At 73.0% G+C, this 56,566-nt stretch carries 52 protein-coding genes and 4 pseudogenes (2 of these 56 cut by a window edge); 33 read left to right on the top strand and 23 right to left on the bottom strand.

The genetic code is table 11. The features are described from left to right. Both PSED_RS24715 and PSED_RS24710 read right to left on the bottom strand, forming a co-directional pair. Positions 1 to 342, bottom strand: the beginning of a protein-coding gene (locus tag PSED_RS24715; RefSeq protein WP_013676963.1) for a glutamate synthase. 363 nt of this gene lie to the left of the window's left edge; 342 of the gene's 705 nt are visible here — the first part of the coding sequence; the start codon lies at positions 340 to 342; the stop codon falls past the left edge of the window. Further along, positions 330 to 1,010 (bottom strand): class II glutamine amidotransferase domain-containing protein, encoded by a 681-nt coding sequence (locus PSED_RS24710; protein ID WP_013676962.1) that lies wholly within the window; start codon positions 1,008 to 1,010, stop codon positions 330 to 332. Before PSED_RS24710 ends, PSED_RS24715 begins: the two co-directional genes overlap by 13 nt. Positions 1,011 to 1,213: 203 nt before the next feature. On the opposite strand from PSED_RS24710, the gene PSED_RS24705 reads away from it, so the two are divergent. Next, entirely contained in the window at positions 1,214 to 1,972 is a 759-nt protein-coding gene (locus PSED_RS24705) for a FadR/GntR family transcriptional regulator (protein WP_049803499.1), read from the top strand. 20 nt (positions 1,973 to 1,992) lie between these two features. Here PSED_RS24705 and PSED_RS24700 read toward each other — a convergent pair whose 3' ends face one another. Next, entirely contained in the window at positions 1,993 to 4,746 is a 2,754-nt protein-coding gene (locus PSED_RS24700) for an AAA family ATPase (protein WP_013676960.1), read from the bottom strand. A gap of 101 nt (positions 4,747 to 4,847) precedes the next feature. On the opposite strand from PSED_RS24700, the gene PSED_RS24695 reads away from it, so the two are divergent. Both PSED_RS24695 and PSED_RS24690 read left to right on the top strand, forming a co-directional pair. After that, complete coding sequence (locus tag PSED_RS24695; RefSeq protein WP_013676959.1) at positions 4,848 to 5,927, top strand: class I SAM-dependent methyltransferase; 1,080 nt, start codon at positions 4,848 to 4,850, stop codon at positions 5,925 to 5,927. Continuing rightward, positions 5,928 to 8,048, top strand: coding sequence for an alpha/beta fold hydrolase (locus tag PSED_RS24690; protein WP_013676958.1), 2,121 nt, complete (start codon positions 5,928 to 5,930; stop codon positions 8,046 to 8,048). 66 nt (positions 8,049 to 8,114) lie between these two features. Here PSED_RS24690 and PSED_RS24685 read toward each other — a convergent pair whose 3' ends face one another. Continuing rightward, positions 8,115 to 8,429 (bottom strand): hypothetical protein, encoded by a 315-nt coding sequence (locus PSED_RS24685; protein ID WP_013676957.1) that lies wholly within the window; start codon positions 8,427 to 8,429, stop codon positions 8,115 to 8,117. 98 nt (positions 8,430 to 8,527) lie between these two features. Between PSED_RS24685 and PSED_RS24680 the strand changes: the two genes are divergently transcribed. Next, positions 8,528 to 10,018 carry a class I adenylate-forming enzyme family protein gene (locus PSED_RS24680; RefSeq protein ID WP_013676956.1) on the top strand — a complete coding sequence of 497 codons (1,491 nt, stop codon included), beginning with the start codon at positions 8,528 to 8,530 and terminating at the stop codon, positions 10,016 to 10,018. Positions 10,019 to 10,032: 14 nt separating this feature from the next. Here the strand turns inward: PSED_RS24680 and PSED_RS24675 are convergent, their stop codons facing one another. Both PSED_RS24675 and PSED_RS24670 read right to left on the bottom strand, forming a co-directional pair. Continuing rightward, entirely contained in the window at positions 10,033 to 11,364 is a 1,332-nt protein-coding gene (locus tag PSED_RS24675; protein ID WP_013676955.1) for an amidohydrolase family protein, read from the bottom strand. Beyond that, positions 11,352 to 12,515, bottom strand: coding sequence for a CoA transferase (locus PSED_RS24670; protein ID WP_013676954.1), 1,164 nt, complete (start codon positions 12,513 to 12,515; stop codon positions 11,352 to 11,354). The genes PSED_RS24675 and PSED_RS24670 overlap by 13 nt, the downstream gene beginning before the upstream one ends. 26 nt (positions 12,516 to 12,541) lie before the next feature. Here PSED_RS24670 and PSED_RS24665 point away from each other — a divergent pair, with 26 nt between their 5' ends. After that, positions 12,542 to 13,576, top strand: a complete 1,035-nt coding sequence (locus PSED_RS24665) for an enoyl-CoA hydratase/isomerase family protein (protein WP_013676953.1) — start codon at positions 12,542 to 12,544, stop codon at positions 13,574 to 13,576. On the opposite strand, the gene PSED_RS24660 is transcribed toward PSED_RS24665, so the two are convergent. From PSED_RS24660 to PSED_RS24650, 3 genes are all read right to left on the bottom strand, one after another. Beyond that, on the bottom strand, positions 13,569 to 14,366 hold the full coding sequence (locus tag PSED_RS24660; protein ID WP_049803498.1) for an MBL fold metallo-hydrolase: 798 nt from the start codon (positions 14,364 to 14,366) through the stop codon (positions 13,569 to 13,571). The two genes, PSED_RS24665 and PSED_RS24660, sit on opposite strands and share 8 nt — an antisense overlap. Before the next feature lie 111 nt (positions 14,367 to 14,477). After that, the gene (locus tag PSED_RS24655) at positions 14,478 to 15,455 is read right to left on the bottom strand and encodes a helix-turn-helix domain-containing protein (protein WP_013676951.1); all 978 of its coding nucleotides are present in this window, start codon (positions 15,453 to 15,455) and stop codon (positions 14,478 to 14,480) included. Between the two features lie 16 nt (positions 15,456 to 15,471). Continuing rightward, positions 15,472 to 16,431 (bottom strand): alpha/beta hydrolase, encoded by a 960-nt coding sequence (locus tag PSED_RS24650; RefSeq protein ID WP_013676950.1) that lies wholly within the window; start codon positions 16,429 to 16,431, stop codon positions 15,472 to 15,474. A 189-nt stretch (positions 16,432 to 16,620) separates the two neighbouring features. Between PSED_RS24650 and PSED_RS24645 the strand changes: the two genes are divergently transcribed. From PSED_RS24645 to PSED_RS24585, 14 genes and pseudogenes are all read left to right on the top strand, one after another. Further along, positions 16,621 to 17,490 carry a sulfurtransferase gene (locus PSED_RS24645; RefSeq protein WP_013676949.1) on the top strand — a complete coding sequence of 290 codons (870 nt, stop codon included), beginning with the start codon at positions 16,621 to 16,623 and terminating at the stop codon, positions 17,488 to 17,490. Between the two features lie 115 nt (positions 17,491 to 17,605). Continuing rightward, a complete protein-coding gene (locus tag PSED_RS24640; protein WP_013676948.1) occupies positions 17,606 to 18,823 on the top strand; it encodes an FAD-dependent monooxygenase in 1,218 nt (405 codons plus the stop codon). A gap of 135 nt (positions 18,824 to 18,958) precedes the next feature. Continuing rightward, positions 18,959 to 19,237 (top strand): DUF6343 family protein, encoded by a 279-nt coding sequence (locus tag PSED_RS24635; RefSeq protein ID WP_013676947.1) that lies wholly within the window; start codon positions 18,959 to 18,961, stop codon positions 19,235 to 19,237. Between the two features lie 101 nt (positions 19,238 to 19,338). Then, positions 19,339 to 19,585 (top strand): annotated as a pseudogene (locus PSED_RS24630) (hypothetical protein). Positions 19,586 to 19,934: 349 nt separating this feature from the next. Continuing rightward, positions 19,935 to 20,399, top strand: coding sequence for a hypothetical protein (locus tag PSED_RS24625; RefSeq protein ID WP_013676946.1), 465 nt, complete (start codon positions 19,935 to 19,937; stop codon positions 20,397 to 20,399). 118 nt (positions 20,400 to 20,517) lie between these two features. Beyond that, positions 20,518 to 22,101, top strand: coding sequence for a Na+/H+ antiporter (locus PSED_RS24620; RefSeq protein ID WP_173400062.1), 1,584 nt, complete (start codon positions 20,518 to 20,520; stop codon positions 22,099 to 22,101). Between the two features lie 736 nt (positions 22,102 to 22,837). Then, entirely contained in the window at positions 22,838 to 24,253 is a 1,416-nt protein-coding gene (locus PSED_RS24615; protein WP_233899146.1) for a hypothetical protein, read from the top strand. After that, on the top strand, positions 24,250 to 24,567 hold the full coding sequence (locus PSED_RS24610) for a hypothetical protein (RefSeq protein WP_233899144.1): 318 nt from the start codon (positions 24,250 to 24,252) through the stop codon (positions 24,565 to 24,567). The genes PSED_RS24615 and PSED_RS24610 overlap by 4 nt, the downstream gene beginning before the upstream one ends. 95 nt (positions 24,568 to 24,662) lie before the next feature. Next, a complete protein-coding gene (locus tag PSED_RS24605; protein WP_013676941.1) occupies positions 24,663 to 26,318 on the top strand; it encodes an FtsZ/tubulin family protein in 1,656 nt (551 codons plus the stop codon). A 273-nt stretch (positions 26,319 to 26,591) separates the two neighbouring features. Beyond that, on the top strand, positions 26,592 to 27,101 hold the full coding sequence (locus PSED_RS24600) for a hypothetical protein (protein ID WP_013676940.1): 510 nt from the start codon (positions 26,592 to 26,594) through the stop codon (positions 27,099 to 27,101). Positions 27,102 to 27,106: 5 nt separating this feature from the next. Further along, a complete protein-coding gene (locus tag PSED_RS24595) occupies positions 27,107 to 27,406 on the top strand; it encodes a hypothetical protein (RefSeq protein ID WP_013676939.1) in 300 nt (99 codons plus the stop codon). Between the two features lie 6 nt (positions 27,407 to 27,412). Continuing rightward, positions 27,413 to 27,544: a hypothetical protein gene (locus PSED_RS35380; RefSeq protein ID WP_013676938.1), complete on the top strand. Its 132-nt coding sequence runs from the start codon at positions 27,413 to 27,415 to the stop codon at positions 27,542 to 27,544. A gap of 62 nt (positions 27,545 to 27,606) precedes the next feature. Next, a complete protein-coding gene (locus PSED_RS24590; RefSeq protein WP_041760000.1) occupies positions 27,607 to 28,383 on the top strand; it encodes an IucA/IucC family C-terminal-domain containing protein in 777 nt (258 codons plus the stop codon). 74 nt (positions 28,384 to 28,457) lie between these two features. Then, a complete protein-coding gene (locus PSED_RS24585) occupies positions 28,458 to 28,796 on the top strand; it encodes a hypothetical protein (RefSeq protein ID WP_013676936.1) in 339 nt (112 codons plus the stop codon). Between the two features lie 58 nt (positions 28,797 to 28,854). Here the strand turns inward: PSED_RS24585 and PSED_RS24580 are convergent, their stop codons facing one another. The 6 genes from PSED_RS24580 to PSED_RS24555 all read right to left on the bottom strand — a co-directional run bounded on the left by PSED_RS24580 (position 28,855) and on the right by PSED_RS24555 (position 35,345). Next, positions 28,855 to 29,532, bottom strand: coding sequence for a response regulator transcription factor (locus tag PSED_RS24580; protein WP_013676935.1), 678 nt, complete (start codon positions 29,530 to 29,532; stop codon positions 28,855 to 28,857). Positions 29,533 to 29,686: 154 nt separating this feature from the next. Next, on the bottom strand, positions 29,687 to 30,790 hold the full coding sequence (locus tag PSED_RS24575; protein ID WP_013673569.1) for an IS630 family transposase: 1,104 nt from the start codon (positions 30,788 to 30,790) through the stop codon (positions 29,687 to 29,689). A 74-nt stretch (positions 30,791 to 30,864) separates the two neighbouring features. Next, on the bottom strand, positions 30,865 to 32,112 hold the full coding sequence (fmdA, locus tag PSED_RS24570) for a formamidase (protein ID WP_013675887.1): 1,248 nt from the start codon (positions 32,110 to 32,112) through the stop codon (positions 30,865 to 30,867). 26 nt (positions 32,113 to 32,138) lie between these two features. Next, positions 32,139 to 32,429, bottom strand: a complete 291-nt coding sequence (locus PSED_RS24565; protein ID WP_233899142.1) for a zinc ribbon domain-containing protein — start codon at positions 32,427 to 32,429, stop codon at positions 32,139 to 32,141. Between the two features lie 81 nt (positions 32,430 to 32,510). Continuing rightward, positions 32,511 to 33,170: a GPR1/FUN34/YaaH family transporter gene (locus PSED_RS24560; protein WP_013676933.1), complete on the bottom strand. Its 660-nt coding sequence runs from the start codon at positions 33,168 to 33,170 to the stop codon at positions 32,511 to 32,513. Between the two features lie 150 nt (positions 33,171 to 33,320). Next, positions 33,321 to 35,345, bottom strand: a complete 2,025-nt coding sequence (locus PSED_RS24555; RefSeq protein ID WP_013676932.1) for a thioredoxin domain-containing protein — start codon at positions 35,343 to 35,345, stop codon at positions 33,321 to 33,323. A gap of 380 nt (positions 35,346 to 35,725) precedes the next feature. Between PSED_RS24555 and PSED_RS24550 the strand changes: the two are divergent. Then, a pseudogene (locus PSED_RS24550) lies at positions 35,726 to 36,790 on the top strand (substrate-binding domain-containing protein). 36 nt (positions 36,791 to 36,826) lie between these two features. On the opposite strand, the gene PSED_RS24545 reads toward PSED_RS24550, so the two are convergent. Further along, a complete protein-coding gene (locus PSED_RS24545) occupies positions 36,827 to 37,306 on the bottom strand; it encodes a MarR family winged helix-turn-helix transcriptional regulator (RefSeq protein WP_013676931.1) in 480 nt (159 codons plus the stop codon). Positions 37,307 to 37,600: 294 nt separating this feature from the next. Here PSED_RS24545 and PSED_RS24540 point away from each other — a divergent pair, with 294 nt between their 5' ends. The 4 genes from PSED_RS24540 (at position 37,601) to PSED_RS24530 (ending at position 40,447) form a co-directional block, all read left to right on the top strand. Beyond that, positions 37,601 to 38,593 carry a nitrilase-related carbon-nitrogen hydrolase gene (locus tag PSED_RS24540; protein ID WP_143770602.1) on the top strand — a complete coding sequence of 331 codons (993 nt, stop codon included), beginning with the start codon at positions 37,601 to 37,603 and terminating at the stop codon, positions 38,591 to 38,593. A 96-nt stretch (positions 38,594 to 38,689) separates the two neighbouring features. Next, positions 38,690 to 39,025, top strand: coding sequence for a DUF3040 domain-containing protein (locus PSED_RS35745; protein ID WP_158511340.1), 336 nt, complete (start codon positions 38,690 to 38,692; stop codon positions 39,023 to 39,025). A 164-nt stretch (positions 39,026 to 39,189) separates the two neighbouring features. After that, positions 39,190 to 39,558, top strand: a complete 369-nt coding sequence (locus tag PSED_RS24535) for a hypothetical protein (RefSeq protein ID WP_049803497.1) — start codon at positions 39,190 to 39,192, stop codon at positions 39,556 to 39,558. Between the two features lie 154 nt (positions 39,559 to 39,712). Further along, on the top strand, positions 39,713 to 40,447 hold the full coding sequence (locus PSED_RS24530) for a VIT1/CCC1 transporter family protein (RefSeq protein WP_013676927.1): 735 nt from the start codon (positions 39,713 to 39,715) through the stop codon (positions 40,445 to 40,447). Between the two features lie 126 nt (positions 40,448 to 40,573). Here PSED_RS24530 and PSED_RS24525 read toward each other — a convergent pair whose 3' ends face one another. Both PSED_RS24525 and PSED_RS24520 read right to left on the bottom strand, forming a co-directional pair. Beyond that, positions 40,574 to 40,936, bottom strand: coding sequence for a VOC family protein (locus PSED_RS24525; RefSeq protein ID WP_013676926.1), 363 nt, complete (start codon positions 40,934 to 40,936; stop codon positions 40,574 to 40,576). Positions 40,937 to 40,994: 58 nt separating this feature from the next. After that, entirely contained in the window at positions 40,995 to 41,258 is a 264-nt protein-coding gene (locus PSED_RS24520; protein ID WP_013676925.1) for a dsRBD fold-containing protein, read from the bottom strand. 791 nt (positions 41,259 to 42,049) lie between these two features. Here PSED_RS24520 and PSED_RS24515 point away from each other — a divergent pair. Then, complete coding sequence (locus PSED_RS24515; protein WP_013676923.1) at positions 42,050 to 42,592, top strand: hypothetical protein; 543 nt, start codon at positions 42,050 to 42,052, stop codon at positions 42,590 to 42,592. A 22-nt stretch (positions 42,593 to 42,614) separates the two neighbouring features. After that, the gene (locus PSED_RS24510) at positions 42,615 to 45,527 is read left to right on the top strand and encodes an FtsW/RodA/SpoVE family cell cycle protein (RefSeq protein ID WP_013676922.1); all 2,913 of its coding nucleotides are present in this window, start codon (positions 42,615 to 42,617) and stop codon (positions 45,525 to 45,527) included. An 80-nt stretch (positions 45,528 to 45,607) separates the two neighbouring features. On the opposite strand, the gene PSED_RS35740 is transcribed toward PSED_RS24510, so the two are convergent. Next, complete coding sequence (locus tag PSED_RS35740) at positions 45,608 to 46,096, bottom strand: M48 family metalloprotease (RefSeq protein WP_083845274.1); 489 nt, start codon at positions 46,094 to 46,096, stop codon at positions 45,608 to 45,610. On the opposite strand from PSED_RS35740, the gene PSED_RS35735 reads away from it, so the two are divergent. Beyond that, on the top strand, positions 46,080 to 46,550 hold the full coding sequence (locus PSED_RS35735) for a pentapeptide repeat-containing protein (protein ID WP_083845273.1): 471 nt from the start codon (positions 46,080 to 46,082) through the stop codon (positions 46,548 to 46,550). The two genes, PSED_RS35740 and PSED_RS35735, sit on opposite strands and share 17 nt — an antisense overlap. A gap of 211 nt (positions 46,551 to 46,761) precedes the next feature. Here the strand turns inward: PSED_RS35735 and PSED_RS24500 are convergent, their stop codons facing one another. Continuing rightward, positions 46,762 to 47,292 (bottom strand): BlaI/MecI/CopY family transcriptional regulator, encoded by a 531-nt coding sequence (locus tag PSED_RS24500; protein WP_013676920.1) that lies wholly within the window; start codon positions 47,290 to 47,292, stop codon positions 46,762 to 46,764. Between the two features lie 80 nt (positions 47,293 to 47,372). Here PSED_RS24500 and PSED_RS24495 point away from each other — a divergent pair, with 80 nt between their 5' ends. The 3 genes from PSED_RS24495 to PSED_RS24485 are packed head-to-tail and all read left to right on the top strand — an operon-like array spanning position 47,373 to position 51,036. Beyond that, complete coding sequence (locus PSED_RS24495; RefSeq protein WP_063821913.1) at positions 47,373 to 48,248, top strand: phosphatase PAP2 family protein; 876 nt, start codon at positions 47,373 to 47,375, stop codon at positions 48,246 to 48,248. Between the two features lie 10 nt (positions 48,249 to 48,258). Further along, positions 48,259 to 49,734: a bifunctional DedA family/phosphatase PAP2 family protein gene (locus tag PSED_RS24490; RefSeq protein WP_063821912.1), complete on the top strand. Its 1,476-nt coding sequence runs from the start codon at positions 48,259 to 48,261 to the stop codon at positions 49,732 to 49,734. A 15-nt stretch (positions 49,735 to 49,749) separates the two neighbouring features. Then, a complete protein-coding gene (locus tag PSED_RS24485; RefSeq protein ID WP_013676917.1) occupies positions 49,750 to 51,036 on the top strand; it encodes an MGDG synthase family glycosyltransferase in 1,287 nt (428 codons plus the stop codon). A 90-nt stretch (positions 51,037 to 51,126) separates the two neighbouring features. On the opposite strand, the pseudogene PSED_RS24480 reads toward PSED_RS24485, so the two are convergent. Next, a pseudogene (locus PSED_RS24480) lies at positions 51,127 to 51,531 on the bottom strand (polysaccharide deacetylase family protein); the annotation flags it as partial. Positions 51,532 to 51,655: 124 nt separating this feature from the next. Here PSED_RS24480 and PSED_RS24475 point away from each other — a divergent pair. After that, positions 51,656 to 52,510 carry a DMT family transporter gene (locus PSED_RS24475; RefSeq protein ID WP_013676915.1) on the top strand — a complete coding sequence of 285 codons (855 nt, stop codon included), beginning with the start codon at positions 51,656 to 51,658 and terminating at the stop codon, positions 52,508 to 52,510. 58 nt (positions 52,511 to 52,568) lie between these two features. Here PSED_RS24475 and PSED_RS24470 read toward each other — a convergent pair whose 3' ends face one another. Together PSED_RS24470 and PSED_RS24465 are read right to left on the bottom strand one after the other, a co-directional pair. Continuing rightward, positions 52,569 to 54,086: a N,N-dimethylformamidase beta subunit family domain-containing protein gene (locus PSED_RS24470; protein WP_233899140.1), complete on the bottom strand. Its 1,518-nt coding sequence runs from the start codon at positions 54,084 to 54,086 to the stop codon at positions 52,569 to 52,571. A 152-nt stretch (positions 54,087 to 54,238) separates the two neighbouring features. Beyond that, positions 54,239 to 55,237, bottom strand: coding sequence for a rod shape-determining protein (locus tag PSED_RS24465; RefSeq protein ID WP_013676913.1), 999 nt, complete (start codon positions 55,235 to 55,237; stop codon positions 54,239 to 54,241). A gap of 554 nt (positions 55,238 to 55,791) precedes the next feature. On the opposite strand from PSED_RS24465, the gene PSED_RS24460 reads away from it, so the two are divergent. Together PSED_RS24460 and PSED_RS24455 are read left to right on the top strand one after the other, a co-directional pair. Then, positions 55,792 to 55,992: a hypothetical protein gene (locus PSED_RS24460; protein WP_013676912.1), complete on the top strand. Its 201-nt coding sequence runs from the start codon at positions 55,792 to 55,794 to the stop codon at positions 55,990 to 55,992. Between the two features lie 334 nt (positions 55,993 to 56,326). Beyond that, positions 56,327 to 56,566 (top strand): annotated as a pseudogene (locus PSED_RS24455) (Mu transposase domain-containing protein); its annotated part runs 867 nt beyond the window's last position; the annotation flags it as partial.

The following is a 56,566-nucleotide window of genomic DNA, read 5'->3' as shown; positions in this document are numbered from 1 at the left end:
CAGGCCACCGTGCCCGGTCGCGCCGGCCGACTGGGACGCGTCGCCGCGGACCCGGACCGAGCCGGACATCATGTTCTCGGCGACGCCGGTGCCGACACTGCCGTGCACGACGACGTCGGCCAGCATGTTCATCCCGGCGCAGTAGTACCCCGCCGGTCCGTGGATCTCCACCTCGATCGCATGCCGCAGTCCGACCGCGATCGCCTCGGCACCGCGCGGGTTGTGCACCTCGTAGCGACGGGCGGTCGGCGCGTGCAGCTCGGCGTTGAGCTCGCGGACCGAGGTGCTCGCGAGGTCGACCTTCATCAGCTCCTGCACCGACGACCCGTTCAGCGCGACCATGCGTAGACCCTCTCCGGCTCGGGCTCGACGATGCGGGCGTCGCCGATCCCCGGGAGCTCGGCCAGCGCGTGGTACTCCGAGGCCATCGCCACGTAGTCGGCGGTCTCGGCGATCACCGCGGGCTTGCACGCGAACGAGTCCCGCAGCACCGCGAACTGGGTACCCGAGGTGACGAGCAGGGTGAAGAACCCGTCGAACTCCTTGAGCACCGACCGCATCGCGTCCTCGAGGTCGGCGCCCTCGGTCAGCTCACGGGCGATGAACCGCGCGGCGACCTCGGAGTCGTTGTCGGTGGTGCAGGCGATGCCCTGACGGGCCAGCGTGCGGCGGATCGACGCGTGGTTGGAGAACGACCCGTTGTGCACCAGGGCCAGGTCGGCCAGCGGCGTGAACGGGTGCGCGTGGTCGCTGGTCACCGCCGACTCGGTCGCCATCCGGGTGTGGCCGACCGCCTGGTGGCCGCTGCGGGCCGCGATGTCGTGCGCGGCGCAGATGTCGCGCGGCAGGCCGACGTCCTTGATGACGTGCATGCCCTCCGCGTCGTAGGTCGCGAGGCCGGCGCTGTCCGGACCGCGCGAGGTCATGGCCTCGAGCATCGGCACGAACAGGCGCCCGAGCTCCGGTTCCAGCGCGGGGTTCTTCAGATGCAGGCCGACGATGCCGCACACGTGTCACCGCCTCCTTCCGACTGGTCGCCGCGTCCCCACCGGCAGGTTCCCACCGGGAAGGACGACGGAAAGCTTTTGGTGCAAGGTACAGACCTTGTACCTTTGTAGGGCACCATCGTTCGTGGTCCGTGTCAAGGGGCGGCGGCCGGTCGGTCGCATCGGTCGGGCGAGATGGTGTGGGAGGGGCGGATACCGTGCATTCCATGGCGAACGGAGTCACTGCGCAGACGCTGACGGAGGCCGTCGCCGATCATCTGCGTCGCCTCATCCACCTCGGTGAGGTGGGCCCGGGCGACCGCCTGCCCGCCGAGCGCGACCTCGCCGAGCAGCTCGGCATCGCCCGGCTGAGCCTGCGCGAGGCGCTCAAGACGCTGCAGAACGACGGGTACGTCGAGGTGCGCCGGGGTGCCCGTGGCGGCACGTACGTCACCGAGCTGAAGGAGCCGGTCGCCCGCTGGCGGGCCAGGATGCGGACGGTGTCGGGGGAGTTCGACGACATCGTCGACTTCCGGATCGCGCTGGAGACCGAGACCGCGCGGCTGGCCGCCGTCCGGCGCGGGCCCGCCGACCTCGCCGCGCTGCGCGAGACGATCGACGACCTGTCCCGGGCCCACGACCGGACCGCGTTCCGCCAGTCCGACTCGCGCTTCCACGCGGCACTCGCGACCGCCGCGCGCAGCACCCGGCTGCTCGCGGCCGTCGAGTCCATCCGGGCCGAGCTGTTCAACACCTACGACCTGCTGCCGTTCGTCGACCCCGTCCAGGAGTCGGTGGACGACCACCAGGCGGTGTACCGCGCCGTCGAGGCGGGCGACGTCGACGGCGCGACGGCGGCCATCCGCGACCACATCGAGAACGCCCGCGCCCAGCTGCGCGCGATCGTGTTCGACGGCGACCCGTTCGGCGCGCCCGACCGCAGGACCGATGCCGAGGCCGGGGCCCGGGAGGAGCGGGGGCGCTGACGCGGTCGGGTAGGAGGCCGTCACGCGTCCGGCTGGCGGTCGGCGCCGCGCTCGGCGCCGAGCGCGACGCCGAGCTCGGTCCGGGAGTGGATGCCCAGCTTGTTGTAAACGTTGCGCAGGTGGTACTCGACGGTCTTGGGGCTGACGAACATCGCCGCCGCGGTCTGGCGGGTCGTCCGGCCCGCGGCCAGCAGCGACGCGATACGACGTTCCTGCGGGGTGAGCGCCACGGTGCCGCCCGGGCCACGGCGGCGGGCCGTCTCGCCGGTCGCCCTCAGCTCGGCCGCGGCCCGGTCGGCCCACGACGACGCGCCCAGCTCGTCGAAGATCGCGACGGCGAGCCGCAGCTGGGCCCGGGCGTCGACGCGCCGGGCCGCCCGCCGCAGCCGGACGCCGTAGGTCAGCCGGGTGCGCGCCCCTTCGAACGCGTCGACGGTGCGGTCGTGCCAGGACAGCGCGCTGCGGAAGTGGGCGTCGAGCGCGTCGTCGGGAGCGACGACGCCGCACGCCCTGGCAGCCCGCGCCAGCGACCACGGCTGGCCCTTCGCTGCCGCCACCTCGGCGAACTCCGCGGCGAGGCGTTCGGCGTCGGCGCGGTGACCCAGCCGGGCGTGCACCTCGACGAGCTCGGGCGCCGGGGAGAGGTCGGCGTCGACGACGCGGCCCGCGTCCAGCTCGGCGACGAGCCGCTCGTAGTGGGCCAGCGCGGCGGCGGGGTCGTCGTGGCCGAGCTCGAGATCGCCGAGCGCGAACCACGACCACGCCGTGCCCAGCAGGATCCCGTGCTCGCCCGCGATCGTGACCGCCTCGGCGGCGCGCGACCGGCACTCGTCGGCGCGGCCCTGGTGGGCGTGCAGCCAGGCCGACCCGGCCAGGGCCAGCGCCAGGTTCGTGGTCTGGCCCGTCTCGCGGGCGAGCCGGGCGGCCTCGTCGTAGGTGGCCTCGGCGTCGGCCCAGCGGTCGCTCGTGGCCTGGTCGCGGGCGAGATGGAACAGCAGCGTCGGCAGCACCGCCAGCGCCGTCCGGTCGCGGCTGCGCTGCATCGTGCGCTCGACCAACGCCCGCCCGGCGTCGGACTCGCGCAGGAACAGCGGCCCGAGGACCGACAGCACTGTCCGGCGCGGGTCGTCGGCACCCTCGTCGTCGGCCGTGGCCAGCGCGGCCACGGCATCGCGGATCAGGTCGGCGCCCCCGCGGCCCGCCAGCACGTGCGACATCCCGACGGCCATCGTGCCCAGGCGGCGCATGTGTGGCGCGGTGCGGGGCAGCAGTAGCGCGATCTGCTCGCCCGCCCGCACCGCCGAGGCGGCGTCGGCGAGCCACAGGCATGCCAGCACCGCGTCGACGAGCAGGCCCACCGCCCCGTCCGGGTCGGCGGCGGCGGCCTCGTCGGCCGCGGCGACGACCATGTCGCGCGCGGCGGCCGGCGACCCGCACTTGACGGCGATGTCGCCGCGCAGCTCATGGACCCTGGTCCGCACGGGCAGCGGGGGCGGCGGGTCGAGCGCCTCGGCGAGCAGCCGGTCGGCCCGGTCGGGCAGGCCCGCGGCCCACGCGGCCGACCCCGCGGCGGTCAGCCGGCGCGCCCTTTCCACACCCGGGGCGCCGAACCGCGCGGACCGCTCGAAGGCGGTGGCCGCGACGGCGTGCGCCCCGCGCCCGGCGGCCCGGCGCGCGGCCGCCTCGAGCGCGGCCGCGACACCGTCGTCGAGACCGAGCACGGCCTCGCTGAGGTGCCAGGCGCGACGGTCGTCCTCGTCCGGTGGCAACGCGGCGGCGACCGCCCGGTGGGCGTCGCGGCGGCGGGCCGCGTCCGCGCTCGTGTAGACGGCGGACCGGATCAGCGGATGGCGGAACTCGACCCGGCCGCCGTCGACGGTGACCAGCCCACCCGTCTCGGCCTCGGCGAGCGCGCCGACGTCGACGCCGAGCGCGGTGCAGGCGGCGGCGACCACGGCGAGGTCACCGCCCTCGGTCGCCGCGACCAGCAGTGCGGACCGCGCGGCCGCCCCGAGCCGCTCGGCCCGGGCGGCGAACGCGGCGGCCAGCACCGCCGACACCCGGACCGGCGCGCCCGGGGGACCGTCCTCGGCCCGGTGCGGGTCGTCGGCGAGTTCCAGCAGCGCCAGCGGGTTCCCGGCGACGACGCGGTGCAACCGGGCCACGAGGTCGACGGCGACGGGCCGCCCGCCCGCGCGGCGCACGATCTCCTGCGCGGTGGCCAGGTCGACCCCGGTCAGCACCAGCTCGGGGAGGTCGGCCCCGGCGAGCGCGTGCGGCTCACCCGTCCGGGCCGCCAGCAGCAGCACGACGGGATCGGCGAGCAGCCTGCGGGCGGTGAACAGCAGCGCCTCGGCGGACGGCCGGTCGAGCAGGTGTGCGTCGTCGACCACGAGGGCCAGCGGGGCGTGCTCGGCGTACCGGCAGAGCAGGCTCAGCGTCGCCGCCCCGACGGTGAACCGGTCGGCGGGCCCCTGCCGCAGCGCCAGCGCGGACGCCAGCGCGTCGCGCTGCGGGCCGGGGATCCGGTCGAGCTCGCCGAGCGCGGGCCGCAGCAGCTGCGCCAACCCGCCGAACGGGACCTCGCGTTCGGCCTCCGCGCCCCGGGCCCGCAGCACCCGCATGTCCGTGGCCAGCGCGACGGCCTCGTCGAGCAGCGCCGTCTTGCCGATCCCCGGCTCGCCGCTGACCAGCAGCACACCGCTCGACCCCACCCGGGCGGCGGCGACGAGCCGCGCGATCGTGCGCCGCTCGGACGCCCGGCCGACCAGCATCGGCGCAGTCTAGGAGCGTCCGGACCCCAGGTGGGGCACCCGAGGCGAACGAGGACCTTTCGGACCTAACGTCCCTGGCCACCACGAGAAGGGGGACCACCATGAGCACGACCGAGGAGACCGTCCACATCGACGGCGACAAGCTGATGGAGTTCGTGTTCCGGGCCGTCGACGGGGTCGGCGCCACGCTGGACACCGCGCTGGTCGTCATGGGCGACCGGCTGGGCTACTACCGCTGCCTGGCCGCGACGGGCCCGCTCACGGCGGCGAGGCTGGCCGAGCGGACCGCCACCAGCGAGCACTACGCGCGGGAGTGGCTGCACGCCCAGGCCGCCGGAGGCACCCTCGAGTACGACCCGGTGACCGGCCTGTTCACGTTGCCGCCGGAGTACGCGATCGCGCTGACCGACGAGAACAGCCCCGCGTACCTGCCCGGCTTCTTCCAGCTCACGCTGGGCACCGTGGCGGGCACGGCCCGGGCGGTGGAGGCCGCCCGCAGTGGCGCCGGGATCGGCTGGCACGAGCAGAGCACCGACGTCCACGAGGGGTGCGAGCGGTTCTTCCGTCCCGGCTACCACGCGAACCTCGTCGAGTCGTGGCTGCCGGCGCTCGACGGGGTCGTCGCCGGGCTGGAACGCGGCGCCCGGGTCGCCGACATCGGCTGCGGGCACGGGTCGTCGACGGTCCTCATGGCCCGGGCGTTCCCGCGTTCGGAGTTCGTCGGCTCGGACTACCACCCGGAGTCGATCGCGACGGCGCGGTCGCGGGCCGAGGAGGCGGGCGTCGCCGACCGGGTGGCGTTCGAGGTTGCTCCCGCGACGGCGTTCGGTGGGGCAGGCTACGACCTCGTGACCACGTTCGACGCGCTGCACGACATGGGCGACCCGGTGGGCGCGGCCCGGCGTGTGCGGGAGGCGCTCACCGACGACGGCACATGGATGATCGTCGAGCCGATGGCGGGCGACCGCCCCGAGGACAACTTCAACCCGATCGGGCGCGCCTACTACGGGTTCTCGACGTTGCTGTGCACGCCCGGCTCGCTGTCCCAGGACGTCGGGCTCGCGCTGGGCACGCAGGCCGGGCCCGCCCGGATCTGCGACGTCACGACGGCGGCCGGCTTCAGCCGCTTCCGGGTGGCCGCGCAGACCCCGTTCAACCTGGTGTACGAGGTGCGGCCGTAGATGACCGAGCGGGTGGCCCGGCAACCGGACGCCGAGGGGCAGGTCGTGCGCGACGGCGTGCGGATCGTCCACCGGACCTACGGTGCGGGCCGCCCGACGGTCGTGCTGCTGCCGGCGTGGTCGATCGTCACCTCCCGGGTGTGGAAGGCCCAGGTGCCCTACCTGGCCCGGCACTTCCGCGTGGTGACCTTCGACGGCCGCGGATCCGGCGACTCCGACGCCCCGCGGGGCGAGGCGGCCTACACCGACGACGAGTACGTCGCCGACACCCGCGCCGTGCTCGCGGCGACCGGTGCGGCGCCGTGCGTGCTGGTCACCCTCTCGCGCGGGGCACCGTGGGCGCTCACGGTCGCGCTGGAGGACCCGGACGCGGTGCTCGGCGTCGTCACGATCGCCCCGGCCGTCGGGCTGCGTCCCGGGGCCGCCGACCGGGTCCGCGCGAGCTGGGACGTCCCGCCCGGGCATGCCGAGGGTTGGGGCGCCTTCAACCGACACCACTGGCAGCGCGGCGGGTACGACGACTTCCTCGCGTTCTGGTTCGGCGAGATGTTCTCCGAGCCGCACTCGACGCGTCAGATCGAGGAGGGGATCGAGTGGGGCCGCGCGATCGGCCCGGACCGGCTCGCCGACACCGCGTTCGCCCCCCGGCTGGGGCGCGACCCGGCGTGGGTCGCCCGGCTGTCCGACCTCCGGTGCCCGGTGCTCGTCGCGCACGGCGACGGGGACCGCATCCGCCCGCACGCCGAGGGTGCCGAGCTGGCCGAGCTCACGGGCGGCAGGCTCGTCACGCTGCCCGGGGCCGGGCACGGTGCGCCCGCCCGTCGCCCGGTGGCGGTGAACCGGCTGGTCAAGGACTTCGTCGACGAGGTCGCGCCGCGCCCGTGCCGGCCGCCGCCGCGCCGGGGGGTGCGGCGGCGGGGGCCGCGGGCGCTGTACCTGTCGTCGCCGATCGGGCTCGGGCACGCCCGCCGCGACGTCGCGATCGCCGCCGAGCTGCGCCGCCGGCAGCCGGGCCTGCGCATCGACTGGCTGGCCCAGGACCCGGTGACGCGGGCGCTCGTCGCGGCCGGCGAGCGGGTCCATCCCGCGTCGGCGTGGCTGCTGAACGAGTCCGCGCACGTCGAGTCCGAGGCCGGCGAGCACGACCTGCACGCGTTCCAGGCGATCCGGCGGATGGACGAGGTCCTCGTCGCCAACTTCATGACGTTCGCCGACGTCGTCGCCGACGGCGGCTACGACCTGGTGATCGGGGACGAGGCCTGGGAGGTCGATCACTTCCTGCACGAGAACCCGCAGCTCAAGAGGTTCGCCTTCGCGTGGCTGACCGACTTCGTCGGCTGGCTGCCGATGCCCGACGGCGGCCCGCACGAGGCCGCGCTCGCCGCCGACGCCAACGCCGAGATGGTCGAGCACCGCGCGCGGCTGCGGCACGTCCGGGACCGGTCGATCTTCGTCGGGGACCCCGAGGACATCGTCGACGCCACGCTCGGCCCGGGTCTGCCCCGGATCCGCGAGTGGACCGAGGACAACTTCGACTTCGCGGGCTGGGTCAGCGGCTTCGACCCGGCCGAGCTCGCCGACCGCGACGCGCTGCGCTCCCGGCTCGGTCATCCCCGCGACCGACCGCTGTGCGTCGTGGCGGTGGGCGGCTCGGGCGTCGGCGGCCCGCTGCTCGCGCGGGTGCTCGACGCGGTCGGACCCGCCCGCCGGCTCGTCCCCGGGCTGCGGTTCGTCGTCGTCACCGGGCCGCGCATCGACCCCGGGTCCCTGCCCCCGACGCCCGACGTCGAGGTGCACGGCTACCTGCCGCAGCTGCACCGGCACCTCGCCGCGGCCGACGTCGCCGTCGTCCAGGGCGGGCTGACGACCTGCATGGAGCTGACCGCGGCCGGTACCCCGTTCCTCTACGTGCCGCTGCGGCACCACTTCGAGCAGCACTTCCACGTCCGGGCCCGGCTGGAGCGGTACGGCGCGGGCCGGTGCCTGTCCTACGCGCAGGCCTGCGACCCCGACGGGCTCGCGGCCGCGATCGCCGCGGAGCTCCGCCGCGACGTCACGCACCGGCCCGTCGAGCCGGGCGGTGCCGCGCGGGCCGCCGCACTGCTGGCGGACCTCCTGTGAGGTCGGGCCCGGGCAGAACCCCGTGAGTGGCGATGGTCGCCATGGCGACCGTCGCCACTCACAGGATCAGTCGGATGCGGGGAGCTGCTTGGCCGCCCGCACCGTCAGCGGGGTGCCGCCGAGGGTCAGCGGGCCCGCCCCGGCCTTCGTGCACAGCAGTTCGAGGGTGTGCGTCGGGTCGGTGTAGCGCTTGCCGAGCTGGACCCCGTCGGCGCCGGTCGCGGGCGGGGCGGCCGCAGGCTGGTCGTCGTCGGGCGAGGTCATCGGGACACCGCCGCACTCCAGCGCGCCGGTCCCGGTGCCGGGGCGGATGACGACGACCTCGGTGGTGCACGTCCGGCTTCGCAGCCGGAGTCCGGGTCGCAGGGGGAGAGTGGTCACGGCGCGTCTCCGGGGTGCATCGCTCGACAGATGGACAAACTGGATCCTATCCTCTGAAGAGTGGATACATCAACGGCTCTCGTGTGCGGACGGCCACGATGAACATCGCAACGTTGTCGGCGATGGCCGCCGACGGCATGGCCGACCGGGTCGCGACCGGTTCCGTCGACGGCGGGCTCACCTTCGCGGAGCTCGACCTGCGGGCGCGCCGGGTCGGCACGTTCCTGCGGCAGCGCGGCGCGCAGCGGCTGGGGATGGTCGACCTCAACTCCGACGCGGTGCCGCTCGCGCTGCTCGGCGCGGCGTACGCCGGCATCCCCTTCGCGCCGCTCAACTACCGCCTCGCCGACGACCGGCTGCGCGCGGTCGTCGAGCGCCTCGCACCGGCGACGGTCGTCGTGGGCGACGACGCCACGGCCGCGCGCGTCGCCGGTCTCCCGGGGGTGGCGCTGCTCGGCCGCGGCGACCTGCTCGACGCCGCCGCAGACCCCGGGACCGTCCCGGTCGCCGAACCACCTGCCGACCCCGACGGGGTGGCGGTCCTGCTGTTCACCAGCGGCACGTCCGGCGAGCCCAAGGCGGCGATCCTCCGGCACCGCAACCTGGTGTCCTACATCGTGGCCTCGGTCGAGTTCGCGGGAGCCGACCCGGACGAGGCGACGCTCGTCGGGGTGCCGCCGTACCACGTCGCAGGCATCTCGGCCGTCCTGTCGAACCTCTTCGCCGGCCGCCGGGTCGTGCGGATGGAGGCGTTCGACGCCCGCGGCTGGGTCGACCTCGCGCGTGCGGAGCGGATCACCCACGCGATGGTCGTGCCGACGATGCTCGGCCGCATCCTCGACGTGCTCGGACCCGACGGCCTCCCGAGCCTGCGGACGCTGTCCTACGGCGGCGGGCCGATGCCGTTGCCCGTCATCCGGCGCGCCCTCGACGCCCTCCCGGACGTCGACTTCGTGAACGCCTACGGGCTCACCGAGACCGCGAGCACGATCGCGGTCCTGGGTCCCGAGGATCACCGGCGCGCGGCCGCCGCGACGGAGCCGCACGTCAGGGCCCGGCTCGCGTCCGTGGGCAGGCCGCTGCCCGCGCTCGAGGTGAGCATCCGCGGAGCGGACGGGGAGGAGCTGCCCGCGGGGGAGCGCGGCGAGATCTGGGTCCGCGGGGACCAGGTCTCCGGCGAGTACGTGGGCCGGGCCGCGGCCCGTCGCGACGGCTGGTTCCCGACCCGGGACGCCGGCCTGCTCGACGAGGACGGCTACCTGTTCGTCTCCGGCCGGCTCGACGACGTCATCGTCCGCGGCGGCGAGAACCTCTCGCCGGGTGAGATCGAGGCCGTCCTGCTCGAACACCCCGCGGTCGCCGACGCGGCCGTGTGCGGCGTGCCCGACCCCGAGTGGGGTGAGGCCGTCGCGGCCGCGCTGGTCCGCGAGCCGGGGGCGACGGTGTCGGCCGACGACCTGCGCGCGCACGTGCGGCGCCGGCTGCGTTCGACGTGCGTCCCCGCGGTGATCGAGTTCCGTGAGGCCCTGCCCTACAACGACACCGGCAAGCTGTTGCGCCGCGTCGTCCGGGACGGGCTGGCCACCTGACCCGCGGCCGCGGGTCAGTCGCGCCGGTGGACCCAGCGGCCGTCGACGACCGTCGCGCGCACGAGCCCGGCCTCGGGGGCGCGCAGCGCGTCGGCCAGCGGCACGTGGAGCAGGACCAGGTCCGCCGGCGCACCCGGCCGCAGCGCGCGCGGCGGCGCGCCGGGGACCGGCGCGGTGAGCGCGTCGAGCGCCTGGCGCGGGGTGAGCGTCTCGTGTGGACCGAGCGGGTCGCCGTCGGGGGTGTGCCGGGTGCTCGCCGCGCGCAGCACGCTCCACGGGTCGACCGGCCCGTAGGGGGCGTCGGAGGACAGGGCGACGGGAATCCCGGCGGCGACCAGGCTGCGACAGCGGTAGAGGTCGCCGTGCTCGGCGGCCGGGACGTCGCGACGGAAGAGGTCGCCACGGTCGGCGAGGAATCCGGGCTGGGTGACGACGGCGAGCCCGGCCAGCGACGCGACGAGCTCCTGCGGGACGAGGGCGGCGTGCTCGATCCGGTCGCCCGGCAGCCGGCCGGCGATCTCCAGCGCGACGAGCAGCACGACCAGCGACTCGCGGGTGACCGAGTGCACGGCGACCGGGCGACCGGCGGCGTGCGCGGCCCCGATCCGGGCCGCGAGGGTGTCGGGGTCGGGCAGGTCCGGGTCCGCGAGGACGATCTTGTACGGACCCGCGGACGCGCCCGGCGGCGGCGCCGCCCCGAGTGGCACGCCGAGCAGCGTGAGCCGCTGCGGGACGGCGGTGAGCGCGCGGGCGGCGGCGTCGTCGAGGTCGGGGGTGGCGTCGGTGACGGCGGTGATGCCGTAGCCCGCGAGCTCGCGCCCGACCGCGTCGAGATCCGGTGGTCCGGCGGCCGGCAGCCGGTCGCGCAGCCAGGCGTCGGCCCGGACGAGCCGCCCGCTCGGGGTCCCGTCCGGTGTCCGGTCGACGCCGGGGTGGTCGAGCGTTCCGATGCAGGTGAGTGCGGCGGTGTTGAGGGTCCACATCGCGCCGCTGCGGTGCTGCACGCGGACCGGGACGTCGGAGCGGAGGTGGTCGAGGGTGGCGGCGTCGAGGTGCTCGTCGTCGCTGCCGACGACCCGGATCCAGCCGGTCGCGTCGGGCGCGGCGCGGCGGAGCGCGGCGGCGAGGTCGTCGCGGGTGCGGCCGGCGGGGACGGACCGGCGCGCGGCGGCGAGGGCGTGCAGGTGCAGGTGGTGGTCGACGAGCCCGGGCACGAGCGCGCCGCCGCGGGCGTCGAGCACCTCGGTGACCGCGCCCGCCGCGTCCGGATGGGCGATCCTGCGCCCGTCGACCAGGAGGTCGCGGCGTCGCCCGTCGATCTCGGCGTCACGGATCAGCAGTGCCACGGGATCCCCAGCTCGGCCATGACCGCTGCGGTGTCGGCGCCCGGCAGCGGCGCGGGACCGGGGACGGGCCGGGCCCGCGGCGGGGCGACCGGTCCGGTTGCGGGTCCGCCGGGGGAGCCGTCGAGCGTGGCGGCGACGACGCCGGTCATGCACACGTCGTGCAGCCGGCCGGGCGCGGTGAGCGCGAGCGCGGCCGCGGCGAGGCCGGTGAGCGGGTCGGCGATCGCGTCGCCGACGAAGACCGGGAGCCCGTCGGCGTCGCGGGCCACGAGCCCGGCGGACGCGGCGACGTCGTCGCCGAACCCGACGCGGTCCGAGTCCCGGCCGGCGGCGGTGATCGAGATCCAGGTCGCTCCGCGCGCGACCTCGGCGTCGGCGTCGAGGCCCCAGCCGCGCAGCGCGCGGGGCCGGGAGGCCTCGATCACGACGTCGGCGGCGCGGACGAGCGCGTGGAGCGCGTCGCGGTCGGCGACCGGGTCGAGCCGGACGGCGCGGTCGCGGGCGTGGAGCAACGCGTGGAAGCGCGGTTCGCCGCGGCGGGCACCGTCGGGGCGCTGCGGCGTCTCGACGGTCACCACCGTCGCGCCGCGCCCGGCGAGCAGCTGCGCACACAGCGGCGCCGCCCACAACGCCCCGAACGACACCACCAACACCCCGGCGAGCTCGCGGGGTGTCCCGGCGACGAGGCGCTCCGCCAGGAGATGCTCGTGGCCCGCGCGGTGCTGCTGCTCGCGCACCGCGGCCGCCGGTATCCCCAGCAGGGCGGCGCGCTCGTCGAACGTGGCCGGCGGCATGCCCGCGACGGCGGCCGCGAGCCGGGGCCACGGATCGTCGTCGGGCAGGTGGTCCTCGACGAGTGCGCCGAGCAGCGCGACGTCGTCGTCGCGGGCGAGCGAGACCGCGGCCCAGCCGGAGGCGAGGGGCAGCAGCCGGCAGCTTCGCCCGACCGACACCCGGCCCCCGCGGGTGCCTCCGGTGAACGCGGCCCGTTCACCGAGCAGGGCCGCGCCGTCGACGTCGAACAGCCGGCCGAGCATGGCGGCCACCGACGCGGCGCGGCCCGGCGGCACGAGCGGGGGTGCGTCGGGATGGCCGGTCAGCGCCACGGCCCCCGAGGCCGCCCAGTCGGCCGCGGCGTCGGGTTCGCGCACGTCGCGAAGGATAGGTTACGGAGACCATGGCTGACGTTCCGATCGTGCGTCCCGCCGGCCTGTCTCGCCGCCGGGACGATCCGTTGCTCGCCGTCAGTCCCGTGCTGGGGGTGGACCTGCGGGGACCGGTGACCGACGTCGGGCCGCTCGACGGCGACCGGATCCTCGCCGGGGTCGGGCCGGTGGCGCCCGGCTGGGAGACGCTGGCGGCGCAGCTCGACGTGACCTTCGTCCCGCGCGACGCCGGCCCGCCGACGGTGACCGTCGAGGACCCGGAGCGTGCGCTGGCCGAGCTCGGCGCCGCCGCGGCCGCGGCGCCGCGGGCAGCCACGACGCTGGCGGGGCTGCTGCGCTGGTCCGGGACCCTGCCCGTGCACGCCGCGCTCGACGCCGAGTCGTTCGCGTACTCCACCCTGCTCGGCGGGACCGAGTTCCGCGCCTGGCTCGACGGGCGCGGCGCCCGGCCGCTGCCGCCCGACGTCGCCGAGCCGGTCCGCGTCGAGCGGCACGGGACCGAGCTGCGGCTGACGCTCGACCGGCCGCAGCGGCGCAACGCCTACGGCCGCAGGCTCCGCGACGCGCTGGTCGACGCCCTCGACATCGCGCTGCTGGACGGGTCGATCGAGCGGGTGCTGCTCACGGGCGCGGGGCCCGCCTTCTGCTCGGGAGGAGACCTCGACGAGTTCGGCACCACCCCGGACCTGGTGACCGCGCACCTCGTCCGCACCCGGGGCGGGGCCGCCCGGCCGCTGCACGCGCTGCGCGACCGGGTCGAGGTCCGGCTGCACGGCGCGTGCGTGGGTGCCGGGATCGAGCTGCCGGCCTTCGCCGGGCGGGTGGTCGCGGCGCCGGACACGACGATCCGGTTGCCCGAGGTCGCGATGGGGCTCATCCCGGGCGCGGGCGGCACGGTGTCGATCCCGCGCCGGATCGGCCGCCACCGGACGCTCCATCTCGCGCTCACCGGGACGCCGCTGCCGGTGGCCACGGCCCGGGAGTGGGGCCTGGTCGACGAGGTCTCCGGGGTCGACGAGGTCTCCGGGGTCGACGAGGTCAGCTGACCCAGCGACGGCCCTTCCCGACGAGCACCCGGCCGAACTGCAGCTCGGGGAAGTGCGCGCCCGCGCCGAGGGTGGCCGGGTCCTCGAGCTCCCGGAAGAGCCGCTCCCGCACCCGGCGGGCCAGCGCGGGGTCGACGTCGCCGATGGACTGCCAGGTCGGCTCGTCGAGCTGGACCGGGCACACGATCGCGTCGCCCAGCAGGATCGCCCGCCGGCCGGCGGCGGCCACGACGACGCCGAGATGCCCCGGCGTCATCGTGAGCGAGACGCCCGGCGCGATCGTGGTGTCGTGCTCGACGGGCCGCAGCCGGGCGCCGCCCTCCGCCGCGGCACGGAAGCCCGCCCGGATGTGGTCGAACATCCACACGTCGGGGTCGAGGACGAAGTGCTGCCAGTCGTGCGCCCCGAACCAGATGGTCGCGCCGGCGAACACCGGCTCGGCGGCCAGGTCGAACAGCCAGCCGGTGTGGTCGGCGTGCAGGTGCGTGCACACGACGTCGGTGACGTCGGTCGTGGCCACACCGACCGCACGCAGCCCGAGCAGCAGTTGGCCGCCGACGAGCAGCCGCCGCCGTCCGTCGTCGCGCAGCGCGGGCCCCATCCCGCAGTCGACGAGGATCGTCCGGTCCCCGGTCCGCACCAGGAAGCACCCGATCGGGAGGAAGGCCAGCCCGTCGCGGCCGAAGAGATCCTCGTGGCCCTCCGCGCGGACGTGGTCGCCGAAGTACTCCGGCGAGGCACGGAAGGTCCCGTCGGTGAGGGGGTGCACGTCGATGTCCCCGATCAGCACTGCGCTCTCCCGTCGTCCTCGCCGGCCCGGCACCGGGCGATGGCGTCCGCCGGGATTGTCCCGCCGCCCGTTCGTCGCGCCGAGGATCGGGCTCGGTCGTGTGTCGTCCCGTCAGCGGCGCAGCAGACGTTCGGCGAGCACGAGCTGCAGCCGCGCCCGCCCTGTCGTCGTGCGCACGCTCCAGCCGAGCACCCGCTCGGCCTGGTCGAGGCGGTCCTGCAGGGTCGAATGGTGCACGTACAGCTCCGAGGCCGCCGCGCGCACCGACGCGCTCGCCACCAGCGCGGTCGACGTCCGGAGGAGGTGAGGGACCTCCTGCACGGCCTCGAGCAGCGCGCGCAGGTCGGCGGTCGGGGGTGCCCCGGCGTCCACCGCCGCGACCAGCAGGACCAGCGCCCCGAGGTCGTCGGCGTGCACGACGCGGGGCCCGGGATCCGCAGCGGTGCCGTCGGCCGTGAAGCGGAGCGCCACCCGCGCCTCGTGCGCCGACCGGGACAGCTCGGCGGCCGGCACCGTCGGCCCGACCCCGCGCCTGCCCTCGCCCGGAACGGTGCGCGTCCCGCGGTCGACCATGACGTCGCCGTCGGCGAGCGCGACGACGCGCGCCCCGTCGGTCGCGGCGAGACCCAGCTCGCGCAGGGCGCGCTCCCGCTCCTGCGGTTCCGCCGCGGGATCGACGGCGAGCTCGACGACGGCACAGTCCGGCCGGCGCGCGGGCACGCCGCCGCGGACGCGGGCGATGACCAGGTCGACGGTGATGGCGGCCCGCTCGAGCACCATGCCGTCGAGCTGGCCCGTCGGGCGGTCGGTCTCCAGCCGCAGCACGGCCCCGCAGACGGCGATCGAGGGCCAGCGCGGGTCCGGCGGGCCGTCGGGAGTCGTCCGGACCCCGGCGGCGTCCACCCTGATCGCGATCCGGCGGGCCGGGTCGTCGAGCCGGGCGGGCACGCCGGAGAGCACGGCAGCGCCGCGCACCACCTGCTCCAGGCCCGCGCGCGACTGCGCGAGCCGGTCGAAGTAGGCGATGACGTCGAGGGCCGCGCCCGCCGGCGTGTCGAGCGCCGCCAGTCGGCGCGACAGGTTCTGCATCCACCACTCCCGCAGGTCAGTCGCCCAGCAGCCGGCGTAGCCAGTGCAACCGGGCCGCCCGGGCCCGCTGCGACAGGTCGGCTTGCGGGGCGAGGAAGTCGAAGGCGTGGAAGGCGCCCGGCCACACGTGCAGCTCGGCGTCGCCGCCCGCCGCCCACAGCCGCTGCGCGTAGTCGACGATCTCGTCCCGGAAGGTCTCGGCCGATCCCGCGTCGAGGAACGCCGGCGGGAGCCCGGTGAGGTCCGTCGCGCGAGCGGGCGCCGCGTAGGGCGACACCTCGGCGGCGCCGCCGAGCCAGGCGGCCCAGCCCGTCTCGTTGGACACCCGGTCCCAGACGCCGAGCCCGTGCATCTGCCGGGCCGAGACCGACTCGTTGCGGTCGTCGAGCATCGGGTACATCAGCAGCTGGCCGGTGACCGAGACCTCCCCGCGGTCCCGCGCCAGCAATGCCAGGGCCGCGGCGAGGCTGCCGCCCGCGCTGCCCCCGGTCAGCACGATCCGCCCGTCGCCGCCGACGGCCGCCGGATCCGACGCGAGCCACCGCAGACCCGCGTAGGCGTCCTCGGTCCCGGCGGGGAACGGGTGCTCGGGGGCGAGCCGGTAGCCCACGGACACGACCACCAGGTCGAGCTCGCGCACGAAGTCCAGCACCGGGTCCAGGCCGTAACGGTTGTTGCCCATGATCAGGCCGCCGCCGTGGGTGTGGTAGACGACCGGCCGCGGGTCCGTCCGGCCGCGCGGGCGGACGACGAGCAGCTCCAGCTCGGGACCGTCCTCGGCGCCGGGGACGGTCCGCTCCTCCACCCGCAGGGTCGCGTCCGTGGCGAGCTCCGTCACCGTCGGGACGGTCTCGGCGAGGTTCGCCCGCTCGACGGCCAGCTGGTCGAGGGTGATGCCGGTGGCGATCGAGGACTGTCCCGTCGCCGCCAGCGCGGCGGCGAGCTCGGGATCGAACGGCGGGGGTGCAAGGGTCATCGTCTGCTCCGGGAAGGGGGACGGGCCGGGTGTGTCCACCGTGCTCGGTCGCGCTGTCCCGTGACACCCCGCCGACGGTCGGGTCCGGGCCGCCACCCGGCGGATCCCGGTTGTGGACCGTCGGCACCTCGACCGCTGGTTCGTACGCTCGGGGAGTCCCCTGCCTCCACCCGACCCGGAGAGTCCCGCATGACCCACCCACCCCTGCCGCCGCTGATCCGGGCGACCGATCTCGCCGACGTCCTCGGCCGCGACGGCCTCCGGGTCCTCGACGCCTCCACCGGTCTGGCACTCGGCCCGGAGGGCGCCGGATACGTCGCCACACCGTTGCTCGACGCCTACCGCCGCGCCCACATTCCCGCGGCGGTGTTCGCCGATGTCCGCAACGGGCTGTCCGATCCGGACGCGCCGCTCGACTTCACCCTGCCCGGGCCCGGTCGCTTCGCGGCGCAGATCGGTGCGCTCGGTGTCGGTGACGGTGACGACGTCGTGGTCTACGACAGCGGGGGCGCCTGGGCCACCCGGGTGTGGTGGCTGCTGCGCCTGCACGGGCACGACCGGGTCTCGGTGCTCGACGGCGGCCTGCGCGCGTGGCAGGCGGCCGGGATGCCCACCGAGGCCGGCGAGGTCACCCCGCGGCCCGCGACGTTCACCGCCCGTCCCCGGCCCGAGCTGCTCGCTGACGTCGACGAGGTGGCGGCCCTGTCGGCGAGCGGGGGCTGCCTGGTCAACGCACTCGATCCCGCAACCTTCCGCGGCGAGCAGCCGGTGAACCCCTACCCCCGGCGCGGGCGCATCCCCGGCAGCACGAACCTGCCGTTCGACGGTCTTCTCGACGCGGCGACCGGCCGGTTCCGCCCGGTCGCCGAGCTGACGCGGCTGCTGCGGGCCGCCGGGCTCCTCGACGGCGGGCGCGCGGTCACCTACTGCGGCGGCGGGATCGCCGCGACCGTGCCGGCCTTCGCCGCGTTCCTCGTCGACGGCACGGAGGTGGCGGTGTTCGACGGCTCGCTGACCGAGTGGACGGGCGACCCCGACCGGCCCGTCGAGGTCGGCTGACCGCCGCCGGCTCCTTCGTCCGGTCCACGCGGCCCACCACGGCGGATCGGAGCCGCCGATGAGTTCCGGGCCTCGGCGGCGTCTGCTCCTCGACGACTCGACGAAGGAGACGGCAGTGGGCGGGATCAGGGTGTTGGTGGCGGGAGCGAGCATCGCGGGGCCCGCACTGGCCCATTGGCTGCGCCGGCGTGGCGCCGAGGTCACCGTCGTGGAACGGGCGCCCGGGCTGCGTCCCGGTGGGCAGGCGGTGGACGCCCGCGGGGTGGCCAAGGAGGTCATCCGGCGGATGGGGCTGGACGCGGCGGTGCGCGCGGCCTGTACCGACACCGCCGGCGCGTACACGGTCGACGCCGACGGCACCGTCGTGGAGACCTTCCGCGCGGACGACCACGACGGCGACGGGTACATCGCGGAGATCGAGATCCTGCGCGGCGACCTGTCCCAGGTGCTCCACGACGACACCCGCGACGGTGTCGAGTACCTCTTCGGCGATCGGATCACCGAGCTCGCGCAGGACGCCGACGGGGTCGACGTCACCTTCGCCGGCGGCGGCACGCGACGCTTCGACCTGGTGATCGGCGCCGACGGGCTGCACTCGGGCCTGCGGGCGATGGTCTTCGGGCCGCGGGAGCGGTTCGTCCGCCACCTCGGACTCGTGCTGGCCTTCTACACCGTGCCCAACGAGTTCGGGCTGGACCGCTGGCTGATCGACCACCAGGACCAGGAGTCCGGCCGCTCGGCCGGGCTGCGGCCGGTCCGGGACGCCACCCGGGCGATCGCCATGCTGTCGTTCCCCGCGGCGGACTTCGACGTCGACCACAGCGATGTCGAGGCCCAGAAGCGCCTGTTGCGTGAGCGGATGGCCGGCCTCGGGTGGCAGACCCGGCGGATCCTCGACCACCTCGACGACGCCCCGGACTTCTACCTCGACCAGGTCGCGCAGGTCGTGATGGACCGCTGGTCGAGCGGACGGGTGGGGCTGCTCGGGGACGCGGCGTTCTGCTCGTCGCCGATGTCGGGGCAGGGCACCGGGCTCGCCCTGGTCGGCGCATACCTGCTGGCCGGGGAGCTGGCCGCGGCGGGCTGGGACCCGGAGCCCGCGTTCGCAGCCTACGAGGAGCGGATGCGCCCGTTCGTCGAGGCCAACCAGGAGATCGGCCGGATGCACGTGAGCAGCCTCCAGGCCCACGGGCCCGACGCGGAACCGGCCCCGGAACCGGACATGGACGCTCTCATGGAGCTGGTCGACCGCGCGATCAACGGCATCGAGCTGCCCGATTACGCCGGGGTGCCCGACGCCGGGGTCCGGGCCTGGGCGGCCGCCGGCTCGTAGGCCCCTGTGAGTGGCGCGGCGGCGGGCGCACGAGTCCTCGGAGGGATGAAAGGGAGGCTTGTCGGGTAGTGATTCCGGGCCGGGCGCCACGTCGGCCGACACGGCGAGCCCGAGGGATCGACGAACGGAGACGACATGCCGGCGAAGCGCCGCTCCCGGGAGGACTACGCACAGGGGCTCCCGGGGTACCACGACCCGACGGCCGGTGTCGGCGGTTCCTCCCCGGCGCGCAGCGCGCTGACCCTGCGTGCGGTGCTCGCGGTCTTCGGACTCGTGGTGTGCGGCGCGGGGGCCTGGTTGTCCTGGCAGGTCGGTATGGCGTGGCTCGCGATCGTCCTGGTCGTGGTCGCCGTCGTGGCGCTGCTCGATCTGGCCTGGGTGCTGTACCGCAAGGGTCGCGGCGAGCCCGGGTGACCCGTCGGGATCCGGCAGAGCGTGCGGTCCGCGGGTTCCGCCGACGACGCGCCGGGCCGGTGGTCGCTGTCCGAGTGCAGGGTCGGCCGGAGGAGGACGACGTGGCGGTGTGCGAGGTGTGCGGCAGCGACTACGACACGGCGTTCGAGGTACGCGCCCAAGGCGCGACCCACGTCCTCGACAGCGTCGAGTGCGCGATCCACCGGATGGCCCCGCTCTGCGAGCACTGCGGTTGCCGGGTGATCGGGCACGGGGTGCAGGTGGCGGGACATCTACTGCTGCGCGCACAGTGCCGCGGCGCAGGAGCCCGAGGGCGCCGGGATCGTCGACAACGTCGGCGCCGGCTGATGAGGCGGCCTGCAACCGAGCGACGAGGTGAGCCCGCGCGGCGGCTGGCCGGGGAGTGTGCGGGTCGGCGCGGCCGGCAGGTCCCGGCGCACAGGTCGTACCGGTGCGGGTGGCCCGGCCGGGTCCGCGTCGCCGCGGATCACCGCGCCGCCGGCGTCGGGCCCCGGAAAGGGGACGTGAGCCCGGGGTCGCCGGTGACGGTCGTGCCGGAGCCGAGGCGGATGTCGGCGCCACGGTGCACGACGGTCGGCGTCCGGTTCACGCGGCGCCCGTGATCTCCGGCGGCGGCTACGATCCGCCTGTCTTTTCAAGGGGCCTTTCATCGGGCCGGGACGTGCCGGAGGCGCAGGTGCCAGAGATCGTCGACTTTCAGACCGTCTCGACCGTCGGGGTGGAGTCGTCGCCGGTCGCCGAGGCGTTGGCCGGGCTCAGGGCGAACGAGGCCCGCTACTTCAAGAACAAGTTCGACCACGTCTTCACCGTCGACCCCGCCGACGACGCGGCCGAGACGGTGGCCTGGGTGGCCGACATCCTCGCGCGCGAACGCGACCTCGTCATCGAGTCCCGGCCGCTGCAGGCGTCGGAGTTCGTCGTCGACGGGACCCGCTTCGCGTACGTGTTCTACGAGTCGGGGCTGGTCATCAACGTGATGTACGGGCTCGAGGACGGGGCGAAGCGGGCGGTCGGCTTCAAGCTGTCCGACGGGATGCCCGTTCCCGCCGAGCTCGAGACCCGCTTCAAGTTCGCCCGGCAGAAGTCGAAGCTGGCCGGGACGATCCGTGGCTCCTTCTTCGTGATCAAGGGCCGGTACTGAGGTACTAGCAGCACTGAGCCACGCCTTCCCCGGGTCTGCGTGACCCGGTTGAGTCGTGCCCCGTCGCCGACGTGGACGTCGCGTGCGCACCCGTCGCCGCGGACGTCACGATGTGTGCGTGCTCGGACTGGAGATGGCGGTCGTCCTCGGCGTCGCCCTGGTCGTGTGCGGCGCGCTGGCGCGTCGCTACCCGATCGCGCCGGCGATCCTGCTGGTGCTGGTGGGGGTGCTGATCGGCTTCGCGCCGCACCTGCGCGAGGCCCAGCTGCCGCCGGAGGTCGTGCTGCTGGTGTTCCTGCCGGTGCTGCTGTACTGGGAGAGCCTGACCACGTCGCTGCGCGAGATCCGCAACAACCTGCGGGTCGTGGTGCTCACGAGCACCGTGCTGGTGTTCGCCACGGCCGCGGCGGTGGCGGCCGTGGCGCACGCGATCGGCCTGGCATGGGGAGCGGCGTGGGTGCTCGGTGCGGCGCTCGCGCCGACGGACGCGACCGCGGTCGGGGTCCTGGCGCGGCGGTTACCGCGTCGGATAGTGACGGTGCTACGGGCGGAGAGCCTGGTCAACGACGGCACCGCGCTCGTGATCTACGGGCTCGCGGTGGGGGTCACGATCGGCGAGGAGCACCTGACGACGCTGCACGTGACCGGTCTGCTGATCCTGGCCTACGGCGGAGGGCTGCTCGCCGGGGTGCTGGTGGGGCTGGTGAGCTGGCAGCTGCGCCGCCGGATGGACGACCCGATGCTGGAGAACATCGCGATGCTGGTGACGCCGTTCGCGGCGTTCCTGGCGGCCGAGTCGGTCGACGCGTCCGGGGTCCTGGCGGTCGTCGCGTGCGGGCTGTTCATCAGCCAGGTGACCCCTCGCATCACCAATGCGGTCACCCGGCAGACCTCCGTGCCGTTCTGGACGGTCACGACGACGGTGCTCAGCAGCGCCCTGTTCGTGCTCGTCGGCCTGGAGGCCCACACCGCTGTCCGCGGCCTGTCCAGCGTCTCGCTCCTGCGCGCCCTCGTCGACATCCTGCTGATCACAGCGGTCGTCATCGGGGTGCGCTGGGCGTGGCTCTACACGACGCCGTACATCATCCGGGCGCTCGACCGGCGGCCCGCGCAACGACTGCGCCGGATCGGGGCGCGCCAGCGCACGGTCAGCGGCGTGGCCGGGTTCCGCGGCGCGGTCTCGCTCGCCGCGATCCTCGCGGTGCCGCAGACCCTGGACTCCGGCGCGCCCTTCCCCGACCGCGACCTCATCGTCGTGATCACGTCCGGGGTGATCGTGCTGACCCTGCTGCAGGCGCTGTTGCTGCCGCGCGTGGTGCGGTTCGCCCGGCTCCCACCCGACGACTCCGTCGCCGAGGAGCGGCAGTACGCCGAGATGTACATCACCGACGCGGCGCTCGACTCGATCCCGACGACCGCGTCCGAGTTGGGCATCGACGAGCGTGTCGTGGCACGGGTGCGCGGCGAGATCGAGAAGCGCCGGACGGTGCTCGCGGCCGACGGCACCGAGGACGACCTGGTCGTCCGGCACGACGACCAGTACGCGAGCCTGCATCTGGCGCTCATCGCCCGCAAGCGTGAGGCGCTGCTGGAGCTGCGGGACGAGCAGCGGATCGACGACATCGTGCTGCGGGCGATCCAGGCCCGGCTCGACATCGAGGAGGTCCGGTTCTCCCGGGCCAATCCCGCCGCTGACGAGTAGGGCGGCGAGACGTCGGGCCGACGGCATGGCCTGGAACCAGCCGTGGAGCGCACCAGGGGTAGCGGACCGACCGGCCATCGGCCGACACGCAGCGCGCGCGAGCAGACGACGTGTCGGCCGCTGTGTTCGCTCGGCAGAGTGCGCGGCCGGACAGCGACAGACGGGGGGTGTCTGCGTCGTTCGCAGATACTTTACAACGGAGGTATTGCCAAACGACACTATTCACGTAGGTTGTGCCCCTGAGCAACGTCACGCCGCAGTGGGGAGGGACCGGATGGCACGCCAGCACGCCGTGCCCGGACGGCCCGCTGTCCACGCGTCCGCCGCGGGTCCCCGGAAGCTCGCGTACCGGGGCGATGCACGACCGGGCCACGTTGCACACCGGTGGCGAGCCCGCTCCGGCTCCGCAAGGGGCGACGCTCTCGGCGTGGTGCGGGTGCCCCCGGCACCCGGATCCGGTGGGCTCCGGTGCGGGGTCGCGGGGCCGTCGCCGGTCGACCACGTCGACATTCTCCGCGGTGAGACGGAGTGCGCCGTCCGGCTCACCGCCCCGGGTGTCGGGGGAGTCGGTTCGTCGCACGGGTGCAGGTCGGCCGGGGTCGGGTCGTCGGCAGTCGTCGGCGTTGTTCATCTCCGCGCACGGCATCGATCAGCCGAGAACCCACCACCTGAAGAAGGAGCTTCCCAGATGTCTGACGATCACGGTCATGGCCACGGTCACGGTCACGAGAGTGAGGTGGACTCCGCGCTGGCGCGGGTCGAGGCGCTCAGCAACGAGAAGGTGCATCATGCCGGTGATCACGAGGGGCCGTTCTCGGTTCATGTGTTGGGGCTGGGTCCGTGTGGCGCCGCGGTGATCTCGGAGTTGGCCGGGTCCGGCCTGCCCGGGTTCAGTGCCGTGGCCGTCGATGTCGGCCAGGGAAGCCTGTCCGGCCTCGCCGCCGGTGGGTCGGTGCGGGCGGTGGAGCTGCCGATCCCGTCCCGGGAGGACCTGTCGTCGGCGCTGAACCGTTATCGCGAGTTCCTGAAGATGGAGTATCCGCGCTACTACTGGAATCCCAACTACGAGCCCTGGCTGCCGGGTGACCTGGAGATTCCGGCGAGTGGGGCGGAGATGTCCCGGGCAGTGGCGAAGGCCGTCTACGGGGCCGAGTACTACCAGAACCGCGAGATCACCGAGGCCTTGGACGGTTTCGCCGAGAGTGTGCTGGCGAGCGAGCACACGCCGTTGGTGGTGGTGGCGTTCTCGCTGGCCGAGGCCGTCGGCAGCGGCATCGTCGTCGAGATCGCCCGTCATCTGTCGTCGATCAAGCTCGGACGTCGGCCGTGGGTCGTGGGGATGGGGGTGCTGCCCCAGGAGGTGGACGCGACGTTCTTCCCGGTGATCAACGAGTTGGACTGCATGATCGACACCGAGAAGAACAACGGTGTGATGGCGGTGTGGGGCGATCTGTACAAGAACCCGTTCACGGGGGGCTTCTTCGTCGTGCCCGACGACGGCGTGCACAGTCCGGTCGAGGCGATCGCGTCGTTCTGCAGCGTTCGCGGCGGGCGGGACCTGTACGAGACGTTGAAGGCGTTGAACTGGCTGGCCGTTCCGGGTGACCAGTGGCATCCGGCGATTCGTGGTCAGCAGAGCGATCGTTGGGTCAACGTTCTGGTGACGCGCCCGCTCGAGGAGGTCGACTCGTTGGCGGGCGTCGGGCTGGTCGAGGGTTTCTCGACCGAGTACGCCGAGGCTCGGGTCTTCGGTGGCGGGAAGCGCGCGACTGCCGCGGCCAAGGCCGTGGGAGCGGCGATCGCGGGGGTGGCGACGACTCGGGTCGACCCGGTGGTGGAGACGGTCGCGGCCGACAACGAGTTCGTCGGAGTCGTCCTGCCGCGGGCGTCGAAGCTCGATCTGGAGATGTTCGTGCCGGCGCGTGCGGCCTACGACGCGATCGAGGACTGGGAAGAGCATCTGTTGATGCATTCGTGGCTGCTGGATCTGGGGGTCATGCTGTGTGAGCCTTCCATCCGTTTCGACGGCATGGGTGGGGAATGCATCTGGGGTTGCGCCTGCTGGGTCGTGGTGCCTCATGCGGCTATTCGGGGTGAGACCGTCGTGTCGGTTGTCGACGAGCTCGATCCTGCTGTTGCCGTGTCCGGTTGAGACGGGAGACTGTGATGGTGACGTCGTGGGCCGAGGTCGTGAGGCGTTACGAGAAGGGGGCGCAGCTGCCCTCGATGCCGGGCGCGCGCACCCTCGAGGTGACGGGTGCTGACGACGAGTACATCTATGTGGCACACCGGTTGTGGCAGGACAAGATCACTCGTGGGTACCTCGAGAAGGCGATGCAACTGCTCGAGGAGGGAAAGATGACCAACGACTACGGCGCTGTGGTCGACTACTACCGCACGTATATCGCTGATGAGCGGCCCACGACCGCCGCGACAATTCTCAAGGATCTCGGATACGTCCGCTGACCGATCGGGGCAGGTAACAGGTCGGGAAGTTCCGGCGCTCACCCCGCGAGGGTCGGGCGGCGCTGCTGCACGTCAATTCTCAGGAGGAATCGGTCATGGCACTGTCGATGTACCACAGCGCGACGGGGGCCCAGTCGCCCCACTGCATCCACGCGATCGGGATCGGGAAGACCGGTGCGTACATGGTCGAGGCACTGTTGCGTACCGGTGAGATCGAGGACATGTTGGAGGATCCCCGCGCGCGCTTCACCGGTCTGTCGATCGACATCGGCGACCAGGACCAGCACGAGCTCAAGGAGTACATCGGCGGTTTCGGGCAGCGGTTGACCGCCCGTGGGATCCCGACCGATCGGGCTCAGGTCCGCACCGTCTCACTCGAGGTTCCGGAGAAGAAGGACCTCATGACCAGCTTGAACCGCTGGCGTGAGTTCTTGAAGATGGAGTACCCCCGCTACTACTGGAACCCCAACTACGAGCCGTGGCTGCCTGCCGATCTGGAGCTGCCGAAGGCCGGCGAGTCGATTCCGCGGGCCGTGTCGAAGGCGATCTACGGACACTACTACTACGGCGGGGACAAGCCCCTGGAGCGTGAGCTCGACGATTTCGTGGCGTCGATCAACGCGACACAGCTGCCCTCGATCGTCCTGGTGTTCTTCTCGATGAGTGGTGGCACCGGCAGCGGGATCGTCGTCGACCTGGCCCGCCACCTGTCGAATGTGAAGCTGGGTCGTCGTATTCCCGTCGTCGGTGTTGCGGCGCTCCCGTTCTCCGGGGACGAGGAGCACGCGGGCGGGGCCGCGGCGCTGTTCCCCACCATGAACGAGATCGACTGCATGCTCGACGACGCGAAGAACCAGGGCGTCATGGCCGTGTGGGGCGATCTGTACAAGAACCCGTTCACCGGTGGATTCTTCGCGCTCCCGCAGGAGCACTCCTGGCAACGCCTGGGGTCGTACACGAAGGCGGGCAAGCCCGCCGTCCGTGACCATCTCCGGAAGATGGTGACCCGCAAGTTCATCAACGACTCGTTCACGCGGTTCGTGGTGCAGGACTACGGGCGCCTGCTGTTCAAGATGCTGCGTCCGGCGGGCTTCACCGGTGCCCCGCACGAGCGCAACATCTCCGGCGACCGGACCTGGACGGTGTTCGACGTCGCGAAGTACACCCACCCTGGCGTGGAGGTGCTCCCGGGGGAACCGAAGAGCAAGTGGCGGGATGTGATGGGCAAGTGGATCGGCTACATCCCGAAGTTCTCGGGCCTGCGGGACGGGTTCAAGACCGACTACATCGAGGCGCACACGGTCGCGCCTCGTGAGCTGTGGAACGACACCCTGCAGAAGAAGCTGGAGGCCACACTCGGCGAGTACGTGCTCGACGGTGAGGACGGCACGATCAACACGAGTGTCGGCGAGTTCTTCGACGAGCTGACGGCCTACAGCAACATCGTCATCCCGGGTGTCGCGAAGAGCGACTTCACCGCGTTCTTCGCGGCGCGCGACGCCTACGACGCGATCGAGTCGTGGGAGGAGAAGCTGCTGATGCACTCGTGGATCCTGGACCTCGGGGTGATGCTGTCCGAGCAGTCCATCAGGTTCGACGGCATGGCCGGCGAATGCATCTGGGGCTGTGCGTGCTGGGTGGTGGTCCCGCACGAGGCGATTCGTGGGGATGCGCCGGCCTCGAAGGACCTGACCGAGGTCCAGGCCCAGCACATCGCGATGATGACGACCACGGTCGTACCCACCCCGTAGGGCGGGGTGGCAGAGCCCACGGCCGGCGTCCGTCCCGTACCACCGCGGTACGGGACGGACGGCGGCCGGCCTCTGCCACGTCCCCTCCGCCGGAGGAACTGTGTCGCCGTGCGTCCGCTGGCGGCGATGTCGTCCCCCTGCGGGACCGGTGCTCGACGCAGCGGTTCGGACCCGTGGGAAGGACAGCTGTCCGGGTGCGACGCGTCGCCCGGACAACGGCGGGAGGGCGCCGACGACGCGGCCGACCCGGTCAGGCGATGAGAACGGACGCCGATGACATCCACCACTGAGCTGTACCCCGGCGCCGACGACGACCGCGGCTCCGGGTATCGCGACTGGCTCGCCCGCGTCACCTCGACGTACGAGGCGATCCACTACACCTGCGCCCACCGGCTCAACGAGCCGTCGCTCGCGGGGCAGGTCGCCGTCCAGGTCGTCGCCGGGCTCATCGCCCGGCCCATGGTGTTCCGCTACTTCGGCCTGCCGTACTCCGGGCGCATCGCCACCCTGGCCGAGGGGTACATCGCGGACGCCGAGGCCGGGAACCTGACGCTCGTGGGGGAGTGGCCGCGTCTGTACGCGCGACTGCGTGAGGTGCCCGCCGAGCACCAGGAGGTGTTCGTCGGCGTCTGTGTTGCCGGGGACGACCTCGCCGGGCTGGCCGAACGCCTCGGCTGCGACGAGCGGGAGGCCGCCCCGCGGCGGACGGCGACACTCGAGCTCATGCGCGACCTGGCTTCGGCTTTTCTGCCGGAGTCGTTCCGAGCACACGAGGAGGACTGAGCTCCATGCCTTTGGACTGGGCCACGGTCGAGCGGAGGTACGGCGACGGGGCAAGCATCCCGACCGTCGCCGGTGGCAAGACGCTGCAGATCACCGGGGTCGACGCCGATGGGGTCCACATCCGCAACGCCCTCTGGCGCGACACCCTGCGTCGAGCGGATCTGGAGAAGGCGGTGGCCCTCGTCGAGACCGACCGGATGAGCCGTCACGCCGGGCTGTTCGTCGAGGAGTACCGCACGCTGGTCGCGGACGTCCGGGCGACCTCGGCGGCGCACGTGCTCAAGGACCTCGGCTTCCTGGAGTAACTCCCGATGCGATCGGATCACGGGCTGCGCTACGAGCTCGCCGCAGTGCTGGGCCGACGTCGGACGCTCGTACGCCTGGCGCGGGTCTATCCCTCCGGCGCGACGCTGACCGCTCGCCGCCGGTCGGCCGCCGCGTGAGCCGGGAGGCGAACGCCGAGCAGGCGCGACCACGCGCCTCGGCACCGCCGTGTGCGGAGGACGTGGCTCGGTGTCGACTCGACATCCGGCTTCCCCCCACCCTCGAGGCACGGTTCGAGGCGACGACCGAGGTAGCGGCCGATGCCGGCTGGCGGGCCGCACGGGCCGTCCTCGACGACGACCTCGAAAGGCTCGTCGAGGGCGTGAGGGCGGTGCGGCGCTGCGCGTCGAGTGCGGTCGCCGGGTCGCTCTTCGTGCTCGACTACTCCCGCCGTCTCGGGTGGCCGGTGCTCGACGCCCACCTGAGGCGCGGGGCCTGGCTGGACCCCGGTCGGCACAACGTGCGGCTGTCCCCGAATGCCACAGGTCTGCCCCAGGTCGGGTTCGTGATCGGCCCCGAGCGCGGGTCCCGTCGCGACGTCGGCGAGGTCGTCGATGCCCTCGTCGCCGACCACCTCGCCCATCTCGTCGAGGCGGTGCACCGGGCGACGGGAGTCGGACGGCGCACCCTGTGGGGCAACGTCGCGGTCGCGCTGACCCAGGTCTTCATGGCCTTCTCCTGGGCATCGGACGACCGTGACCGGTTTCTGACGACGGCCCGGCAGGTCGTGGCCGACCGATCCCCGCTGCGCGGAACGGTGCTGCTGGAGTCCGTCGAGCACCGTGACCAGGAATGGATGGTCGTCTGGCGGCGCAGCTGCTGCCTCGCGTTCCGCACGGAGCCCGCTGCGCCTCGGTCGTACTGCGGGACGTGCTGCGTCCTCGAGCACGGCGAGCGGGTCGCGAGCTTCCGTCGCGCGGCGGACCGTTATGTCGAGATCGAACGCAGTCGTTCGTAGTTCGTCGAGCTGCTCGGAGCACCCGGCCACCTCTCGAACCGGGCTCCGGTGCTCGACCGAGGAGAGGAGCAGACATGGTCGAATGGACGGATGTGATGGAGAGGTTCAGCGTGGGGGACTCCCTGCAGCCGTTGATCGGATCGTCGAGGCTGACGGTCGACAGCATCGACGAGAACGAGATCTGCATTCGGCAGCGGCTGTGGCGGGCCTGCGTCACGCGTGCGGAACTGGCGGTCGGCGACGGCATCCTGACCTCGGCACCGGCCGGCACCACCCCGGTCCAGCTCTCCGAGCTCATACGTGACCGCTACGCCTCGGGCACCGACGTCGTCACCGACTGCACCCGCATCCCGAATCTCGTGGCTGTCGTGCTCTACAACATGGGCGTGGTGCCGAACGCAGCTCCGTCATGACGGAGTCCGCCGGGCACGGACACGAACTCCCGGCCGGCCGGACGGCGTCGGCTCCCGGTCATACCTTCTCGGAATCCACGCGACGCTTCTGCTGATCCGGTGTCGATCGTCTGCCGAAGATGCCGTCCGCGGCGGCGAGATGCGCGAGCTCTCCGCGCCGTTTCGCGCCGAACTTACGAATGACGTTCCCGACGTGGAACTTGGCGGTGTTCTCCGAGATGAGGAGCGTCTCGCCGATCTCCTGGTTCGACAGGCCGGCCGCGACGAGGGCCAGCACGTCGATCTCCTTGTCCGTCAGGTTCTCGCCCCGGTCCGCGACGGCCCGCAATCGCTGTCTCGCGTGCCGAGGGCCGGCGGCGCACAGTCGTCCTCCGCGCGAGACGGCGGTGATCGCCTGCCCCAGGCCGGCGGCGTCGGTGTCATTGTTCACGGCTCCCAGCACGCCGAGATCGAACAGGTCGTCCACGTGTGCCTGGGGGAGGATGGGGCTGAGCAATGCGACGACCGCGACCGTCCTGGCGGTGAGCTCCCTGAGTGCTGCTGCCTTGTCGGGACGCCGGGCGGCACAGGGAAGGTCGACGACGACGACGTCGGGGCGCAGTTCGTCGACGAGGCGGATCCCTGTACACAGGTCGGCGGCGTCCGCGACGACCGTGATGTCCCGCATCGTCTCGCACATCCGGTCGAGGCCGTGCCTGACGACCGGTGGGGCCGCGATGTTCACCACGACGATCACGACGATGGACTCCAGGGCGGACGCTCGCGATTTCTCGGGACCGGTCGCGCGGGGCCGTCACCCGGGCGGCGGTCGACGTGGGACGCCAGGGCCGGCGAGGTTCCGGGCCAGGTCCAGCGGCCCGGAACCCCACCCCGTGGCTGCTAGTGCCTCGTCAGGCAACGTTCGGTAGGTAATCGGGCCTGCGGATCCTGGACTCGGGAGCGAAGCGCTTCTTGGGTCGGGCGTGGCGGTTGGCCCAGCGGACGTAGCCGGCGATGGCGGCTTCCTGGGCGGTGTGGGAGGGGTAGTCGCTGCCGTCGAGGGTGAAGTAGCGCAGGGCGGTGAACTCGCTCTCGATCCAGTTCAGCCACGAGGCGTAGGTCGGGGTGAACACGAGCTCGACGTCGTGGTCGTTGCACCAGTCGGCGACTTCGGCCTTGCGGTGTGGGGAGAAGTTGTCGCAGATGATGTGCAGTCGCCCGCGGGGGAACCGGGTGCGGAGCTGGCGAAGGAACGCGAGGAACTCCTGCCAGCGTTTGCGGTCGCGCAGCCGGTAGAACAGCTGCCCGGAGGCCAGGTCGAGTCCGGCGAGCATGTGCCGGACCCCGCCGTAGCGGTTGTAGGTTGCGCGCAGCCGGGCCGGGCCTCGGGTGGGGAACCAGCCACGCCCGGGGCGGGGTTGCAGGTTCAGCGGCCCGAACTCGTCCACGCAGATCACCCTGGCGCCGCTGGTCAGTTGCCCGGCGGCGGAGCGGTCGTAGAGGTCGAGGATCCGGGCCATCTTCTGCGCGAACTGTGGATCGTTGCTGGCCTTCCAGGTCTTCGTGGCCTGCCAGCGCACCCCGGCGGCGCGCAGGACACGTCGGACGGTGTCGGTGCTGATCTCGACCCGGTGCCGCTCGCGCAGATGCTCGACCAGCTTGGACAGGCTCCATGTGGTGAACGGGAGTCCGACCTGCTGTGGAGGGGTCCGGGCGACCCGGCAGATCAACTCGCGGGTGTGGGGGCCGAACTTAGGAGGTCGGCCCCCGCTCCATTTTGGGTCCAGAGCCGCGAACCCCTTGTCGTTGAACGCGTGGATCACCTCCCGCGCGTACTGCGGGGTCGCGGCGAACATCGCTGCGGCCTCGGTTGCGGTGCGGCCTTGGACCGAGGCGAGCACGATCCCTGCCCGGCGCAGCCGGACCCGGTCCCGCGCGGTGCGGGTGATCTTTACCAGTCGTTGCGCCTCGGCCGGATCCAGATCCCGCACGAACACCTCAGGCTGCCGTGCCATCGCCCACCTCCGACGACAGCCTCTCAGCCGATCACCGCAGCCGGGTTACAACGCCAACGTTCTCGATCGAGGCACTAGGACGAGACCGCGCAGGAGCCGCGGTCGGCCCGGACCGGTCCGGACGCGGACGGGCGGATGTCGTGGTCGAAGATCGCGGTGGGCAGGTAGAGCGAGCAGCAGGCGTTGGGGATGTCGACCACGCCGGAGACGCGGCCCTCGATCGGGGCGGCGCCGAGCAGCAGGTAGGCCTGGGGGCCGCTGTAGCCGAACTTCTCCAGGTAGCGGATCGCGTTCATGCAGGCGTTCTCGTAGGCCAGGGTGGCGTCGTTGTAGTGGTTGGTGTCGCTGCCGTGGTCGACGCTGATCCCGATGAAGGTGAGGAACTCCGAGTAGCGGGGCTCGACGTTGCCCGGCATCAGGATCGGGTTGGTCGTGACCCCGTAGGTCGCCATCCCGCCCTTGATCAGGTCGACGTGGAAGTCGATGAAGCCGCCCATCTCGATCGCGCCGCAGAAGGTGATCTCCCCGTCGCCCTGGGAGAAGTGCAGGTCACCGCCGGAGAACAGGGCGCCGGGCACGTGCACGGGGTAGAACACCCGGCTGCCGCGGGTGAAGTTCTTGATGTCGTGGTTGCCGCCGTTCTCCCGGGGCGGGACGGTGCGGGCGCCGTCGCGGCCGATCGCGGCGAGCGCGTCGCCGGTGGCGGTGCCGCCGAGGACGGATTCCTCCAGTGGCGGCAGCGCGAGCGGGGGGACGCGGTCGGGGTCGGTGGCGATCAGGGCGCGTTCGCGGGCGTTCCAGCGGGCCAGCAGCTCCGGTGAGGGGGCGGTGCCGAACAGGCCGGGGTGGGTGATGCCGGTGAACTTCACCCCGGGGATGTGGCGGGAGGTGGCGGCCTGGCCGGAGAAGTCCCAGATGGCCTTGTAGGCGTCGGGGAAGTGGTCGGTGAGGAACCCGCCGCCGTTGGCCTTGGAGAAGATGCCGGTGTAGCCCCAGCCCTGGCCGGGGGCGTCGCCGATCTCCTGGGGGACCGGGCCGAGGTCGAGGATGTCGACGACGAGCAGGTCGCCGGGTTCGGCGCCCTCGATCGCGATCGGCCCGGAGAGCATGTGCGCGCCGGACAGGTCGACGTCGCGGACGTCGTTGGCGGAGTCGTTGTTGCCGATCTGGCCGTCGGTCCATTCGCGGCACTCGACGCGGATCGAGGAGCCGGGCCGGACGGTGACGGCGGGCGGGATGTCGGGATGCCAGCGGTTGTGGCCGGGTACGGCCTGGTCGCGCATGGATCGTGCCTGGTCGACGGTGAACACCACATCGGGCATTGCAACCTCCGGTTTCGGTGTGGGTGTCAGGGGCGCGGCAACCGCGCGTGCCGCGGATCGGTGCTGGTCGGAAAGGCCACGCGGCTACGACCTGGCACCGAGTTCACGACCGCCGGCGCGTCGCTGCTGCGGCCCGACGCATCGAGGGCCCGGCGGAGGGTCGGGTCGAGCTTTCGCAGGCCCGGCGAGCCGAACACACGGCGGCTGTCGCCTGCGCACGTCGGGCAGGGTGCCGGGTCGCCCGCCTCTGCCATCGGGCGGCTCAGGTCGTACTCGCCGCAGTCGGCGCAACGGAACGTGTAGGTCGGCAAGGCCACCTCCTCGTCTTGGATGTCGGATGAAACTGTGTCTGATGACGTGAAGGACCAGCTCGGCGCGGCAGTGACGCCCGTCGCGGGTCAGGCCCGGGGTGGGCGTCCGAGCGAGAGCGGTCGCGCCCCGAGCGCACCTGTCAACGCCGCGAAGAAGACGTAGAGCCCGGCCAGGGCAGCGAGCATGCAGCTGATGCCCGCCAGGACGCGCAGTGCACCGATGTCGCCGAACGTGCCCGTGACGAACGCGAGGAAGACGAAGACGAAGACCAGGTCGGAGAAGAGCAGCACGAGGAAGACCGCCATCGGCAGTCGAAGGCAGGCGAGCACGAGGACGGTCGTCACGACGATCCAGCAGAGGGCGAAGACGCTGAAGGTGTCGGTCAGCGCAGCCCCGGCGGTCGCGGAGTCCGTGCCGGGCGGGTTCGTGCCGTACCAGTTGTGCACGTAGCCGACGTAGACCAGGCAGAAGCTGAAGAAGAACCCGCCGAAGAGGCCGAAGATCGCGGCCACCGGTCCGGCGCCGCCTGCGATGGCCCAGCGAGCCGCGACGAACAGTCCGATCCCGAGGCCGATGAAGATCGGGACGACCGCGCCCGCGGAACCGGTCGGTGCGTACCCCAGAAGGAACAGTCCCAGGGCGAGGACGCCGAGGACGGCACACGGCACACCCAGCAGCACGGGGTTCGTCGTGTCGGGTGCAGCGGCAGCTTCGTCGGCGGCCGCGGCCTGAACGTCGCTGGTCATATGGTTCACCTGTTCTCGGGTGCTGGCCGACGCCGCCGCAGCGGGTCGGCGGGGGACGGGGGTCTCTCTGTCACCACGCAAAGCAACCTACGTGAATATCTTCGTGATGCAATACCTTCGTTGTGAACTAATGTGTCGACGACCGTCTCGTCACCGGGTCCCATCCGCGAGCTGGCGTTCGAGGTGGTCCACCGTGCTCACGGGTGGGTGGCAGACAGCGCCTCGGCACACGTACGCCGTCGCGCGGCCCGTGGGCGTGCCCTTGTCGGCGAGTAGCGGAACGCCGGATTCGTGCGGCCCACCGGCGACGACGACGCTGCCGGTGGGCGCGAGAGAACGTGCGCAGGCCAGCAGCTTGTCGCGCTGCGGATCGTCCTCGGATCCCACGACGGCGACCTGGACCGGTCCGGCGAGAAGGCGTTCGGCCGTGCCCAGCCAATGGCCGGCGAACCGCGGGTGCGCAGCGACGACCTCCCCGACGGCCTCGACCGCGGCCTCGGCGGCCGCTCGGTATCGCGCGGCACGGTCGACGCTGCTCAGTGCCGAGGCCGTCACCAGGGCTCCGGCGAGGGCGGAACTCCCGCTCGGTGTCGCGTTGTCGACGACGTCGCGGGGCCGGTGCAGCAGCGGCTCGCCGTCGTCGGGGGTGTCGAAATACACCCCGATTCGGCCGGGTGCCGTGAAATGTGTCAGTGCGAGGTCGAGCACGCGTGCCGCCGCGTCGAGACGAGCGGGGTCTCCGGTGACCTGGTGGAGGGTGAGCAGTGCCTCCGCGAGCCAGGCGTGGTCCTGCAGGACGGCCGCCGCGCGCCCGACACCTCCCGAACCGGACGAGCGTCGAAGCCGGCCCCGGACCACGTGCTCGTCGAGGAGCAGCGCGGTCGCCGCGGTCGCAGCGGCGATCCAGTCCGCCCTGCCCAGCCATGCGCCCGCCTCCGCGAGGGCCTGGGCGGTCATCCCGTTCCACGCGGTGACGACCGTGTCGTCGCGTGCTGGTTGTGGTCGGGTCCGGCGGACGTCGTGGAGCGTCGCCCTGACCCGTCGCCACCGGTCGGCGTCGTCGGGGTCGGCGGGCAGCTGCAGGGTGGAGCGGCCCCGCCCGACGGTTCCCGCGCTGGTGACCGAGAGCAGGTTCGCCGCCCAGACACCGTCGCGCAGGCCGAGTGCCGCCATCAGCTCGCCCGGTGACCAGACGTAGGTGAGGCCCTCGATGCCGTCGGCGTCCGCGTCCAGGGCGGCGGCGAATCCGCCGTTCGCCGTCCTCATCTCGCGCAGGAGGAACTCGCCGGTCTCCACGGTGACACGGGTCGCCAGGGGCGACCCGGTCACGCGGGCGAGGCGGGCGAAGACCCGCAGCAGTAGCGCGTTGTCGTAGAGCATCTTCTCGAAATGCGGGACGACCCATGCCCGATCGACGCTGTACCGGGCGAACCCACCGCCGAGCTGGTCGTACAACCCGCCGCGGGCCATCCTCTCGCACGTCGTCCCGACGATCTGCAACGAACGCGCGGAGCCGGTCCGTTCGTGGTGGTGGAGCAGGAACTCCAGGCAGAGCGCGGGCGGGAACTTGCGGGCGCCACCGAACCCGCCGTCCACGGTGTCGTGGTCGCGATAGAGGGTCTCCGCGGCGGCGTCGAGAACCGCGGGCCCGACGACGGTGTCGACCCGATCGGCGAGCGCGGCCTCCTCGAGTCGCGTCGCGATCTCACGGGCGGCCTCCCGCACGCGGTGAGGGTCCTGGACCCAGGACCGGGTGACGGCGTCCAGCACCTGGCGAAAGCCGGGGAGCCCCGGCCGGGCGGTGGGTGGATAGTAGGTGCCGCAGTGGAACGGTTCGCGCTCAGGGGTGAGGAAGCAGGTCATCGGCCAGCCCCCGCGCCCGGTCATCGACTGGGTGGCGGACATGTAGATCGCGTCGACGTCGGGCCGTTCCTCCCGATCCACCTTGACGGCGACGAACCGTTCGTTGATCTGGGCCGCTGTAGCCGGGTCGGAGAACGACTCGTGCGCCATGACGTGGCACCAGTGGCAGGCGCCGTAGCCGATCGAGAGGAGGACGGGGACGTCACGACGCCGGGCCTCCTCGAATGCTTCATCGCACCATTCCCACCAGTCCACCGGGTTGTCCGCGTGCTGGCGCAGGTACGGGCTGGTCGCTCCCGCGAGCCGGTTCATGTGCACCCCCGGAGCTCAGGTCGCGAATCGGACACCGCGGCGTGGCACCGGTTGCCGGGATCCACCGCCGGCCCGGCCGGACCGCTCCACCGACGCATGCGTCCGGGACTCGTCGTCCGGGGCCCCGCGCCCGGGGGCGCCGGCGGCTGCGGGAAGCCGATTCCGTGCAACACTGTCATCAGAAGATATTTATGTATGTAGAGTCACGTCAAGGGTCCCGGGCCCGAGACGCGAGGCTCTCGAACCGGGGCAATCCACTCGATCGGCGCAAGTTGGGTGTTGACGCATACAAGTAACTTGCATCAACGCGCTCGCAACAAAGGACGTAGAGACTCGTGACCCCCGAACGGGTGCGCCAGGAGTGGGCCGGAGGAGATCGGATGACCTCAGACGTCCTGGAGATCGCCTTCGTCGTACCCGAGAGTGGTCCGTCCGGCATCTACGGCCCCTCGTGCACCGCGAGCGGCCGGATGGCGGCGGCGGAGATCAATGCGGCCGGTGGAATCCTGGGCCGCGAGGTGCGACTGAGGACCGTCGACGGGGGACGGGCGCCGATCGTGGTCGCCGACGAGGTCACCTCGCTCGTGGAGGACGGTGCGGTCGACGCCGTCTGTGGTTGGCACACGTCGGCGGTGCGCTAGCAGTTGGCGCCGCGGTTGCAGGGCCGGGTCCCGTACGTCTACACCGCGGTCTACGAAGGTGGTGAGCAGACGCCGGGTGTCTTCCTGACCGGCGAGACGCCGACCGACCAGCTGCTACCGGCGGTCCGCTGGATGGCCGACGAGATGGGCATCAAGACCTGGGTGATCGTCGGCAACGACTACGTGTGGCCGCGGGCCTCCGCCCGGGCGGTCCGGACGTACGCGCGCGATCTCGGGATCGAGATACGCGGACAGGCCTTCGTCGCGCTCGGCACCCACGACTTCGGCGGAGTGCTGCGCCGTGTCGAACGCACGCGGGCACAGGGCGTGCTGATGTTCCTGCTGGGATCGGATGCGGTGCGGTTCAACCGGGCCTTCACCGAGATGCGGATGCACGACCACTGCGTTCGGTTCAGCCCGCTCATGGACGAGAACATGCTCATGGCGACGGGGGCGGCCAACACCCACGAGCTCTACTCCGCCGCAGGTTACTTCGAGACGCTCGCCACGGCGTACGGCCTCGACTTCGAGCGTCGTTACGTCGAGCGTTTCGGCCCCCAGGCGCCCGCGCTGACCTCTCCCGGAGAGTCCTGCTACGAGGGGCTCGCGCTGTTCGCGCAGCTCGCGGCGGTGGCCAGGACGACCGAAGTGCCGCGGATCAGCACGGTGGCCGACTCGGTGTCCTACGAGGGGCCGCGCGGCGCGGTCCGCGTCCGGAACCAGCATCTGGTCCAGCGGATATACATGGCCAGGGCCGACGGCCTCCAGTTCGACGTCCTTGCCGAGATCCATGCAGGCGCATAGCTCGTTCCCCGGGTACCGCCGACGCGGCCTCGGCGCTCAGGACTGCGGGGTGGTGACCGGTGCGTCGGCGCGGCCGAGCCGGGTGAGAATGTCGAGCAGCATCTCCTGGTCCCCGTCGTCGAGCGGGGTCATCGCCTCGGCTTCGGCGACCTCGACCTTGACGGCGAGGTCGGTGTGGACCCGCCCGCCCTTCTCCGAGAGGAACGCCAGCACCCGGCGACGATCCCGCTCGTCGACGATCCGGTAGACCAGCGCCATGTCGACCAGCTTGTCGACGATCTTGGTCAGGGTCGGTCCGGGCACCACGATCGTGGCCGCGAGCTCGGACTGGGCGTGTCCCTGGCCGTCCGCGAGAACGTCGAGCACGCGCCACTGGTCGACGGTGAGGCCGTGTCCGACCAGCGCCTTCTCGACCAGCTTGCCGACGTGCCGCTCGACCAGCCCGAGCAGGCGGGTGAGCGGGACGTGATTCGCTCGGTGCCGGCGCCGCCGCTCGATCGACCGAACGTCTGCCATCGTGATCCCCTCGACTTCCTCGCGCCGTCCGTACTGAGCTTCCACCCCGCCGGTGCGGCCGGTGCGACGATCGGCACGGCGAGCTCGTGGCCTTCCCGTCGCCTTCGTGAACACTGTCAGACTGAAGATACGGTCTTCAAGTGTCGCGCGCAGAGCCGTCGTGACGCACCGCTCGTCCTGTCAGCAGTGGCCGCCCGGGGCTCGGGCGCGCACATGAGCGGCCCGCGTACCTCCGGTCGACCAGGTCGCACGGTCGAAATCCTGTTCGGGCTCAGATAGTTTACAACGAAGGTATTGCCAACTGACAGTATTGACGTAGTTTGTCGTCAGCGGATCGCCTGGCCAGAAGGGAACGGTCGGATGCACAAGCAATCTCGGCATCGTCGTGACACGACCCTCGCCGCGATGGTGATCAACCAGGCGGTTCCGCGGGTCAGGAGTCGTCTCGATGCGCGAGTGGCGATCCTGCACACGGCAGAGTTCCTCCGGGAGGTCGGCGGCTCCTACGACGTCGACCTCGTGGTTCTCCCGGAGCACGGGATGCACGGCGCCCCTCGCCGTGCCGGTCGGCACGAGCCGTTCACCACGAGCGACGAGGTGCTCGATGCGCTCGGGCCCGTCTGTCGGGAGTCCGGCCTGTGGGTGGCGGTCCCTGTCAGCGCCGGCGGGACCCGTGACGATCCGGATCGGCAGATGGCGCTGATCGACGACAACGGCGAGGTGGTGGCCCGACACGGCGCGGATCCGTGCAGCCGGCGGCGCGCGGCGGGGACGCGCACCGTGGTCGGACCCGGTGGGCTGCGGACGGCGCTCGCCTACGGCGACAGAGTCCGCCCCTTCCTGTCGGATGACGAGCTCTGGGGTGCCGAGCTCGTCGTCCAGTACTGGGCGAGCCCCGCGATGTCGCCTCGACGGGTCGTGCAGGCGGCTCGTAGCCTCGCCTGGACCAACACGTGCTTCGTCGTCTCCGCGAACGCGGCCGGCACCGACGGCAGCCATCACTGGACGGGCCACTCGTCACTGGTGAGCTATGACGGCGCGGTACTCGGCCTGTGCGGTGATCTCGAGTACGAGCTCCAGTACGCCGAGCTTCCGATCGCGGCTCTGCGCGCCGAGCGTCTACGGCAGGCGTGCTCGTCCCGCTCGGCGGCGGACACGTTCGCGGCTCGGTCGCGACGATCACCGTCGCTCCACCCAGCACCCACCAAGAACGCGGATCGCGCACCGATCGCGTCCACCAGCTACGGGGCGAGGGTCTCGTGCGTCCGTCCTGAACGGATTCGCTGAGGCGCCCGACCCCTCGCCCCGTACCCGTAACCGATTCCGCCGAGTCCGACCTCCGTACGACGACTCGTCGACGACACCTGTATCGAGGACGTCACCGTGGCAGATGAATTCTCGTATCGCCGACCTCGGCGGCTGAGGGTGTGGGAACGTCAGGCCTTCTCCGAGATAGCGCGCGAGTTGGCCGAGTCGGACCCCTCCTTCCGGAGCCCGTCGCCGCTGGCGCCGGTGCATCGGGGCCGTCGCCCGGCCGGCGGCGCCCACGGGCCCGATGCCGGCCTCGCGTGGTCGTTGGCCCCCCTCGTCATCGGCCTGGTCGTGTTGGTCGTGGGGGCGTTCGCCACCTCCGTGTTCGTACTCATGGTCGGAGTGGCCGTGTGTCTCGCCGGGCTGGGCCTGGCGGTGGTGCGCGCACAGCCCGGCGACCGGAGCTGAGCCGAACTCGCGACGGCACCTACGACGATGCCCGGAGCCCTCCCCGTCGGCTGCGCCGCCCCGACGAACGGATCGAGGATGCCGATGAGCCGGACCGACCTCACCTGGAACCGACGATGAGTTCTCCTGCGAGCCACCACGACATCGATCGGCTGGCAGCCGCCGTGCGCGACCAGCGGACTCCGGCCGGTTTCGCAGCGCTCTGGCGGGCGATCTTCGCGCTCGAGAGCTGGTATCTGCTGCCGACGGGCACTCCCGACGATCCCCGGCCGATGCTGGGCCTGGTCGAGGAACGGTCCTATCTGCTCGTGTTCACGAGCGAACGCCACCTGAGGTCGTTCGCGAACGACCGGAGCGCGGTGCGCGCGAACGACGGCGTGGCGGCGATGACGATCTCGCCGGCGTCCTTGGCCGACCTGGTTCCGGGCCTCGTCGAGCAAGGCATCACAGGTGTCCTGTTCGACCAGGGCCACAACGATGTCGCCGCGCCGCTCGCCGCGCTCGGGATGCTGTACGACGTGACTCACCCGTGAAGCGCAGGGCCCTGAGAAGATCGCAGGGACTCGGACGGCCCGTCCCGCGACGGACCCGCTCGGCCGCCGTGACCGACGACATCCATCGGGCCGACGGGGGCAGGCTCGCCTGGCCTTGCTGGCGGGGGGTCGTCGGATCGAGTTCCCTGGTGGCGTGAGTGGATTCTCCGAAGCGGCCCGCAGGGAGGGCCACCCGGACGAGCCGCACGGCAGGGGCCTGGGCGGCACGCTGAACTGGCTGCGTGCGGGTGTGCTGGGCGCCAACGACGGCATCGTCTCGGTCGCGGGTCTCGTCGTCGGTGTCGCCGGTGCCACCACGGCCCGAGGCCCGCTGTTCACCGCCGGACTCGCAGGTCTCGTGGCAGGGGCGGTCTCGATGGCGCTCGGCGAGTACGTCTCGGTCAGCAGCCAGCGCGACACCGAGCTGGCACTGCTGTCGAAGGAGAAGAGGGAGCTCCGCGACGACCCGGGGGCGGAGCTGGCCGAGCTGGCCGCGCTCTACCGCGCGAAGGGCCTGACCGCCGGGACCGCCGAGACGGTCGCCCGCGAGCTGACCGCCCACGACGCGCTCGCCGCGCATGTGGAGGCCGAACTCCGGCTCGACCCGGACGAGCTCACCAGCCCCTGGCAGGCCGCCGGTGCGTCCGCGCTGTCCTTCGTCCTCGGCGCGTTGCTGCCGCTGCTGGCGATCCTGCTGCCCCCGCCGTCCTGGCGGGTCCCCGTGACCGTGGTGGTGGTGCTGGTCGCGCTCGCGCTCGCCGGGGCGGTCAGTGCTCGCATCGGTGGGGCGAACTCGCGCCGCGCCGTCCTGCGGGTCGTCCTCGGCGGCGCCGCGGGCCTGGCCGTGACCTACCTCGTCGGACGCCTCTTCGGCGCTGCAGTGGGCTGATGCGCGCGGCCTGCTCCGCTCGGTCGGCCCGAGTGTCGCCTCGCGAACGGCGAGCCCCGCCACCGGCACGACGGGCCGCTTCGTGCTCCCGTGCCGGCGCCGACGGCACGCACCGAGCCGGCCTCGTCACACCGTCGCGGTCCCTCGCTCCGTGAACAACCCGATCATCGTGCCGTCGGGGTCGGTGAACATCGCCATGCTGCCGATGTCGCCGACCGCCGACGGGGCCAGGACACGGTGGCCGCCGAGCTCCTCGGCGCGGTCGAGCGCCTCGTCGAGATCCTCCACGGCGACGTAGAAGGTCACGTACGGGCGCACCTGGCCAGGCACCTGAACGACCCCGCCGTTGATCCCGGCTGCGCCGGTGTCGACGACGCCGTACCCGTTCGGATCCGGGGTGATCTTCCAGCCGAACAGGTCGGCGTAGAAGCGCCGGGAGCGTTCGCCATCGGTGGCGCCGATCTCGAAGTGGATGACGGGTGCCCCCACGGGTTCCTCCTCGGTCGGTGGGATGCGGGTCTCCGGGAACTGTCGGGACCCGGTCCGCTCAGGCGTCCGTGCGCGCGGAAGCGGCGCCTTCGAGGTCGTCGGCGGCCGCGGCGAGCAGGTGATGAGCGAGGTCGTCGAGTGCGCGGGCGACGGCCAGCTCGTCGCCGATCTCCGGGACGTCGCGGTCGGCCGGGTTCAGGCGGGCCAGGCCCTCGCCCGTCAACGACCGTGCGTCCCGCGTGTGCAGGTGGGCCACCGCGCGGGTCCGGCCCTCGTGCTCGTCGATGTCGAGCGTCACGTTCCAGCGCTTCGCCTCGTGCATGATCGGCTCCCTCCGTTCGTGGGCCCACGATGGTCGCGCCGGGCGCGGCGCGACAGGGGTGTTCGGCCCTGGGCGGCCGGGCCCTTCGGCGAGACGTGACGACACGATCGGTACGGGAACAGCGGGTCCGTGCCGGTCTCCGGGCATCGGGAGCGCCACCTCGTCACGGTGTTGCGTCGCTCCTGCGGAGTGGCAAGGACGTTCGGCCCTGATCGGTCACCGCCGTCGTTCCATAACCTCGGCACAGCGACGCATGCTGCGGGCGGCCGCGGGCGGACCACGGGGGTCGGGGCCGGTCGCGCGGCCGGGCCGTACGCCGCGACGCGAGCGCACACCTTCGGCTGCCGGGGCACCGCGCGGGGCGAGATGTCCGGAGGTTCGGTGATGAAGACGACCGGTAGGCCACGATTGCACGAGATCGGCATGTCGCCGGGCACGCAGACGCGGCTGAAGCACGTCCTGCACGAGCACGGCCTGCGCAACGGAAACGCACTGTCCCTGCACCATGACCGAGGTTCGGAGCACGGACCGCGGGACTTCGCCGCCAACCCGGCTACCTCCGATCCGCCGTACGTCCTGCGCCTGGCGGTCGAGTGGGGTGTCACCGGGATCGTGATGCGGGTCGGTCTCGCGCAGAAGTCGGCGTGGGAGGACGCGGGGGCAGGACCGGTCCCTGCGATTCGTCGAGCGGCTCCGCGCGATCCTCGCCACGTACTCCGACGGCACGACCTGATGCGTCCGACGCCGAAGCCGGCCCGGCCCGGTTGTGGGGCGTCGCTCCCCACAGCGACATGACCAGGGCGCGACCCAGGCGTCGGTGGGGGCCGTGGCTCGCGTGGCCGTTGGTGGTGGCCGCGCTCGTGGCGCTCGAGTTCCTGCTGCTCGGCGACCGGATCACGGCGGACGTCGCGCTCGTGCTGGCCGCGCCCGGGGATCCGGCACGGGTGGAGGCTCCCGTCGCCGCGCCGCTGCCGAGCCTTCCCGAGGTGCCGGTGCCGGCCGTCGGCGGGCCGGTGCGCGCGGTCGATCTGCGCATTCTTCCGGGGTGCACGAGTGGTGGGCGGTGTCTGGTCCGGGTCCAGGTCCTCGTCGACGCCGGGAGCACGGGGACGGTGTCGTGGGTCGTGCAGGCGCACGATCTCTGCACCGGACAGGTGCAGACGGTCGGCACGGGCACCGCGGCTCTGCCCACGGGCGCGGACCGCATCGACGCCGTGATCGCGGTGTCGGTGCCCGCAGCCGCCGCGACGGCGTTGACGGCGTCGACGACAGCGCCCGCGCCGGCGGCGGGGCCCCCGCTGCGGGTGTCGGCCGCCGAGCGTTGTGGTTCCTGATCGAGCACTCGGGGGTGTGGCCGTGCAGGGGTTGCGGGGGAGCCGTACGCGGTCGTGGGGCAACCGGCGGCTGTCGGCGTGGGCGTCCGAGCGACGGCGGCGCCGGGTGCCGCGGTGGCGGCTGCCGGGGGAACCGACGTTCGACGTGCTGGCGATCCTCGCCGCCGGTGTGCTGGTCGCCATCGGCCTCGCGAACCTGGCGGCCGTCGGGGGCGTCGGGACCGCCGTGAGGCAGGGTGGCATCGCCGCGGCCGGGTTCGCGCTCCTGCTCGCGTCCCGCCGGGTGCGCGTCCGCGTGCTCGGGGTGCTCGCGGTGCTCAGCTACACCGTCGCCGTGGTGATGCTCGCCGCTGTCCCGCTGCTCGGGAACCGGACGAAGGGCGCGACCCGGTGGCTCGACGCGGGCGCGTTCACCTTCCAGCCGTCGGAGCTGGCGAAGCTGGGCCTGCTCCTGCTGGTCGCGGCCCTGCTGGCCTCCGCCCGGCCCGCCTGGCAACGGTTCGCCGGGTCTCTCGTCGTGGCGGCGGTCCCGATCGTGCTGACGGTCCTGCAGCCGGATCTGAGCACGACCGCACTGCTCGTGGTCGTCGTCGTCGCGCTCATGGTGATCGGGCGGGTGCCCGCCCGGTTCCTCCTGCCGGTCGCGGCCGCTGCCGCAGTGGCGGCCCCGCTCGCCGTCGGGCTGTTGCGGCCGTACCAGGTCCAGCGTCTCGGCAGCTTCCTGGCCGGCTCGTCCCAGGCGGCCGGGGGCGCCGGCTGGGCCGCGTCGCAGGCCCGCATCGCGGTGGCCTCCGGCGGGTGGTTCGGGCGTGCGGGTCATCCCCTCACCGATGTTCTCGAGCGCTACCTGCCCGAGCGTTCGTCGGACCTCGCGCCGGCGAGCCTGGTCGAGCAGTTCGGGTGGGTTGCGGGCCTGGCGGTCCTCGTCGCGGCGCTCGTCCTGGTCTGGCGGCTCGCGACGGCGGCGCGCGGAGCCCGCACGAGCCACGGTGCGCTCGTCGCGGGCGGGCTCGCGGTCCTGATCGGTGCCGAGGTCGTGGTGTCCGTCGGGGGCAACCTCGGCCTGCTGCCGCTCGCCGGTGTTCCGTTTCCCCTGGTCAGCAACGGCGGAACGGCGATGGTGGTGCATCTCGCCGCCATCGGCACCGTCCTGGGGGTGCGCCGGGACGGGGCGCGGCGCGCGTTGTGGGCCGCGCCCGGGCGGCTGCGCCCCCGACTCGTGCAGAGCTCCGCGATGGTGCTCACCGGGGTCCTCGTGACCTTCGCCGTCGCGGGTGGGCAGGTCCAGGCGCAGCAGCGGCCGTCACTGGTGGCCGCGGGCCAGGAGCAGATGGTGCGCTGCCTGCGGGTCGCCGCGCCCCGCGGCGAGATCACGGCTCGCGACGGCACGGTCCTGGCGCAGGATTCCGCGGCGACCGATACGGGCTCCGCAGCCGTCGGTGTTGTCCCCGCGCTCGTGACGCCCGCGGAGCTCGAACTGGTCGCCGACGTCACGGGCCGTCCGCTCGACCAGCTGCGCGCGGCGGTCGCCGCGGCACCGAGGACGACGCTCGACCTCGAGGTCGGCACGGCTCCCGCCGGTCGAGCAGGGGTGCTGCGCGGGTCGCCGGACGTGATCGTGACGGACGAGGCGCGCCGCAGCTACCCGACGGGAGAACTGCTCGCGCCGGTGCTCGGCTTCGTCGGCGTCGCCACGGCCGAGCAGACGGCCCGGGATCCGTCGCTGGCACCAGGGACGGTGGTGGGCCGTCTCGGTCTGGAGGCGACCTACGACGCCGTGCTGCGGGGTGTCGACGGCCGGCGTTGCTGGTACGTGACCCCGGCCGGCGTGCCGGTGGCCCCGGGCCCGCAACTGCCTGCGGTCCCCGGCGCCGACCTGCGAACCGCCCTGGATCTGCCGCTGCAGCGGCGGCTCACCGACTCGCTGCGGGTGTCGCTCGCGGGCCAGCCGGACCCCCGCGCCGTCGGGGCGGCCGTGGCGATGGATCCGCGGGACGGCCAGGTCCTCGCCATGGCGAGCCTCCCGTCGTACGACGACAACATCTACGGCCCGCCGGTGGACGCGTCCGCGCTCGCCGCCCTCGACGCACGCCCCGGCAGCCCCGGCCTGAACCACGTCACCCAGGTCGCCGTGCCACCGGGCTCCACGTTCAAGCTCGTGGTGGGCGCGGCCGACATGGTGACGGGCACCATCCCACCCATGCAGGTCGTCCCGACCGGGGCGAGCTTCACCCTGGGCGGCCACACCTTCGCCAACTGGCGTCCGATGGGCCCGATGAACCTCCCGCAGGCCATCGGCTGGTCGAACGACGTGTACTTCTACCAGCTGGCAGCCCGGATGGGTCCGGGTCCGATCATCCAGACCGCACGCGCCCTGGGCGTCGGCGAGCCGACCGGGATCGACCTCCCCGGCGAGGCGGCGGGCTACCTCGGCAGTCCGGACACCGGGGAGCCGTGGTACGGCGGTACCACCGTCATCCTCGGTATCGGCCAGGGCCCGTTGCAGGTCACGCCCCTGCAGAACGCCCGCTGGACGGCGGCGATCACCACCGGCCTGCTGGTCACGCCGCACCTGGGACTGGCCGTCGTCACCCCGGGCGGTGCGACGACGGCGGTGCCGGTGTCGCCGGCACGGCCGCTACCGTTCGCCGCCACGCTCGGGCCGGTGCGCGACGGCATGCGTGCCGCCGTGCGGTCCGGCACCGCCGGATGGCTCGCCCCGCTGCCGGTGGACTCGGGAGCCAAGACCGGCACGGCCCAGGACGGAAGCCTGCGGGCCGGCAGCTACGACAACTGGACGACCGTGGCCGCGCCGCTGGACGCCCCGACGGTGGTGGTGACGAGCCTGGTCCAGGGTCCGGGGCAGGGTGCCAACAGTGCGGGCCGGATCGTGGTGGACGGTCTGAGCGGGTACCTGGCGGCGCCGCCACCCTGACGCGAACCGCGTCGCCGGCAGCTGCCGGGCCTGCGGTGGCGGGCCAGATACAGCTGCGCGCGGCGCGGCCCGTCGGAGCGTCAGCGCGGGCCGAGCATCGCAAGTTCGAACAGGCGCTCGACGTCGTGTCCGGCATCGATGGCGCAGCCGAGCACGACGGCCGCGGCGACGGCCAGGAGGACCACCGCGGACCGGCGGAACCGGGGCGGGGGGTCGAGCAGCGCGGCCACGCGTGCACTGACGGCGGAGGTCCCGTAGCCGAGTGCGAGACCGCGGCTGAGCCCGATCTCGGTCGGTGACTGCCGGAGGACTGCGAGCCCCGCCTTCGCCAAGGCTCGCGCGGCGAGGCGGCGCTCGCCGACGACCTCGGCGGCGTGCTCGTCGGCGGCGCGTTCGAGGAGGTAGTCGACGGTCGCCGGGAGGCGTGACAACAGCGGGTTGACCGCCGCGGAGAACTGAGCGGTGAGCAGCCACCAGTGGTCGTGGCCGAGCAGGTGGGCGCGTTCGTGGGCGAACAGGGCGCGCCGCTCGTCGGGGTCCAAGGCCCTCAGCATGCCGCTGGTGACCACGACGTGGCCCGCACCGACGCTGCCGCCCCCGCGGGACCGCCGCTGGACGAGGCGCCGGCGTCCGGGGTCGGTGGTCCGTGGACCGGTGGGCCGTGGCCGACTCGACGACGTGAGCAGGCGTCGGAAGAAGACCGGGACGGTGAACGCCGGCAGTGCGAATGCCGGCAGTGCGAACCCCGGCAGTGCGAACGCCGGCAGTGCGAACGCCGGCAGTGCGAATGCCGGCAGTGCGAAGGCCTCGACGGCGTCGTCGGGCAGGACGATCAGGTCGCCGCGAGCGGCCGGAGCGAGACTCCGAGCGAGTGCGCAGCTGCGCAGCAACGCACGCGTGCGGCGCACCGTGGTGATCGCGACGAGTACGGTCAGTGACAGCAGGATTGCGATCGCGGCAAAGGCCACGGCCGGGTCGACGGGATCGACGCTGTGCAACACGCTGACCGACCACTCCCCGTAGCGGGCGACGGTCGGGATCTGCCCCAGGAGGGTCCAGCCCAGCAGGCCGAGGGCCCAGACCCAGCAGCTCGCGCTGACCAGTCCGGCGCAGACCAGCAGGCGCGCACCCGCGCGGGGCGTCCACAGCCGTGACAGCGGCCGGATCGCGACGCCGAACAGCAGCGCAGCGAGGACCGGCACGTACACGTCGAGTCGCATGAGGCGCTCCTGGATCAGGGCGAGGAGCTCCGGCGCCGCCGGGGGCGCGCGGTCTCAGGGGCCGGGTCGTGCGAGACCGATGAGGGCTGTGCCGAGCCGCCGGACTCACGCGGTGTCGACTCGGTCCGGCGCAGCAACTCCCCGAGTACGGCCTCGTCCTCGCCGCCGAGCTCGGCGACGAACCGACGCAGTACTGCGGTCCGGTCGCTTCCGCGGTCGAGCAGGCCTCGCATCTGTCGTGCGGTCAGACCGTTCTGGTCGAGCACCGGACGGTAGGCGTGCGCACGACCGGCACGCTCACGCTCGACGGCCCCCTTCGCATGCAGCCGGGTGAGGATCGTCTGCACGGTGTTGTAGGCGAGCCCCGGACCCAGTGCGTCCTGCACCTGGGCCGGCACCAGCGCGGTGTCGGCGGCCCAGAGCACCGCCAGCACCTCGTTCTCCAGCTCGCCGGCCGGCCGGCGCGGCCCCGCCACCCGAGCGGACCGGGCGCGCCCCTCGGTGTCGTCGTCGATGACGTCTCCGTCCGGTTCGCGTCGTCCCACAGAACTACAGTAGCGTAGGAGATGACTCCTACAGTCACGTAGGAGAAGCTGTGGGATTGGGGGGTCTCGGTGGTGCGGGAATGACGTGGACGGACGCACTGTCCGCCACCGAGGTGGGACAGGCCGCGGGGGCTGCCGTCGGGGCGGCAGTCGTTCCCCTCCCGGTGCCTCAGGTACCCGCCGGCGCGTTCGGGTTGCCGGGCTCGGTGAACATCGAGTGGTTCGAGGAGATCAACCGCTGGGCGGCACACACCGGATGGGCGGCGCCGGCGGTGTCCGGGGTCGCCTCCTACGGCGTCGCCGTGTTCGTCGCGTTGCTCCTGGCGAACCTGTGGCTGGCGAGGCGCACCGCCCGGATCGACGGACTGGTGGCGGCCCTCTGGGCTCCGCTCGGTGTGCTGCTGGCGGTCGGGGTCAACCAGTTGCTCGTCGCGGCCGCACACGAGCCGCGCCCGTACACCGTGCTGTCGCAGCTCACCGTGCTCACGGCACGCTCGACGGACTACTCCTTCCCGTCCGACCACGCGGTCATGGCCGGAGCCACCGCCACGGGCATCTGGCTGCGGGCGGACCGCACGGTCGGTGCGCGGTGGCTGCGCTGGGTGAGCGTCGTGGCGGCGTTGAGCATGGCGTTCGCGCGCGTGTTCGTCGGGGCGCACTGGCCCGGGGACGTCGCCGCAGGGCTGGTCGTCGGAGCCGCCGTCAGCGTGCTCGGCTACCTTTGCGTGCGCCGCCTGCTGTGCGCCATGGTGTCGCTGGCCGCCGGCACGCCCGCCCGGCGCCTGCTCGGGGTGGTCCCGCCGGTCTCGCACCCCTCGGCGGCAGGAGCCGGGCCCGCACCTGACGGCGCGCCCGGACCGGTGCCGGATCAGAACCGCAGCTCCGCCGAACCCGAGGCGCGGCGCGGGGATGTCGGGGGGTCGCCCTGGACTTCTCACCACGGCCCCGGCTCGTGACGGTCCGATCATGAGCGATCCGATGCTGCCCGGCGTGTTCGGCGATCTCGCCCCGTTCCTGGACTCCTACGGCTACCTCGCGGTGGCGGCGCTGCTGTTCGTGGAGGACTTCGGCGTCCCCGCCCCGGGCGAGACGATCCTGATCGCGGCGGCCGTGTACGCCGGTGCCGGCCGGCTCAACCTGGCCGCGGTCGTCGCGGTCGGCGTCGTCGCGGCAACGGCCGGCGACAACGTCGGCTTCGCGATCGGGCACTTCGGGGGCCGCGCCCTGGTGCTCAGGTTCGGACGCCACGTCGGCATCACCGATGCGCGCCTCGACCGCGCCGAGCGGTTCTTCAGCCGCCACGGCGGAAAGGTCGTCGTCGCGGCCCGCTTCGTGGAAGGGCTTCGCCAGATCAACGGCGTCGTCGCGGGCCTGGCCAACATGCCGTGGCGGCGGTTCCTGGTGTTCAACCTCCTCGGAGCCGCCCTCTGGGTGGGAACCTGGGCGAGCATCGGCTACCTCGCCGGCGACCATCTCGGCACCATCTACGCGCAGTTCCACCGCTACGAGCGCTACGTGCTCGCCGCACTCGCCCTGGTGGTCGCCGTGCTCGTGACCCGCCGCATCCGCGCCACGGCTCGGACGTCGGCGCGCCGCGCGATGGTGCTCACCGCGACGTTGCTGGCCGCGTTCTTCGCCGCCCTGGCCGTCGCGGTAGGGACGCACTGGGCGCCGCTGATCGCGATCGACACGTCGATGGTGACAGCCGGGCATGCTGCGCTGCTCGCTCATCCCGGCGTGGCCGCGGCGGCGCGTGTGGTGACCGACCTCGGCAGCCCCGTCGCGGTCGATGTCGTGACCGTTGTCGTCTGTGTGGTGCTCGCCGTCCGCGGCCGGTGGGTCCCCGTGGTGGCCCTCGCCGTTGCCAGGCTCGGTGAGCTGGGTTGCGAGACCCTCGTCAAGCACCTGCTGGCGCGTCCCCGGCCGAGCCTCGAGCCCGCCCTGACCACCGCGAGCGGGTTCAGCTTCCCGTCCGGCCACGCCGGCGGCACAGCAGCGGTCTACGGCGCGATCGCCCTCCTCGCCCTCGGTCGGCCGCACTCTCCCCCGAGGGGAGCCCGAGGACGCGGCTCGCCCGGGAAGCGGATCGGAACGTGGGCCGTGGTGATCGCGGTCGTCGCGACGACCGCGGTGGCGTCGTCACGAGTACTCCTGGGCGTGCACTACCCGAGCGACGTCGTCGCGGGCGTCATCCTCGGGCTCGCCTGGGCCCTCCTGGCCTGCGCGGTCGCAGCGCCACTGACCGCTGCGCTCACGGAAGGTGGCCGCAGGCTCCGCAGAGCTCGAGCCGGCACGAACGACAGCGGTCCCACACTCTCGCGGTCCTCGTTCGTGGTCGGGCCCTGGTGGGCCGATGAGACGGAACATCGGCAGCGGGTGCGCGGGGCGATCAGGTCGGACCAGCGTGCGGCGGCGCATCCGTGCCCCGCTGCGGTCGGGTGACGGGGATCGAACGCGATGTCGGTGGTGCGGTCGCAGGTCCCGTCCGGAGACGACGCGCGTCGTGGCGACGCCGGTCGTGAACGGGTGCTCGTCATCTCCGCGAGTGTGGGCGCCGGGCATGACGGCGCCGCGGCGGAGCTGACCGCTCGGCTGCAGCATGCCGGGGTGGGTGTCGACCGGCGCGACTTCCTCGACGCACTTCCCCGGTGGGTCGGGTTCGTGTTGCGGCAGGGCTACCCGATCAGCGTCGGTAGGGCGCCCGGGTTCTTCGAGTGGTTGTTCAGGCGGCTGGAGCGTCCCGGATGGGTACAGGCAGTGGCACTGGCCGTGTGCGGCTGGGCCGGGTTCCGGGTTCGGCGCTGGACGGCCCACGGCTACGGCGTCGTCGTCTCCACGTACCCGATGGCCAGCCAGACCGTGGGCCGGCTCAAGGCGGCCGGCCGACTCGACGCGGCTGTGGTCACCTTTCTGACCGACCCGGCGGTGCACCGACTGTGGGTGCATCCGGCGGTGGACCATCACCTCACGGTGACCGAGGCGACGGCGAACCTCGGCCTGCGGCTCTACGGCACCCCCATGCGCCACGTCGGCGCCCTGGTGGGACGGGCGTTCTCCGGCCCCTGTCCTTCGGTGCGCCGACGTCAGGTCCGAGCCGAGCTCGGGCTGTCCGCCGACGGGCCGGTCGCTCTGGTCTCGGCCGGATCACTGGGCATCGGTGACGTGCCGGAGATCGTCAGGGCACTGCGCAGCCCCGGCAGCGACATCGAGGTCGTCGTGTTGTGCGGACGGAACGCCCGCCTCCGCCGATCACTGCGCGGCCGGCCGGGCGTCGTGACGCTGGGCTGGCGGACGGACGTCGCCGAGATCATGGGCTCGGCCGACGTGCTGGTTCACAACGCCGGGGGCCTCGCGGTGACCGAGGCGCTCACGATGGGGTTGCCCACGGTGACGTTCCGCCCGATCCCCGGCCACGGCCGGGCCAACGCCGGGGTGCTCGAGGCCGCCGGTCTCGCGGCGTGGCCACGCGACGGCGCGAGCCTGCTCGCCGAGGTCCGGACCCGGATCGGCCGGTCCGGGGATCGACGCGCCGTCCACGCCGGCTTCGACGCCGCCGCCGTGATCATCGATCTGCTGGCACTACGTGTCCGGGCGGAAGTGCCGACCGAGTGTGCCGAGCCGGCAGCCCAGCGCCTCGACCTCGGATGCGATCAGGTCCAGGGCGCCGACCGTGCCGCGCCACGTCCCGCTCGCTTCGGCGGTGACGTCGGAGTCGTGAAGCAGGATCGTGCCGCCGGGTCGTAACTGGCGAGCGACCGTGTCGGCCACCCGCCGCGCACTGATGCCGCTCGTCCAGTCCCTACCCCACGCGGTCCAGAGCACCGGTGTCAGGCCGACGTCATGAGCGCCCGACAGCGAACTCGTCGTCAGCACGCCGTACGGGGGACGGAACCAGCGCGGCGGCTCGCCGCCCACCGCGCCGATGATCTCCACGGCCGAGCGGATGTCGCGCCGCACCGCGGCCGGCGAACGGAACAGGTGGTTGCGATGGAGGTCGCCGTGGACGGCGAGCTCATGACCCGCGTCGCGCACCGCCGCGGCGACCTCGGGAAAACGTCGTACCTGCGCCGACAGGAAGAAGAACGTCGCCGTCACATCGAGCCGCGCCAGAGCCTCCAACACCGCGGGGGTCCCCTTCGGATGCGGCCCGTCGTCGAAGGTCAACGCGACGTGCCCGCGGTCGCCGCGGCCCGCCAGTCGCGGGAAACCGACCGTGCGGAGCAGCCGTGACCTCGTCATCGCGGGCGACGCCCAGGCGGCGGTCGCGGCCAGCGGCGCCGCGGCCAGCCCGATGGCTGCGGTTCGATGTGACACACGGCAAGCCTGCCGCACCCGGCACGAGCTCATCCATGCGGAGGACCTGATGGTGGCGTCCGCGCTCATCGCGCTGCTCGCCGCCGCCGCTTTCGGCGTCGGAGCGGTACTGCAGCACCACGGCGCGAACCTCGTGGCGCGCCGGTTCCCGTTGCACCCTGCGCTGGTCCGGGACCTGCTCCGGCAGCCGTGGTGGCTGCTGGGCGCCGTCGTCGACCTGGTCGGCGTCGGCCTGCATCTGCTCGCCCTGTCGGTCGGTCCGCTCACGGTGGTCCAACCCGTGCTGGTCCTGAGCCTCGTCGTGGGCCTGCTGCTGCAGCCGCTGTTCGGTCGGCCCGTTCGTCGTGGTCAACTGGTGTCGGCCTCGGTCACCGTCGTCGGCCTGGCCGCGTTCCTCGTGACGTTGCCGCGCGATCCGACGTCACCGACGGGCACGCACTGGGCGTCCGGGGTGGTCGCAACGCTCGTGCTCGTCGCCCTCGCGTACGGCCTGACGCGGTGGCCACCGGCCCGCGCGGCGGGCCTCGGCACGATCGCGGGCGCGGTTCTCTCGCTGTCGGCCGCGCTGGCCAAGGCGTGGCTGCCCCTGCTCGCCGCGGGCGCTCTCGGGGTACTGGTGAGAACGTGGCAGCTGTGGGCGGGCTGCGCGCTGGGTCTGGCGGGTGTGTTGATCACCCAGGTCGCCTTCCAGGCCGGCGCGCTCGGGCCCTCCCTCGCCGCCTTGACCGTCTCCCAGCCCGCGGTCGGGGTCCTGCTCGGCGCTCTCGTCCTCGACGAGGCGGTGTTCTCCGGACCGACCGGGGTGGTCCAGGCGGTGGGCCTCGCCGGAGCCCTGACGGGGGTCGCCCTGCTCGTCATGCAGACGAGCAGCGAGGCAGGCCCGTCGGACGGCCCCGGACCGTGACCGACGCCAGGGGGTGATCGGCCGGGTCCGGCAGTGTCACCGGATCGACGACGCTGCGCTAGTGCTCGGCCGGGCCGTCCGGGGGAAGCCGCGGGTCGGGAGCGCGGGCCGCGCCGTCGATGCCCAGGCGGGCGAGGTTGTCGTGGGCGGGGTGCGCGAGGCCCGCGGGGCCGGCCGCGAACTGCTGCAGCAACCGAGTGCTGATCGCGGCGAGCACCTGCGCGACGCGGCCGCCCTCCCCACCGCCCTTGCAGTCGGGGTCCATCCCGCACACCCAGTCCTGCGTGCCGGTGGAGAACACGCCCGCGCCGCTCGCGGTGGTGTAGTACGTGGCGTCGGAGAACTCGCTGCGACGGGTGGTGCCGCACGTGACGGGGGAGTGGAACAGCACCTCCAACGGCCGCGGCGTGGGGACCGACAGGTTCACCCTGGCGTACTCGACACCGACGACGCCCGGCAGCCGTTCCCCGTCCCGGACGATGCCGTCGAGCAGCCAGTTCCCGGGCTCGGCCACGACCAGATCGGCCCGCCCCGGGAAGCAGCTGTAGTAGCCGCCCACGAGCACGCTCTCCGGGCGCGGGTCGGGAGGCTGGCGCCAGTCCTGGGTGGACTCGGCCGGATCCGTGTGGCTGACCGGGTCCTCACCGGCCGACTTGTAGTTGATCTCTAGCCTGTTGGCGCCCAGTGTCGTCGGCGCCAACCGGATGTGCCGATACACCTCGTTGCCGCCGAGGAAGGCCAGGTTCACCCCGCGGTCGCGGGCCTGCGTCGCAGCCGTCCGCATCGCCGTCGACCAGTACTCGTCGTGCCCCGGCGTCACCACTGCCCGGGCGCCGTCGAGCAGGTGCGGGTCGGCGTGCAGGTCGATGTCGGTGGCGTAGCCGAGCGGCGCGCCCGAACGTTCCGCGACCCGCACGAAGGCCAGTTCGAACTGCAGGAACTGCCCGGCGCCGGACATCCCGGACTCGTACGGGCGGTCGAACGTGACCGCCCGCGAGCGGCTCTCGCGCCGACCGTCGGGACCCTTGTAGAGGTTGTAGCCGCCCCACCGGTTGTAGGCCTGCCAGGTGGTCACGGCGTTGACCAGGACCACCCGCCCCTGGTTCGACGGGGTGCGCACGGTGAGCGGGACGTACTGCTGGGCGCCGTTGTCCCCGTCGAGTCGCAGCAGGTAGTCGCCGGGCGGCCAGCCGTCGGTGCCCACCGTCAACGAGGGGTTCCATGGTGCGACGACGGTGTCGGTCGGCGGCTGCACCACCGCGGGCGCCTGCACACCGCCGGCCACGCGGGACGAGGTCCAGACCGCCAGCGCGTCGGAGGCCGCGTAGTCGCCGATCCGGAACGCCGTGACCTGGTAGCTCGACGCAGTGGTCGAGACGAACAGCCGCACCCGCTCGCCGGGCGTGACGCTCGTCCTGTCGGCGAAGCCCTCGATCGCGTGCTCCGGACCCGGGTGCGCCAGCTGCCAGCCGGGCGTGCCCGCGACCGGACCGACCGCCGGTGGCGCCGACGCGGGGCCGGGAACCGCGCGCGTGCCACCACCGCCTGCCGGCGAGCAACCGGCCACGACTGCCACCAGCCCCAGGACGACCGCGAGGCGAATCAGCCTGCGCAGCGGCGACGGACCGTACGCGACTGTCGCGTCAGCCGGCCACTCCCGCGGTCGACTCCCGTCAGCCACCGCCGGACCCTACCGCCGAGCAGCCGACCTCAGGGCACGCCATCACCTCAGCGACGGCCGAAGACGGACCGGACGTCGGGGAGCAGCAGCGACCGCGCAGCACCCTCGGCGATGCAGGTGACGGGATTCTCGGCCTGTTTGACCGGGAGGCCGAGACCGGACTCGAGCGCCGCCTTGAGCCCGCGGGCGGGTGACGCGCCGCCGACGAGCAGGACGCCGTCGGCGGCGATGTCGTCGACCGCCTGTGCAGGCAGGTCGTCCAGGCAGCCGGAGAGCACCCCCGCGATCGCCGCGACATGCGGCGCGATCAGGTCCTGGAGCTCGGCGGCCGCTATCTGCACCGACCGGGGGCGAGCGTGTTCGATGTCGCGTCCGGTGACGGCAAGCTGCGCGTCGGCCTGGGCGAGGCTCACGCGTCGGGTCAGCGCCTCGGCCATGGCGGGACTCGTCAGCAGCCGATGTTCGACCCGCAGATGGCGGCGGACGACGGCACTCAGCGCGTCACCCGCCTGGTGCGTGGATCGCACGGCGAGTACCTCTCCGCAGCACACGGCCATGATCTCCGCGGTGCCGGCACCCACGTCGGCCACGATGTGAGCCCGCCGGTCGAGCGGGTCCAGCCCGCAGCCGACGGCGGCCGCGACCGGCGCGGCGAGTGCCACCACCCGGGTGATTCCTGCTTCCTCGGCCGCTTCGACGAGAGCACGCCGTTCCAGGGCGCTCGCCGCACCGGGTACGACGACGGCGACCGAGAGGCGGGTGCGCTGCCAGGGGCGGGGAAGGACGCGGCGCACCACGGCGCGGATGTAGCGGCGTGCGGTGTCCAGATCGGTCACCACACCGGCGCGCACAGGTCGGACCGCGCCTGCCGCGGACGGCAGTCGCTCCATCAGGTCGGCCGCGTCGCGACCGATGCCGGTTCCCCCACCGTGGGGCATCTCGAGCATCACCGACGGCTCGTCGAGCAGGAGGCCGCTGCCCGTGTCACAGACGACGGTGCTGCCGCTGCCGACGTCGAGACCCCACTGTGCCGCACTCCATCCCACGTCCGCACCCCCGCATCCCCGGTCCGCGCCGGATCTCCGCGTCCTCTCCACGTTCAGAAGCGCGCCCGGGGCCGGGCCGGGACGGCGTTCCCCCTGAACGCCGTCCCGGCGGGGGCCACCCGTCCGCTCCCCAGGGCCGGGTGGTGGCCGGTGCAGCTCGTCATCGTTCTGCTCGATGGTGCGTCGTCCGCAGGCCTGGAGAGGAGGGTCTTACGGCCCGGGTCGTATGGACCGGTCGCCAGGAGTGCGGCTGCACCTGCGGGCTTCGCGTCCGAGAAATCCTCATGACGCCGCCTGCCCGATCTGCGCACCGATCGGATCGCGACAGAGGGCTTGCGGCGTAGGGCCTGCGGCCCGGGTCGCAGCCCCGCGGCGAGGGTGCTCCGCCATGGCCTCTCCTCCGGATCCCGGTGCCGATCCTGGCGGCGCGTCCGCGTCGCGAGCAGGGTCGGTGGACCTGTGGCCGGGTCCTCGGGACCCGGTCGGACCAGGCCGGACGCCCCTTCTCGGCCCGGGGGGTCGGCGGCTACACCGTGAGGTGACAGGAGGATGCGATGCGTCGGCAGGATCAGAAGTACGAGTCGGGGCTGGTCGAGCGGATGTGGCTGGGTGAGTGCACGCGGTGCGGAGCACGGGTCCATGTGCACCGTCGCGAGCAGGCGAAGGGGTGGGAGGTCACGCACGCCCAGTGCGGCTGCGGGCGCACGCTGGTGCCCGACGAGTCCGGCCGCGGTTGGCTGCCGAGCCACTGGTGACGGCGACGAGCCGACCCGCTCGCGCGAGGCTCCTCGTCGAGCTCGGGGCAGTCGGGCGGGACGGCCGGGTCGGACAGCCCCTGCCGGATCCCGGGCTTCGTGGAGCTCCCGGTGCGCGGGGATCACAGCTGCGTCGGTGAACCCCGACGCGGTCGAACGGACGCGAGCGGCGATGGGCGCCGCCGAACGCCGCCAGCTCTTCGAGCGGCACGCCGACCGACGTCCGCCCGGACCGGCTTCGCCCTGGGCGCACACCGGGCAGGTGGAGCGACGACCAACGGCCCGGGGGCAGTGACCTGCGATTCCGTCGCGCCGTCGCTCGCCCGCGGTGCAGGTGCGGGCGCTGTTGGTCCAGTGGCCGACGATGCCGGGCCCGGTGATCGCGCAGAAGATCGGCTGGCCCTACTCCGAAGGCCCGCTCAAGAAGCTGCTGGCCCGGATCCGCCCCGAGTACGTCGGGATCGACCCGTCGGACCGGACCGTCTACGAGCCCGGCGAGATCGCCCAATGCGACCTGTGGTTCCCCGAGACACCCATCCCGGTCGCCGCCCGGCAGGTGCGGATCCTCCCGGTG

This window comes from Pseudonocardia benzenivorans CB1190 (assembly GCF_000196675.2).
Lineage (GTDB): Bacteria > Actinomycetota > Actinomycetes > Mycobacteriales > Pseudonocardiaceae > Pseudonocardia > Pseudonocardia benzenivorans.
Note: the sequence above shows the minus strand (reverse complement) of the source record. Positions and strands in the feature narration are given on the sequence as shown.

Excerpts from the sequence above, each read along its gene's own strand:
- PSED_RS24490 (WP_063821912.1), top strand. The coding sequence starts at position 48,259 with ATGAGCGATCCGATGCTGCCCGGCGTGTTCGGCGATCTCGCCCCGTTC.
- PSED_RS24585 (WP_013676936.1), top strand. The coding sequence starts at position 28,458 with ATGGTCGAATGGACGGATGTGATGGAGAGGTTCAGCGTGGGGGACTCC.
- PSED_RS24705 (WP_049803499.1), top strand. The coding sequence starts at position 1,214 with ATGGCGAACGGAGTCACTGCGCAGACGCTGACGGAGGCCGTCGCCGAT.
- PSED_RS24520 (WP_013676925.1), bottom strand. The coding sequence starts at position 41,258 with ATGCACGAGGCGAAGCGCTGGAACGTGACGCTCGACATCGACGAGCAC.
- PSED_RS24600 (WP_013676940.1), top strand. The coding sequence starts at position 26,592 with ATGACATCCACCACTGAGCTGTACCCCGGCGCCGACGACGACCGCGGC.
- PSED_RS24605 (WP_013676941.1), top strand. The coding sequence starts at position 24,663 with ATGGCACTGTCGATGTACCACAGCGCGACGGGGGCCCAGTCGCCCCAC.
- PSED_RS24595 (WP_013676939.1), top strand. The coding sequence starts at position 27,107 with ATGCCTTTGGACTGGGCCACGGTCGAGCGGAGGTACGGCGACGGGGCA.
- PSED_RS24475 (WP_013676915.1), top strand. The coding sequence starts at position 51,656 with ATGGTGGCGTCCGCGCTCATCGCGCTGCTCGCCGCCGCCGCTTTCGGC.
- PSED_RS24700 (WP_013676960.1), bottom strand. The coding sequence starts at position 4,746 with ATGCTGGTCGGCCGGGCGTCCGAGCGGCGCACGATCGCGCGGCTCGTC.
- PSED_RS35380 (WP_013676938.1), top strand. The coding sequence starts at position 27,413 with ATGCGATCGGATCACGGGCTGCGCTACGAGCTCGCCGCAGTGCTGGGC.
- PSED_RS24635 (WP_013676947.1), top strand. The coding sequence starts at position 18,959 with ATGCCGGCGAAGCGCCGCTCCCGGGAGGACTACGCACAGGGGCTCCCG.
- PSED_RS24680 (WP_013676956.1), top strand. The coding sequence starts at position 8,528 with ATGAACATCGCAACGTTGTCGGCGATGGCCGCCGACGGCATGGCCGAC.
- PSED_RS24650 (WP_013676950.1), bottom strand. The coding sequence starts at position 16,431 with ATGACCCTTGCACCCCCGCCGTTCGATCCCGAGCTCGCCGCCGCGCTG.
- PSED_RS24495 (WP_063821913.1), top strand. The coding sequence starts at position 47,373 with ATGACGTGGACGGACGCACTGTCCGCCACCGAGGTGGGACAGGCCGCG.
- PSED_RS24665 (WP_013676953.1), top strand. The coding sequence starts at position 12,542 with ATGGCTGACGTTCCGATCGTGCGTCCCGCCGGCCTGTCTCGCCGCCGG.
- PSED_RS24555 (WP_013676932.1), bottom strand. The coding sequence starts at position 35,345 with ATGAACCGGCTCGCGGGAGCGACCAGCCCGTACCTGCGCCAGCACGCG.
- PSED_RS24560 (WP_013676933.1), bottom strand. The coding sequence starts at position 33,170 with ATGACCAGCGACGTTCAGGCCGCGGCCGCCGACGAAGCTGCCGCTGCA.
- PSED_RS24515 (WP_013676923.1), top strand. The coding sequence starts at position 42,050 with ATGACCAGGGCGCGACCCAGGCGTCGGTGGGGGCCGTGGCTCGCGTGG.
- PSED_RS24695 (WP_013676959.1), top strand. The coding sequence starts at position 4,848 with ATGAGCACGACCGAGGAGACCGTCCACATCGACGGCGACAAGCTGATG.
- PSED_RS24690 (WP_013676958.1), top strand. The coding sequence starts at position 5,928 with ATGACCGAGCGGGTGGCCCGGCAACCGGACGCCGAGGGGCAGGTCGTG.
- PSED_RS24460 (WP_013676912.1), top strand. The coding sequence starts at position 55,792 with ATGCGTCGGCAGGATCAGAAGTACGAGTCGGGGCTGGTCGAGCGGATG.
- PSED_RS24655 (WP_013676951.1), bottom strand. The coding sequence starts at position 15,455 with ATGCAGAACCTGTCGCGCCGACTGGCGGCGCTCGACACGCCGGCGGGC.
- PSED_RS24545 (WP_013676931.1), bottom strand. The coding sequence starts at position 37,306 with ATGGCAGACGTTCGGTCGATCGAGCGGCGGCGCCGGCACCGAGCGAAT.
- PSED_RS35735 (WP_083845273.1), top strand. The coding sequence starts at position 46,080 with ATGCCGCTGGTGACCACGACGTGGCCCGCACCGACGCTGCCGCCCCCG.
- PSED_RS24575 (WP_013673569.1), bottom strand. The coding sequence starts at position 30,790 with ATGGCACGGCAGCCTGAGGTGTTCGTGCGGGATCTGGATCCGGCCGAG.
- PSED_RS24645 (WP_013676949.1), top strand. The coding sequence starts at position 16,621 with ATGACCCACCCACCCCTGCCGCCGCTGATCCGGGCGACCGATCTCGCC.
- fmdA (WP_013675887.1), bottom strand. The coding sequence starts at position 32,112 with ATGCCCGATGTGGTGTTCACCGTCGACCAGGCACGATCCATGCGCGAC.
- PSED_RS24485 (WP_013676917.1), top strand. The coding sequence starts at position 49,750 with ATGTCGGTGGTGCGGTCGCAGGTCCCGTCCGGAGACGACGCGCGTCGT.